The organism is Flavobacterium stagni, from assembly GCF_004122105.1.
GTDB classification, from domain to species: domain Bacteria; phylum Bacteroidota; class Bacteroidia; order Flavobacteriales; family Flavobacteriaceae; genus Flavobacterium; species Flavobacterium stagni.
The window spans coordinates 57672-115342 of the sequence record NZ_SBKN01000009.1 but is presented as its reverse complement, the minus strand read 5'-3'; the positions used below and the strand labels follow the sequence as shown (position 1 = coordinate 115342).

The window sequence follows — 57671 nt, the reverse complement described above, 5'->3', positions numbered from 1 at the left end:
GCAATAAAAACTTGTTGTTGGTTACCAATAACTGACATTGACAATGTTTTTTTAATCCATTGTGCTGTCTCTGCAGCTAATGTGCTTTCATGTCTTCTTATAAAAGGACCAATATTTACCCAAGAACTTCCATCAAATGAATATTCAATTTGTACCCCTTCATTCAAAAAAGCTCCTGTACTGAAAGCAGCTGCATTTTGATTTCGCCAAAAAAATTCTAAATCAACGCTTGTAATTCCAATTGTTGAAAATGGCAAACTTATAAGTCGTTCTTCTCCACCGCTGACTTGATTAACGGCGTCATATTGAACAAAATGTGTCCCCTCTTGTGCTGTAGTAGTTGGTAATGCTGCATTTGCGAGATAAGAAATACGAGTAAATGGTTGTAAAACAGTTGCAGTACCTCCAATTGGAACAATAGCAGAACGCCAACAATTAGGAATACTTGTTTGATTGAATCCCTGAGTACTATTTAAATTTGAAGTAATACAATTGGTAAGAAACGACCCTCCATTTAAATAAGCACTTTCACAATAACCATTATTACTTTTTATGCGAACGTAATAAGCCGTATTTGGTAACAACCCATTTACTATATAATTTGTTGCAGTTCCTGCATTAAATGGTGACCCTAAAACTGGAGTTGTAAATGTGGCGTTAGTATAAATTTCTACAGAATAATTTACTGGATTTAAGGTACCCATACCTGTAGCTCCTATCCAAGCTATTCTTGCACCTTCATTGGTAATCATCGAAATAGTAGGACTTGTTGGAGGCAATGGACAAGTTAACAAAATCCCAGATAGCGGATTTATTGTATTATATTTTGCCCCACCGGTACATGAAACTGACAAATATGGAAAGATGGTATATTGATAACTAGTATTTGGTATCAAGCCTGTTTGACTAATTGTTGTAGAAGAACCTCTCTGAATTACAGTACCATTTCCTAATGAATTTCCAACTGTATAAATAGTTCCATCTACAGGAAATCCCGTTAATGCTCCTATGCTTCGAACAATAAGATAGCTAGTATTAGGTTCTGAAATACCAACAAAAGCCCCACTTACTGATGTTGTTGTTGAACCTGTAGCACTAAAATTGGTAGGTTGTGCGGGAATTCCACAAGGTGAAATTGCACTCGTAAAATTACCTGCGAAAGCTCCAATATCTGACGGTGTCAACCCACTTCTTGAATTTCCATCAAAATCATCTGTCACGGTTCCAATTACCACTCCAGAGGATTCAATCACTGTAGGAATAGAAGCATTGATATGGAAATCGGGGACTAAATTAGTTGCTCCGACAAATTGAGGATCGCCATTGACACCATTGGCTTCTTGATTTGTAGCGAGTTGCCAATCGAGCAATGAATTTAGATTTGTATTTAAAAAACCTACCGTTCCACCGTTTCCATTTACAAAATAACAATTATTATTAAATGTATAGGAAGCAGGAGGATTGGTAAATTGAACTGCAAAATGTTTTCCTGTTCCTGTCCCATTATTACGCGTATTGTAAAATATGTTATTTTGAGCAATTACATTATGAAAATTAGTAGTTGTTGACTGATAACATGCTGTATTTACAGAACCTGTAACTGCCTGACCCCCGATATAAATTGAGTTATGGTATAAATTTAAATTCCCACCATTTCCACGAATAGCAATAAAGTTATAATCATTATTTATAGAATTACCCGCTGAATCGATTCCAAGTCGGATCCAATTGTTTGAAATTGTATTTGTACTAGGTGTAGCTCCATTATCAATTCCAATTATTGTTGCATTAGTTAATAAAGGAGCATTTAAATTGTAAATTGAATTTTTAGATATAATTTGTGAAGAAGAGGTAATTCGATTGAAAATACCTTTGACTGCTTCAGCACTTATTCCTGTACTTTGATTCGTCAAATTATAAATTTGATTTTGAGCGATTGTGGTCGGCAAATTATCTCCTGAAAAATACATCCCAGTTAATGCCCCTAAGGATAATGATCCTCCCCCAAAACCAGTCAAATTTCGAATTATGTTGTTTGAATATTGCCCTTTCGCGTTGAAATTATATAAACCGTAGACAAAAGAGATTGGTAAATTCGATAAATTCTGAATAGAATGGGCAGTTGTTCCACCTAAAATATTGTTTGTAAATGTTATAGTATAGGTAGCACCCAAAGTTGAATACATTCCATATAATCCCATTTGAGCAGTTGATGCAGTAGAAGTATTAGAAATAGTGATCCCTCCTACTGAATTAGCATCAATTGTTAAGTTGGCTTGATTGTTAAAAATCCCAATAAAATCAGTTGCTGTTGCTCCATTGGAAGTTACCAGGGTAATATTATCATTTTCTACTAAACTTCCAATAGTGTTATTCAAAATAGTATAGCTCCCTGTATTTGATGAAATACCAATGAAAGGAGCTGAAGTAAAAGCTCCAGTACTACTTCCAGTTAGAGCTATATTTCTGATACTATTATTAGAGATAGTAGTAAAAATTGAAGTAGAGTGGTTAGACATACGAATTGGATAAAACTTTCCAGAATTACCCAAATTTAAAGTATAATTTCCTGTTCCAGCTCTATTAGAAAAACCAATTACATTACCAGTTATCAGAGCACCTTCATGTCGAGACGTTGTGGTACCTGAAATATTAATTGCAACTTGTGTATTGGCTATGTTTCTTGAAGTTGTTTGATAAAAATAATTATTAGAAATGACCCAACCGGTATTTCCACCTGAAATTACAACTCCTCCATGGAAATTAGTTGATGAAAAGTAATCAAATATTTCATTTTGTGAAATGGTATTACCACTATTGGCGGTTGCTGTGCCTCCATCAGAATAAATTGCATAACTCGGTAAGTTAGCTCCAGCAGGCCCGATTAAACATTTAGATATTGTGTTATTATCATTACCAGTACTACTTCCTGAACGAAAAATGATAGTTGCAGTTCCGAAATTTGTCCCAGATCCTAATACCGAACAATTCGTGATTAAATTATTAGATGCATCATTAACAAAATTTAATGTTGAAGTATTAAAATTAGTAGCAACAGTCAAATTTGAAATGACTAATGAGTTACCGTTGGAATTCAAACCGTCAATCGTTACATTATCCGCACCATTGAAAAGTAGTAAAGGGATACCAGCATTTGGTGATCCACTTATGGTTCGTGCGCCATTTGGTCGGATCGTTAAAGAGGTCCATAGTGTTGAATTATTTAATCCTGCAGTACCTGGTTCAGTAGCATTACCTGTTACCAAGACTGTTACTAAACCCGTATGGACAACTCCTCCATTTAAAACATCAAATAATCCTGAAGTTGGTGTGGTTAAGGTAGCATATCCTACAGAATTAGCTGAAGCACTTCCTGTAGTTGATGATACAATGTAGTTCCCTGTTGCTGGAGTCCAACTGTAATTACTGCCCCCGTTGTTATTTAAATTTAAAGTAGACATCAAATGTGCCGATTGACCATAGCTTGCAACATCAGCATTTATTTCTGTTATTGTTTTATTACTTGTATATGCATAAAAACTAACCGCAGCGGCTTGCCATGGAATTGTTGCTGTCCATGTTGTTCCCGAACCTGTGGCTTGAATTAAAGTAGATGACACATAAGCATTTGTTGAGTAACGAATGAAGATATTTTCAGCCGCATTTGGAATTCCAGAAGTTGTAATAGTGACCACTCTAGACCCATATGTTCCAGAAGTTTGGGCTACACCACTAATTAATACAGGATTATAATTTGTTTCTAATAATTGCATGAGGTTATCACTGGTTGCATTATTAGTTACATTGAATGTATAATAATTCCCATTGGTGATGGCAGGTAATTGACCATCAACACCGCCACTTGAACTATTATAACGGGCGCCATTTGCAAATCCTACAGGAATGAATGTGTTGGCTGACAACACATTGTTTGCGGTGTAAGGACGCCAGCAATTGGTGTAGTCAGGCGTAGCAGTTGTGCCTTGATGAAACGCCCATGTAGCGTTTCCAGAAGGCAAAGTTTGTTGCGATTGAAAACGAATTTGCTTGTGCGAACTTGTCAACGTATTTAACGTAAAGCGAGCATTCGAAGAAGCAGGTGTCGTAGCAGACAAACTTGTATACAATACCGTAGGTCGTTGTGCCAAAGCGAAAGTACTGAAAAAAATCAGTATCCACTGAATGTGAATGATACAACTAAGCTTTTGTTTTCTTTTTAGAGTGTGAAAGTTTGCTCTCATAAATTTTTGTTAGGGTTGAATAGTTATTTACTGCATTGAAAATGAGCAAAATAATTTTTCAAAATTAACAGTATTCATCGCACCCTTTTGATTCAACAAAACTTAAATTCCAAGAAATCGATGAAGTCACTTAAACACCGTTAAAAAGCAAATTAGCGAAACAAAAACCAATAAATATGACTTATGCAAATTCCTTTAAAGACTCATTTTTACTGACCAATTCCAAACTATCATTTCATTAGTAAGAAAATGATTATTTTTATGAATTTTAAATATTTGAAAATCAATACTTTATATCATTACATGAATTTTCTTTCTTTTTAAAGGAATCAATTAGCAACATGATTCACTTCAAAATTGAAATTTTAGGGGATAAAAGGTAAATTGTTTAATAAAGACTATTCGAAGCTTTTTTTATATTTTATTTTGAATGTGTCCGATTTCAAAAATTGGATTGAAATTTGAAAAAGTGGTTTTACTTTTTATAAAAAAGTCAAAATAATTATACATAAAAAGATAATAAAAAAAGGGAGCCCTTTCGAACTCCCTTTTTATCGTTTTAAAGATATTTTATCGTTTAATCACACGAAGTGTTTTGATATTTTCACCTTGTGTTAAGATTACATTATAAACACCTGCTGGGAAGTTAGCCCCTACTTCTGTGCTTTCTACTGAATCCGCAGCAACCGTTTTGGTTTCTACTAATTTACCTAACATATCATACACTTGGATGGTGTACTCTTCGTTACTCGCTGAATTCACTTTGAAATAGAGGTTCTCTGCAAATGGGTTCGGATAAACCGTCGCTTCGAAGCTAGTTGCTTCGGCTGCTTGTGTATCCTCGATGGTACGAGCTGCAGTTGGAGCAATAATCGTACATGTTTTTCCGAATGGACCAAAGTCAGGTTGACCCGGCATGCTCACTGCTACTTGAACGGAATACGTTTCTCCAGGAACTAAACCAGGGAAATCCGATAAGCGGAAGAAGTTGGCATTTCTATCTACACTGTAGTCATAGCCCTGATCAATATTATACAGACGATAACGGTATTGAACGGCATTACGAACTAAATTCGCATAAATAAATTCATTATTGTTCAACACTTGATAATCGTTACATTGTGTAGCACGAACTTCACTGGTTGGGTGTTTCGGTGCTTGAACAGTACATGCTGGACCGTAAGCCATGAATACACCGTCTAAGTTACGAATCGCACACGATACGCTGTAGTTGGCATCGTAACGGAAATCGGTTACTTGCTCGAATGAGAAGTAACGTAATCCACTTGTAATTACTTGTGTACTTACTACGTTGTTGCTCGCATCCAAACGTTGTACTTGGTAACGGTAAACCGATACTAAAGCAACTGCCGAACTGGCAACCTGAGTCGTTGTATTTGAGATTTGAGTTCCACAGGAAGCCACTGTACTTAACGGTGTTGGCGTGTATACGAAGAATGCCGGCGCATAGTTCGGTTGCCATACGTTATTGATACGAACCGTAGTTTCTACTTTAAACTTCGCACCATACGCATAGTTCGACAAGTTGGACAAGAACAAATTACGTAAGCCCATATCTACAGTTACAGGAGCTGACATTGGTGTATCATCTGCAGGATTCACACGGGTAACCACATAACGATATCCTTGACAGTTCGCCACTAAGCTCGTAATGATAGAAGCACCATAACTGATGGTTGAGTTAGGAACAGTAACTGCTGGAACCGTATAGATTGGCGTACAACCTCCTGGTAAACCAATGTTGTCGATGTTACCGTTACAGTCGTTGTCGATACCATCGTAACAAACATCAATTGCTCCAGGATTAATAGAAGCAACCGCATCGTTACAATCCGTATTAATCGTTGAACCGCCACAAGCCACTAAGGGTAAAGTACCATAACCGTCACCATCTGCATCAGTGTAACGCAATTGGTTATCATTACAATCTAAGCTGTTCAATACACCTCCGCAGTCTACAAATGTCATCGAACCAAATCCGTCACCATCCACATCGGCATAACGCAATTGGTTATCATTACAATCGGTGTTATTCAATACACCTCCACAAGCTACTAAGGTTGTTGACCCAAATCCATCACCATCCACATCGGCATAAAGCAATTGGTTATCGTTACAATCGGTGTTGTTCAATACACCGCCACAAGCTACTAAGGTTGTTGACCCAAATCCATCACCATCCACATCGGCATAACGCAATTGGTTATCATTACAGTCGGTATTATTCGCAACCCCACAAGCAGCAAGTGTAGTCGAACCAAATCCGTCGCCATCATTGTCCACATATTGCAATTGTGCATCGTTACAATCTAATGAATTGGTAACATATCCAACAGGTTGTGAACAAGCTACCTGACTTACAGCTGGATTTCCGAATCCGTCACTATCGGCATCTTGATAATAGGTAAAGCTCGGTTGAACCGTGAGCACTCCACTCGTATTGGATGTCCCATTCCACGTTCCACCACCACTGGCACTGTAGCCACCATAGAAAAACGCACAGCCATTGATACTGTATCGGAAGGCATAATAATAGGTCCCAGGAGCCAGAGCACTCCCAAATGTGGCCTTGTATTCGTCGTTATTATTTCCCGAACCTGCTTGACCGAAATAAGGTGCTGTAGTCCAATTGGTCCATGTATTTGGATTTGTATTGGTACTACTGTAGCCAATTTGTGCCACGATACCCGAACCTTGTCCGGCAGCCTCAGTTAAACCTGCCACATAAATTTGTCCATAGGCATCAAAATTTGAACCTTGACAAACGGTAGCCGAACCCGGAAATTGAGTATTTACAAAACCAGGATTGGGTGTAATGGAATACGAGTAATTCGATCCGCCATTATTTCCATAGCGCAAAGTAATCAAATCATGATCCGAAGAATTGGTGGCAGCCACTGTAGTGGTGTAGGCATAATAATAAATCGTTCCTGAAGTATTGTCACTACCCGGAATAATAGCAGTCGCCGTAGACCAGTTGGAACCTGTACCCGTTGCTTCGACAACTTTGGAACCTGAAAAATTTGCAGCACTACTGTAACGAATAAATACGCGCTCTTGTGCCGATTTTGCTCCTGCTAAACTCACTGTAATCGTTGCGGCAGTTCCCGAACAAACCGAACCCGGATTGCTTACAGCGGTAGCATCGTTGGCATGAAACGATTGCGGTGCTGCATCGGTTTCCATCACCACAGCTTGACGGCTTGCATACGCCAAACCACGAATCTGAATAGTATAGTATTTGTTTAACGAGGGAGCCACTGTAAAGGCGGCATTCGGTCCGTTAAATCCACCTCCGCCCCAAGTTAGCGTAAACTCTTGGTTGTACGGTGTAGCCGTGTTATACCATTTATCGGCATAACTGTTCCATTGAATTAAATAATAATTGTTAGTTGAAGTGGCCTGGGTCGTATTGGACAAAATTCCGCTCGTTGGCGTATTATTCGACAATACCACATTACCCAACCCAAATCGGTCCCAAGCATACCCGCCCGGTTGTGCAAATGCCGATTGAAAACCGGTAATCACGAAGACCAACAAAAGCCATAATTGAAGTAAATTTTTTTTCATAGTCGTTTTGATTTCATGTTAGGGAAAAACTATTTCTAACTTCTAAATTACTGGAAACACTTTTGCCAACCAAAAATGTCATTTTCGAAAACGATTTCGTGTTGATAAATTCATTTTTTGGGGCGCTTTTTTTTAGAATAATAAAAAAATTAAACGCATTCTCTGTATCGTTCATTTCTTTTTTTAATCCATAAAATTACCTTTCAAAAGTTATCCTTCATCATCCATTTAATTCTTTGACTTGTAATGACGGCTATTGACGGGTTTTGACGTCTCTTGACCGATTCTGACGGGTGGGTTCCGAATTCGTTGCTCCTTTGTTCGGGTTTTGTTCGGAAGCGCTTCGGACCCACCCACGGAAATACTGGGTTGATCGCACTATTTACCGAACAAATCTCGAACAAAACCAAAACAAAACCCCTAGAAAGAAGTTTGCGTTGAAATCATCACTCAAATACAATCAATAGCCCTAAAAAATTGTACCTTCGAACAGAAGAATATTTTGAATTTTCAATGAATAAGCAACTAGAAACATCACGATTACTATTGGAAAGTGTTACGGCTGAGGAATACCAACAGCAGTTTATTCACGACTCTGAAGAAGTAATACAATCCCGATGGAATTTGTCTCTAGACCGAATTCAGAAAGAGAAAGTACGGGCGCAAAAAGGCTATGAAACGGCCAATAAATCGTTACTCCTTTTTCTAATACGTTCAAAAACTAGTTCGAATTATATCGGATGGTGTGGCTTTCATACCTGGTATTTGGACCATCAACGAGCAGAGATCGGCTATGGATTATATGACGATGCCTACAAACAACAAGGAATCATGACAGAAGCCTTGGCCGCAGTGTTGCACTTTGGGTTCACTAGCTTACAATTGCAACGGGTTGAAGCCTTTATAGGTCGGGACAATATCGCCTCGCAACGGTTGGTTCAAAAAATGGGATTCCGGGAAGAAGGCTGTTTGCGGGCCCATTATTTTACCCAAAACCAATACGAAGATTCGTTGGTATTTGGACTTTTAGCCTCAGAATTTATGGAAAATAAATAAATTTACAACCGATTTTTTTTTCTGAAATGGAATACAACTTATTTTCTTCAGCTTCAATTCCGCGTCGTTTTGTAGCCTATATTCTTGATGTAGTACCCCTACTCCTGATCGTTGTCTTATTTTCAAAAAAAATACTGCATATTTCGGTTTTAGATCCTTCGCTAATGAAAACGAATCCCGAACAGTATTATGCCATCCAACAAACCGTGCGGTTTACCGTATTTGGAGGATGGATTTTAGTCTCTTTTCTTTTGGAATGTTCGACTTGGCAAGGCACGTGGGGAAAAAAAATCATGGGGATTAAAGTTGTTGATGGGTATGGCGAACACATTACTATGGTGCAAAGTCTCCAACGGAACGGGATAAAAATTGTTTCTATGCTCCTATTTGGAATTGGTTTTTTCTGGATTGTTTTTAATCGGAACCGATCGGGATGGTATGACATTGTAGCGAAAACAAAAGTAGTTCGCGAAGAAAACCGCTAATATTTCATCCTTTTTTGTACTTTCACCTTGCTAACCAATACAAACAAACTATGAAATCCATTATTTACAAGTATAGCGCAATAGCGGCTGTAATTATCGTTCTTTTTATGATTGCCTCCACGGTATTGTTTATAAAAATGGACAACGAACCTCTTTCCCTAACCCTTGGTTTTGCGGGTATGCTGGTCGGATTTGCCACCATTTTCCTAGCATTAGAAAAATATAAAAAAGCCAATGGCGGCGTGCTTACTTTCGTGGACGGACTGAAAATCGGGGCGATTATTGCCTTGATTGGCTCCTTGAGTTACACTGTCGTTTGGATGATCGAATTTCAATTCGTATTCCCTGATTTTATGGAGAAGTTTGCGGCCAAACAAATCGAGCAGTTGAACGCATCCAATCTAGATCCTGCCGTATTAGCGGAACAGATTAAAAAGATGCAGGAAATGGCCGAAAATTATAAAAATCCGTTTTATCGCTTTGGCATGACCTTGATGGAGATTCTGCCCATTGGAATTATCATCACCCTTTTGGCTGCCATTATTCTTCGAAAAAAAGCCAACTAATTTACCCATAAAAAAAGCCCTCAATTACTGAGGGCTTTCTTTTTTTATTTGTCTTTGGTATAGCCAAAACTTTGCTTGCCTACCGTTAACACAAAACCTTGCTTGTCTTCTGTAAATTGAATTGACAATTCCGCTTGATCAAAGGTAAACAACCCGTTATCTTTATCCACTAACGGGATTGTAGGTTGCCCCTGTGCACTCAATGTCAAACTGCCATCTTCATCACCTAAAACGATTTTCAACGGAATCAATTCACTGGAATAATTCCCCGTTAAAGCGCTGTAATCCTTAGTTTTCGTTATGCCATCCTTTTTCAACGACCAAACATTATTTTCTCCATTAATATCAGGGAAAATATGTTCGGGATCCAAAGTTATAGTCGCTAATTCCTCAGTGGATGGCAATTTAAAGGTCCAATTCGTATTGCGTTTCCAAATCTCAACCGGCAAGTTCATACGTCCTTTTTTCCCTGAAACCGTGGTATACTCAACAATTACAGGCATTGGAAGTTTTTCTAAAGTGGCTATAGAAACAATGGCTCCATTGGCAGGATTATTTTTTTCATAGCGTACTTTTTTAATCGCTTGATCGGCCATCCAATTGTTGTAGAACCAACCGCGCCATAACCAACCTAAATCTTCACCACTCACATTTTCCATGGTACGGAAGAAATCATCGGGTTGGGGATGTTTGAAAGCCCAGCGTTCAATATAAGTTCGGAAAGCAAAATCAAAGCGCTCCTCGCCTAAAATATGACGCAACATCGTAAGTCCGGAACCAGGTTTATAGTATGCCAAAATACCTAAATTGTCTTCGGCTAAATTATCTGGAGCCGCCATTACCGGTTCCATATCCGGATTCATCAACATCGAAGCCGCTGCCTGCATATCGTCATTCGGTTGGCGGTATTCCCCTTTATTAAAATCTTGCGAACTCAAGGTATTGATAAACGTATTGAACCCTTCATCCATCCAAGCGAAAAGACGCTCATTCGAACCCACAATCATCGGGAACCAAATGTGTCCAAATTCGTGATCGGTCACACCCCATAGATCGGCACCTTTGGACTCCCAACCACAGAACACAATTCCGGGATATTCCATTCCGCCTTCGTTACCCGCTACATTGGTAGCCGCTGGATAGGGATATTCATACCAACGTTTGGAGTAATTTTCAATGGAAGCTTTGGTATATTCAGTAGAACGGCCCCAAGCATCTTGCCCCGAACTTTCCACTGGATATGCCGATATAGCCAAGGATTTTTTACCGCTCGGTAAATTGATACGCGCGGCATCAATGATGAAGGCTGGCGAAGAAGCCCATGAGAAATCACGGGAATTTTTAATTTTAAATTTCCAAGTTAACGTGGATTTACCTGCGGGTCGAGAAGACGCACTTGTGATCTCATCGGCGGTGCGAATCATCACGGTAGACTCACTATTTTTCGCAGTATTCCAACGTTTCATCTGCTCTGTGGTATACACCTCAGCCGGGTTTTGCAACTCGCCCGAACCTACTACTATATGGTTAGCGGGTGTGGTAATTGTCACATCAAAATCGCCATACTCTAGGTAAAACTCACCGGCACCTTGGTACGGTAAGGTATTCCATCCGCGTACATCATCATACACACACATACGGGGATACCATTGGGCCATAGTGAAAATGCGGCCGTTTTTGGTTTCCAAAACCCCCATACGGTCAGAACCATAATCGGGAGAAACAAACGAGAAATCAATTTTTAATTTAACCACCGCTCCTGCCGCAGCCATCGCTTGTGGCAATTGTACTTGCATGCGAGTGTCCGTAATGGTGAATTTCGCTTCTTTTTCAGAAGATTTCCCACCAGCTGTGGTCACCACTTTAACCGACTTGATGGTAAAACCACCGTCAAAGTCTTGTCCTTTAGCACCGTTCCGACTTCCTTTCAAGGGAATTACAGCATTCCCACGGGAATCTTTTTTGAATAAATTCTGATCCAAATTCAACCAAAGAAATCCCAGTTTATCCGGACTGTTGTTGGTATAGGTAACCACTTCAGAGCCGGAAATTTCTTTTTTATCAGCATTTAAAGATGCTGTAATGACATAATCGGCACGGTTTTGCCAATACTTCGGCCCCGGTTGACCACTCGCCGAACGGGTATCAGTTCCATTTTTGGTATAAAAATTGTTACCAAAGGCCTCGTTGTAATCGTACACCGATTCTGGGCGTTGTTGTTGAGCCGACATAGTTGCCGTAACCCACAATAAACCCACCATTAAAGGAGTTTTAAAATTTAGCTTCATGCTTATACAAATTAGAAAAAACAAATAAATAAAAAAATACGGCAAATTCAACCCTATTTAACTAAATTCACCTCATCCAATTTATATGTTATGTCCTATTCTTTCACTCCTTTTCCTGTTTTAACCACCTCCCGACTTATTCTGCGTCGTGTTCGGGAGTCCGATTGGCCAGAATTACTCGCCTTGCGCGGGGATAAAAACGTGATGCACTATATTCCGAGACCTTTGGTGACTACAAAAGAAGAAGCTATCGAACATTTTAACATGATTGACTCTAAAATTGAAGAAAACTTGGGAATTAATTGGGCCATTACAAGAAAAGGAGAAGACAAATTACTCGGTGTTTTGGGGCATTACCGCCTCCAACCCGAGAATTTTAGAAGTGAAATTGGCTATATGCTTTTGCCCGAAGCCCATGGCCAAGGTATTGTTCCCGAAGCCGTTACTGCCATTTTAAAATACGGTTTTGAGCACATGCAGTTGCATTCTGTGGAAGCGGTTATTGACCCGGAAAATGCGGCATCAGAAAAAGTACTGCAAAAACTTGGTTTTATTAAAGAAGCCCATATCCTTGAAAATGAATATTTTGACGGTCGTTTTTGGGATACCGTAATTTACTCAATGTTACAACGAAATTTTAAGCCACTATATGAATGAATTTGAAAAACAATTTCAGGAAATCGAAGATTACTTGAAGTTTGAAGACTATACGTTGTTGACCAAACGTATTGTTGATTTGACATTAGACACTGAAAATCTTTCATTTTATCAAAAAACCAATGCGTTTTTAGATTGGTTGGATTACAATGAAAATGCGATCGAGGAAAAGACAGCACGGTATCGCGAACTTCTCGCTGAATTGCATGCCTTTTTAAAAGATAAACCGACAGCTCCCCGAGATGTATTGGTGAGTACAAGCGATTTGGTAAAAAATTATGGTTATGGCGCCTTCGGATTGGGTCCGATACAACTCAAGCTACATGCAGGTGAAATCTTAGGACTCGTCGGTGAAAACGGTAATGGAAAAACGACTTTATTGCGAAGTCTATGTGGCGAATTGCATCCCAGCAGCGGGAGCATTACCTATCACTTCCCGTATACTGATTTATATGCACTACGCACTCAATTGGTGTACATCCCACAGCGAACGGACACTTGGTACGGATCGATGTTTGAAAATCTACAATTCACTGCTACCTTGTACGGTTATGCCCCAGAGGAAAACGAGCATTTGGTCAACTTAATCATCACCCGATTGGGCTTGCGTAAATTCAAACACCATGCTTGGAAAAGTTTGTCTTCAGGGTATAAAATGCGGTTCGAATTAGCGCGCATGCTTTTGCGAAAACCCAAATTGTTGTTGATTGACGAACCTTTAGCCAACTTGGATATTTTGGCCCAGCAAACGGTGCTGGAAGACTTTAAATCCATTGCCAAATCGCCGTTTCGCCCGATTGGGATTGTGTTGAGTTCGCAGCAATTGTACGAAGTTGAAAAAACCTCCGATCAAGTGATTTTCTTGAAACACGGCAAGCAGAAAAACTTACACGAATCAAAAGAGGATACTTCTGTTGTTAATTCGAACGAACTGATTATAGAGTTTGAGTCGTCGTTATCCCAACGGGAATTGGGCGAATTATTTCAACCGCTTGAGTTGGTTGCCTTGCAATTCAACGGCGGTACGTTCATTGCAACGTTCCCAGAAAACATTACGGTGTATGCCTTTTTACAACATAGTATTGACCGGCAAATTCCGCTGACATATTTCCGTAATATTTCCAATTCAACGCGTCGTTTCTTCGTTTCTTAAATTTGATCATTATGTTTCAATCGATACAAAAAAATATGTTATTAAAACACCCTGTACTATGGAATTTACGGGTGATTCCTGCGGTTATTATTCTTGTTATCTTGAATATTTTGTCCTTTGGATTTGGTTTTATCACCGAATTTATTGATTTTAAAGAATATGAAAATAACTACCATTACGAAAACAATATTTCGTTCATCTTTTTAGCTATTGCCATCAGTTTATTGCTGTTAATTCTATGGTTGGTGAACTATTTCAAAAATAATGCGTTCAAAGCCTTTTACCCTGTTAAACCGGGGCAGCTTTACAAAGAATGGCTATTGCTTTTTGGAATGTTGTTTGGAATGAGCTTATTTATTCCAGCATTCTTTTATGGAAAAGAAGTCAAAATCCGCAGCTACTATTCCGAAGCCGAATTACGCAAACGAGCGGCGATATTGAGTGAAGCTTCCTTTTTCATTGAAGGTTCCTATAGTTTTCACAATACAATAGAAACTTACGAAGGGGATGTTGTCACCGAAACTGCTGTAGCTGTGGATTCTGCAGCTGTCGTTGAAACTACTGATTCTGTAAAGGATTGTCATTGTTTTTATCTCCGTGGCAAAAAGTATAGCACGGGTTCGCTACTCAATAAAAACATCGATAGTTACTCTTTTTTTGACCAACCTACCGATTCCTTGCGCCGTTTAAAGATTCAAAATTGGCTCATTGATCAAAAGAAAGATTCGGTTATAAATGTTATGAAAGCCTATTTAGCGATTGCTAATGAGCACAATCTTAAAGGCAATGTGACACCCGAAGAATGGTATGCCTTATTGGTAGAAAATCCCGAATTTGAGACCTTAAACTCTATTGGGCCTAAACAAGATGATGGTGTCTATATTCAAAATGAATACAATTTTAATAACCGTTTTGATTCCATCAACAAGTACATAGTCAATGTCGACAATGAAGCGCGAGAGTATTATAGACATTATGTCCCGCATGATTATTTGGATTACAACTACAACCGCATGGTTAACGCTTATGTGAGTCCGGACATGAACCTTACTTCACTTTTAATTCCACTCTACATTGCTTTGGGCTTGTCGTTGTTAATCTTCAGTTTCCGTGTTACCTCAGGCAAACAATGGTTGATTGCGCTGGTTGTTGTGATTATCTTCAACATCTTATCCGGAATTATTACCGCCTTGATTAATAGTGATTACAGTTACCCCATAGCAATACTGTTCCTGTTGTTTTCCGCGTATTTCTATTTTATCCGAACTACAATCAAAAAAGAAAGCAAGAAAATCTCGGGTATAATGATCAATATTCTGCTTTGGGTCACCCCTTCGTTTTGGATGTTTGTCTATTATCTCGTTTTAGAGATCCTAAAAGATTTGAGCTATAATTATCATTCTACATACGTAAACACACCGTATTACCCCACGATTCAATTTTTAAAAGATTACCTGGTGCCCATCAATTATTTCAACATTCTGTTTGTAATTGTAATAATGGCTTATTTTACGCGAGTCATCCGCAAATGGCGCGGTATTGCTGAAGAATAATAAAAAACCCCATCGAAATGATGGGGTTTCTTTTTTTTGAAAATAGTGTTCTATTGTACAGCTAACAGGGCATTGATGTTCCCGTATCCGTAATTGCTATTGCGCGTCGGATAATAGGTTGCCGATTGGCGCAACTTGTTCAATACTTGATCGCGTGTCCAAGTTGGATTCTTTGACCATACCAAAGCAGCTATTCCCGCAGTGGTTGCTGTGGCCACCGAAGAACCGCCCACATAATCGGATTGATTATCATAATAACTATCTACTGGAATCGTATTCCCTGAGGCCACACGTTGCATTTGTATAGTAAATTGGATTTCACTTCCGCTATGACAAACATCGCATTTTTGGTTAGATGTTCCTTCTTTCACTCCGGTTACCGCTACTGCTTCAGGCATCCAAGCGGGGAAAATAACCCCTACAAAATTCGTAAAACTCGTCGATGTTCCTCCGGCACAGAAAATTAACTTTCCTTTGCTGTAGGCATATTTAACACCGTCTGCAATTTTACTCACTGAAAAAATATGCCCCATCGACATGGAAATGATCTTCACATTGGCATTATTAGCCAAAGCGGTAAATGCATTCTTTACCCCATTTTGTTCATGATAACCGTCTAAAACCACATTGGAAGCGGCACGGTAGGTGATTAAATTGGCGTTATATGCCACACCAACAGGCAATCCACGATCATTACGCGGTGCGGTAGCTACAGAAGCCATACTGGTACCATGACCGCATTGGTCGTTGGGTCCGTCAGTGGTAGTTGACCAAGGCCAAATAGAATCTACATACACCCCAAACTTTTGCACGGTGCGACCCGTAGAAGCACCATTATTGAAATTAGCTCCTAAAAGTGATTGATTCGGAGATAAACCCGTATCTACAATTCCGATTGTGATACCGCGCCCGGTGGCATAGGACCATGCACTCGGAATATTGTGTGAGTAAAAAGCCCACGGCACTTTGGCATTGGGGGTAACTGTGGTGTAATCTGAAGTGGCTAAAGTCGCTGATTCAAATCCACAACCCGAATCACTTTGCGTTGTAACGCCTCCAATACCCGGTTTCATTTCGGCCACAGAAAAATAACGGAAATCAGCAGGCTCAACGTAGCGAACCAATCCCAATTTACGAAGTGCGGCTACCGTTTCTTGTTTTTCAATACGCACATCCATTAAATTCAAATACGGATCGGCATTCACCAAAATATCTTTAATTTCCTTTTGCTCGTAATACGCGATGCGTTCAAGAAGCGCTTGTTGTTGGGCTGCGGAACTGTTGGATTTTGTGCGATCAAAATCATTGGCGTCAGTACCAAATCCAACTGTAGCCAGACTATTTCCATGCACAATCGCACTCCAAACCGTTTGTGTAGTGACTGCTTTCCAAGTAAAATGCATTCCATTTTGGATAGAAGCGTCGATTTTGGCTTTAATTTCTTGGGGCGTTAAAAGTTCGCGTTGTTCTTGCGCAATCGAAATGGTTTCAAACGATTGTTCGTTTTCTGAACAGGAAGTGAGCGACAAAAGCAATCCTGCAACCATAAGCGGTAATATTCTTCGAATCATAGAGTTATTATTTTGTTGGTTTCCAACGAATTTAAGAAAAAGTTTGAAATAAAAAAAGTCACCCCAAAAAGAGGTGACCTTTTCGTCCGTACAAACGGAACTAACCAATAACTCTAAATAATAAAGGAATTAGAATAGGAATTTAACCCCTACTCGTAATCCACCCACGCTTCTTGTACCTGGGTTTAAATCAAATGGATTGAAATTCAAATTGAAATTGCTGGTGCTATCACCTCCATTTGGTTTGTATGTGGTAGAATTTACATTGAATAATGAGAACGAAGTTTCAACCGTCATCCATTTGCTTACGATAAAGTCAAAACCTGGCGCAACGTCTAAACCAACAGAAGTCGTTTTGTCGTCAGAGATTTTGTCTTTTGAAAAAGTCATAGGCAAAGAAGCTTGACCGAAGAAGAAGAATTTACCTCCTAATCCCCAGTATTTTCTAACCAATGGTTGCACGATAAATGTGCTAGATTCTGCTGTAGTTGTAGAAGTAACTGTATTATCCGTTTTTGAACCAATAACACCTACTCCTAAACCTAAAGTAACATCAGGAGCCACAAAATAACCTACGATAGGCACAAAAGTGTTGGTTTTAGTTTCAGAAACACCGTTATCCGATTTTCCAAAAGCTACCTGACCACCGGCCCACCAAGTTCCTTGTAAACCTTTACTCGCTTTATCTTGTGCATTCACATTTAACGCTAACAATGCTGCAGCAGCAACTAAAAATAATTTTTTCATTTTGTTTTTTGTTTAAATATTACAGGACAAATGTAGAACCAAGTAGTAAAGAAAAACCTGACATAAGTCATAGTTTGCCTTTTTTTTTCGCTGTAAAATAGCACTCTTATATCCGTAGGTTTTGTGTTATCTTTGCAGTATGATTAAGGAGATAAACATTGTAAATAAACGTGCGCGCTTCGATTATGAAATATTAGAATCGTATTCAGCGGGTATGGTTTTAACGGGAACGGAAATCAAATCCATCCGTTTAGGGAAAGTGCAAATTGCCGAAAGTTTCTGTGAATTTCATGGTCATGAATTGTTTGCCATCAACACCTATATTGAAGAATATGCCTTTGGAACCGCATTTAATCATAAATCGCGCAGTGAACGCAAATTGCTATTGAACAAAAAAGAATTAAAAACACTAGCGCGCAAAGTAGAAACCAAAGGATTAACCATAGTTCCCCTTCGTTTGTTTACCAATGAAAAAGGTTTGGCTAAATTGGAAATTGGCCTCTGCCGTGGGAAAAAGAACTACGACAAACGGGAAACCTTAAAAGACCGTGATACCCAACGTGATATTGATCGTTTGAAAAAATCCTTTTAATGCTACACGATTTATTAAAAACGGGACGAGAACGCAGCGGACTCACCACTCGGGTGTTGGCAGAAAAAGCGGCTATTGACCAAGCGCTCATCAGTAAATTTGAAAATGGGAAACGGATTCCGACCAAAGGACAAGCCGAACTCCTAGCTGAACTTTTAGGGCTTGATGTAAAACCCATTCAAGTAGCTTGGTACCGTGCTAAACTATTACACATTATTGATTTCAATCCAGAGGCCATCGAGGCGGTTACGGGCATTTTAGAAGAAAAAGGATTGAATTTGGCGAAAAGTGCCGAAAAAGAAGCGCAAATTGCTTCGATTCTTTCAGAAATTGATCAGTTGAAAAATCGGTTGCAGCAGCTTTAGTTTTTATTCTCTAAAAGCGGCACAAACTTAAAATCCCCAAACTCGTGTTTCTCAAATTGGGTTTCGTTTTTGCGGATTAATAAGGTCATGATTTGCTCTTTCTCCCCGACCGGGATCACCAATCGACCTCCAATTTTGAGTTGGGCCATCAAAGGCTGTGGAATAATCGGTGCACCTGCCGTCACAATAATACTGTCAAACGGAGCATGTGCAGGTAACCCTTTATATCCGTCACCAAACGAAAGATGCTTGGCGCGAATCCCTAATTTAGGTAACAATAAAGAAGTCGATTTAAACAGTTCATTTTGGCGTTCCACCGAATACACTTTGGCTCCCATCTTGCACAAAACGGCCGTTTGGTAACCACTGCCTGTACCGATTTCCAACACTTTATCGTCCTTTTTAACTTGTAATAACTGGGATTGAAAAGCCACTGTATAAGGTTGTGAAATCGTTTGTCCAGCTCCTATAGGAAAGGCCTTATCTTGGTACGCAAAATCTTCAAACGACGAATTCAAAAACAAATGCCGCGGAATCAAACGGATGGCTTCCAAGACATTTTTATCCGTAATGCCTTTGGCCTCTAATTGTGTAACCAATTGATTGCGTAATCCTTGATGTTTTGGGGTGTCTTTCACGGGAACAGTTGTTTTACGGTTGGTAAAAATAAGGGGAAAACTACCAAAAAGCAAATTCAATTTTGACCTGCGAATGTCGAAAAAAAGATGCGCAAAAACTGTGAATTCCGAATGGTAGTTTTTCTTTTTATTGCTACTTTTGAGAAAAATATCATTTTATGCTCAAAGTTGGCGTTCTAGGTGCCGGTCACCTAGGGAAAATTCACTTACGACTTTTACAACAATCAGAACATTATGAATTGGTTGGTTTTTATGATGAAAATGCCGACTATGCTGAGAAAATAGCCGCCGAATTTGGTTACAAGCGTTTTGATACCATAGCCAAATTGATCCATGCCGTGGATGTCATTGATATTGTTACGCCTACTCTTTCGCATTATAAATGTGCCAAAGTAGCCATCAAATCAGGGAAGCATGTGTTTATCGAAAAACCCATTGCAACAACCGTTGAAGAAGCAGAAGAAATTATTGCTTTGGCTAAGGAATACAATGTCAAAGGTCAGGTGGGCCATGTAGAACGTTTCAACCCCGCTTTCACAGCAGTGCGCGACCAAATTGAACAACCCATGTTCATTGAAACGCATCGTTTGGCCGAATTTAATCCACGTGGCACGGATGTTCCTGTGGTATTAGACTTAATGATTCACGACATTGACGCGATCCTTAGTGTGGTGCGCTCCAAAGTGGTGAATGTACATGCCAGCGGCGTTTCGGTGTTGAGTCAGTCCCCCGACATATCCAATGCGCGTCTCGAATTTGAAAACGGCTGTGTGGCCAACATTACTTCGAGTCGTATATCGATGAAAAACATGCGCAAGTCGCGTTTTTTCCAAAAAGATGCCTATATCTCGGTGGATTATTTGGATAAAACGTGTGAAGTGGTGAAAATGAAAGATGCGCCCGAACATCCGGGTGATTTTGACATGATTCTTCAAAATGCGGAAGGCGAACGCAAACAGATTTATTTCAATAATCCGAGTGTTGAACCCAATAATGCGATTTTGGACGAATTGGAAGCTTTTGCCGATGCCATTAATAACAACACTACGCCAGTAGTTACCTTGGAAGACGGAACTGAAGCTTTACGCGTGGCGTACCGAATTATAGAAGCCATGAAACGGTAATCGTTTCGATTGAATACGAACAAAACAAACTAAGATAAAATACGAATGAAAACAGTAGCAGTACTTGGTGCGGGTACGATGGGTAACGGAATTGCTCACACCTTTGCACAATGCGGTTTTACCGTAAAATTGATTGATATTTCTGAAAAATCCTTAGAAAAAGGGATGCAAACGATTGCAACCAACTTGGACCGTATGGTCGCAAAAGGATCCATCACCGAAGAAGATAAACACAAAACCATAGGAAACATCATTACTTATACCGATATGAAAGACGGTGTTGTTGGTGTGGATTTGGTGGTCGAAGCCGCTACTGAAAATGTAGGCTTGAAATTGAATATTTTCAAACAATTGAGCGATTTGTGCGCGCACAATGTCATTTTAGCCACCAATACCTCTTCCATTTCTATTACGCAAATAGCCGCGCAAGTGGTACACCCCGAGCGTGTAATTGGTATGCATTTCATGAATCCGGTGCCTATTATGAAATTGGTTGAAATCATTCGCGGGTATAATACCTCGGATGAAGTAACCAAAATCATCATGGATTTATCGGTACAATTGGGTAAAGTGCCAACGGAAGTGAACGATTATCCCGGCTTTGTAGCCAACCGTATTTTAATGCCCATGATCAACGAAGCCATTGAAACCTTATACAACGGTGTGGGTGGTGTATACGAAATCGATACGGTGATGAAATTGGGTATGGCACATCCTATGGGTCCGTTGCAATTGGCTGACTTCATTGGATTGGACGTTTGTTTATCCATATTGAATGTGATGTATGATGGTTTCAAAAATCCGAAATACGCTCCTTGTCCCTTATTAGTGAACATGGTAATGGCCGGAAAATTAGGCGTAAAATCAGGGGAAGGCTTCTACGATTATAGCGAAAGTAAAAAAGCGGAAAAAGTCGCTAAACAGTTTTTGAAGTAGTCGTTGGAACAACAAATTCAAAATTTATAATTCAAAATTTATAATTCAAAATGTCCACCCTGCTCCCCTTTAAAGCAGTTCGTCCCGTAGCCGATAAAGTGGCTTTGGTCACGTGCAGAAATTACGACGATTACAGTCCGGCTGAGCTTGCCGCTTGGCTGAATTTTAATCCGTATTCCTTTTTGCACGTTATCAATCCGGCCTACGTTCATGCGCAAAAAATCACCTTGGACAAACGGTTTAAAGGCGTGGCACACAAATACCAAGATTTTAAAAACGATGGGGTTTTTGTTAGCGAAGAGGAGCCGGTGATGTTTTTGTATGAAATTCAGACCAAAACCAACACATTTACCGGGATTGTAGCAGGCACTTTGATAGAGGAGTACAAAGCCAATGTGATCAAAAAGCACGAAGATACCTTGCAATACCGCGTGGAGTTGTTTAAGGATTATTTGCATCAAACGGGTTTTAACACCGAACCGGTTTTAATTACCTACCCCGATAAAACGGAAATTAATGATTGGATTGTAAAAAAGAAAAAGGAACAACCGTTGTACCACTTTTCTACGACCAATAAAGAAAAACATACACTGTGGCGCATTGGCGTGGATTCTGAAATTGCGTGGATTCAAAACCAATTTGAAAGCATTCCCGAATTGTATATCGCCGACGGTCACCACCGTTCTGCCTCGGCGGAGTTATTGTATGATGAAGACAACCACTTGGGAAACCCCAATTTGAAGGGTTTTATGAGTTTCTTAATTGCCGAAAGCAATGTGAAAATCTACGAATTCAACCGTATTGTTCGGGACTTAAATGGCCATACCAAAGATGATTTTTTGGCCTTGTTGGACGAACATTTTATTGTAAAATCCAAGTTGCAAGAACTCTGGAAACCCCAAGATAAATTTGAATTTGGAATGTATTTGGATGGCGAATTCTATGCATTGTTTTACAAACAAGAAAATCCGAATCCGGGATTGCTAGAAAATCTGGATGCCCAAATTCTCTATGATACGGTATTGCATCCGATTTTAGGCATTGAAGATTTGCGAAACGACGAACGTATTGAATACATTCCTGGCAAGCAATCGATATTAACCATCAAAGAATTGGTAGATGAAGGCGAATTTGAAGTGGGCTTTATGCTGTTCCCATCTGAAATAGCAGAGATTAAAGCCTTAGCCGACAATCAATTAATTATGCCGCCAAAGAGTACGTACATCGAACCCAAATTTCGCAGTGGCTTGATGGTTTATGAACTTTAAAAATTGAAACTATGAAAAAGTTATTTTTAGGAATTATATTGGGAATGAGCTGGATAGGTTTTGCCCAAAATCATACGTATACCCGTTTTCAAATCGACAGTATTTGTGCCGTAAAAAACGCTAAGAATGTGGAAATATTAGTCGCTAATGGCGACAAAAAAGTCTTGAGCGATAAACAAACTGCCTCCGGATCACATACCATCAAAGGAAAAGGAAGTTTTAAACTGTTGGTGTATAATTTGTTGGAAGAATCCATGGAAATTGCAGCGCCACCAGTTGAAGTTGAAAAACGAAAAAACATAAAAAACAAAACGCTTTTAAAAGGGCAATTGGAAAGTGTAATAAATTTTACCAATGGTAATTTTGAAAAAATAACAGCCACATTTTATTACCAAAACGGGGCAATTCTTCAATTGGAATTGTCCATTCAAAAAAAGAACGGAAAAGAGCAATCCAGTTCGACTTTACACCTACCTGGTGAAGACATCCAAGCGGGTAAATTGGATGAAAATATAGTGGACGGCATGCCCATTGCCGATTGGATTGCCAAGAAAAACGATGAAATCTTAAATTTGTTTAAGAAATAATCATGACTATTGCAGAAAATCTTCAGGAAATAAAAGCGCAACTACCCGAACACGTAACTTTGGTTGCCGTTTCAAAAACCAAGCCTATAGCCGACCTACAAGAAGCCTATGCAGCCGGTCAGCGCATTTTTGGAGAAAATAAAATCCAAGAAATGACCGAGAAATGGGAACAACTGCCCAAAGATATTCAATGGCACATGATTGGTCATGTACAAACCAACAAGGTGAAATTCATGGCGCCTTATGTGGCTTTGATTCATGGCGTGGACAGCTTGAAATTATTGGAAGAAATCAACAAACAAGCGGCTAAGAACAACCGTATTATCGACTGTTTACTCCAAATCCATATCGCTGAAGAGGAAACTAAATTCGGTTTTGATGCTAGCGAACTCGAAGCGATTCTTAACGCAGCTACTTTTCAAAACCTGCAAAATATAAAGGTCATCGGACTCATGGGCATGGCCACATTTACCGAGGATAACGCACAAATTCAAAAAGAATTCCAATTTTTAAAATCGCTTTTTGACCAATACCAATCGGTTCAATGGCCCAACTTCCAGTTACAAACCCTTTCCATGGGGATGTCCGGCGATTATCAACTGGCTATTGACTGTGGCAGTACCATGGTGCGCATTGGAAGTAGCATCTTTGGTGTTCGTAACTATTCATAAAACCATGGGGTTAAAAGTAAACTCCATTTTTTCTTTACTCAGAAAGACGTACTTTTGTGCCATTCACTAACTCAAAACGAAGCGAAGCTGTAAACGAATTTGTATTGCATTCTTGACATAGAAACCACCGGAGGCCAATTCAATGAAGAAGGCATTACTGAAATCGCTATCTATAAATTTGATGGTCACGAAGTAGTCGATCAATTCATCAGTTTAGTCAATCCCGAAATTCCGATACAACCGTTTGTGGTGAAATTAACAGGTATTAATAATGCTATGCTGCGCAGCGCTCCCAAGTTTTTTGAAGTCGCCAAACGCATCATCGAAATCACCGAAGACTGTATCGTTGTGGCGCATAACGCCTCGTTTGACTACCGCATTCTGCGCACAGAATTCAGTCGGTTGGGCTATGAATTCAAACGACCTACGCTTTGTACGGTCGAACTCTCCAAAAAACTCATTCCGGACCAACCGTCGTACAGTTTAGGCAAATTAGTACGCGCCCTCGGAATTCCGATGGCCGACCGTCACCGCGCGAGTGGCGATGCGATGGCTACCGTGAAGTTGTTCAAACTCTTGCTTTCCAAAGACTCCGAAAAAGAAATCTTGAAAAGCTTAGTAAAAACCGAAATCAAATCGGGCATGTCGCCCAAACTCCTGGACATTGTCGAAGCCTTGCCTACCAAAACAGGGATTTATTACATCCACAACGAAAAAGGGGAATTGATTTACATCGGTAAAAGCAAGAACATCAAAAAACGCGTCAACCAGCATTTCACAGGCACTACCTCCAAAAGCAAGAAAATCCAACGTGAAGTGTTTGCAGTGACCTATGAAGAAACGGGGAGCGAACTCATCGCTTTGTTGAAAGAAAGCGAAGAAATTAAAATCAATAAACCCATTTATAACCGTGCCCAACGCAAAAGTATTTTCCAATGGGCGCTGTATGAAGTGCTCACCGACGAAGGATATTTAAGTCTGCAATTGCAAAAAGCTGACGGTAGAAAAAAGGAAATTACGTCGTTTTCCAGTATTCAAGAAGGGAAAAATTACCTCTTTAAAATCACGGAAAAATACCAACTTTGTCAGAAAATCAACGGACTCTACGACACCCAAAAAAGTTGTTTTCAATACAAAATTAAAGAGTGTAACGGCGCTTGCATCCAAGCTGAATCCGCCGATGACTACAATGCCCGCGTGGAAGACTACCTGGAAGAAGTGCAGTTTGGCAACCAAACCTTGGTGGTTATTGACCGTGGCCGTCGCACCGAGGAACGCAGTGCGGTGCTGATTGAAAACGGGATTTACAAAGGCTATTGCTTTTACGATTTGAACTACCAAATCATGAACATTGACATCCTCAAAAACTTGATTATCCCTATGCAAAACAACCGCGACACCCGCACCATCATTCAAGGGTATTTGCGGAAAAACAAAGTTTTGAAAGTTTTAAAATTTTAATTTTTTGGAGCTATTTCCGGCTTTCCGCTTTTTCTCTTCGCTTCGCTACGAGGATGCCGCTTCAATCCGGGCTAAAACCACTGCTCATTTCACATAAAATGCTACCTTTACGCCATGCAAAACCAACCCGTCTTAATCACGGTTATCGGACCCACCGCTATTGGTAAAACCGCACTTGCGATTCGTTTGGCGAATCATTTTAACTGTTCCATTATTTCGTGCGACAGCCGCCAGTTTTTTAAAGAAATGACCATCGGTACGGCCGTGCCTTCCCCAGAAGAATTAGCAGCCGCACCCCACTATTTTATCCAAAACATTTCCATTCATGACGCGTACAGTGTGGGCGACTTTGAAACCGAGGCGTTGGCTCAACTCGACCAACTGTTTCAAGAAAATCCCATACAAATTATGGTGGGCGGCTCCGGACTCTATGTCGATGCCGTACGCAAAGGTTTGGACAATTTTCCAGATATTGATCCGAGCATTCGGGAATCCATCAATGCCCGGTATGCAATCGACGGACTCCCTTATTTACAAGCGACTTTACAAGAATTGGATCCCCAGTATTACCAAAAAACACTCCTCGAAAATCCGCAAACCTTACAAAATCCACAACGCATGAAACGCTTTGTGGAAGTCTGTTTGGGTACGGGTCAACCCTACTCCTCCTTTTTAGGAAAAAAAGAAACCAACCGTCCGTTTCGATCGATCATCATCGGACTCGAAGCCGAGCGAGAGGAATTGAACCAGCGCATTAACCATCGGGTGGATTTGATGATGGCCGCGGGATTGTTGAAGGAAGTCAGCGATCTCTACCCCTACCGTTCGTGCAACGCACTACAAACCGTGGGTTATCGCGAATTATTTGACTTTTTGGACCAAAAATGTTCCCTTGAGGAAGCCATCGAAAATATCAAAATGAACACCCGCCGATTTGCCAAACGTCAAATGACTTGGTTCAAACGCACGCCAGAGGTCCATTGGTTTAATTATTCAACTGATTTTGCAACCCTTTTGGAACAATTGCATCTAAGATTAAAATAAACGTATGAAAAAAATTTTAGTGTTACTCAGTGCTTTGCTCTTGCTTTGCAGTTTTAGTTGTGATATTCCGTATGATGGATCGCGTATTGTGCAATTAAACCATCGTTTTTTTGATGCACAAGGCCAACCGGTAGCGGGAAAAAAGATAGATTATTATTTGGGCTACTCCACTCCTGACGCAGGTGTTTCCCCTGAATTTAGTTATACCACCGATGCGGCTGGGCGTATCAAATTTTCTACTTTTTATCCCAAACAGAAACTTTATGTTTACGCAGAAGGCTATGCCAATTATCGCCCGATTGAGAGTGAAGTGCAGTATTTGGATCCTACAAGTTTTAATGCACAATCGTTCTATTTTTTAGAAAACGGTGAAACCGTACAGTTTCAAATTCAATTTATGTTCAGTTCGTCCCAAAAAAGTATTGAAAAATGTACAATGGAAGGTATTGGCAACCCTTATTATTCCAATGACAACGATGCTATCTATTCGTTTAATGTAGCTAAAAACCAAACGATAACCATCCATTACACCGTTTATAATTCCCAAACCAACGTTCGTCAAACCCTGAGTCAAGATTTTAACATCGGTACGGGAGATAATTATGTGATTCAAAACCTGTAAGCATGAAAAAGTCATTTTACCTAGTAGTGCTTCTATTTTCCTTAGGAATGAATGCACAAAATTTTGGATTTTTCTTATTTAATCCGTCGTTGCGAGTAGGCGCTGCAGTCCCCACACAAATTGGAAATACCGCTTTAAATCACTTTTACACCACACCGGTGGGCATCGACGTTAACTACTCCATTTTCAAGTTGTATAAAGGGGAGTTCAACATTGGCTATTCGGGTGCTTCGTATCGATTTGTAGGCGTTCCCGACTTTACAGCATATACCCGCTCTACCCAATCGGTGTATTATATGCAGCTTACTTATGAAGTGGATTTAAAGAAAAATTGGTCGGTAACCCCGTTTGTCAATTTGGGAGCCGAACAATTGCGGCATCAAGAAAATGGGGCACTGATAGCAATACAAAACGGTACGCAAGTCCAATTGGGTGGCTATCTTAATTTTAAATTGGCTGCTATTCTTAAAGCCTACGCCGGATTGTCGTTTTCGACTACCAATTACAATTTACAAGACGGTGTTTCCGAATACGTGACAAAATATAAAAAATCACAAGCCTTAGTTTTTACCTTAGGTTTAAAAATCAATTAAAATGCCTATTTCTTCCGAATTCCAATCTACTTTATTACAACCTTGGGACATCAACTTTTTACAATGTTACCCCAACGGACTCTTGAAATACACGGATTTATGCAATATACTCCAACTCACCGCGGGCTACCACGCAGAGTTAGGCGGCTTAAGTTTTAGTGATATGCAAGCCCATCATCAAGCGTGGGTGTTGAGTCGGATGCGGGTGGAGATCCATGCGTTGCCGAAATGGCGTGATACGGTGACGGTAAAAACCTGGATTAATTCGTTGGAAAATTCCCGCTCAATTCGTTGTTTGGAATTATGGAGCGGCGATCAAAAGTTGGTCGGTTGTGAAACCTACTGGGCGGTGATCAATACCCAAACCCGACGCCCCGACCCGTTGGCGTTGCCGCACGACCATTTTATTAAAAATCCGGAGCGCGCCACATTGCAGTCGTTTCACAAGATTGCATTAAAGGAATCGGTCACCGCTTTAGAAACTTATACGGTTAAACTATCGGATTTGGATATTGTGAATCATGCCAACAATGTGAAATACTTGGAATGGTGTTTGGATCATTGCGATCCTAAACGATTGATGCGACAGGAATTGGTTGCTTTTGAAATGAATTTTATGCGCGAACTTAATTTAGGTCAGGAAGCGGTGATTGGTCAGGAAGACGACACTTTTGTGATTACGCACCAAGGCAAGACCTGTTTTGCTTTGCTGTTGGAATGGAAACCGAATAGCTAGCACTCACCCTTAGCCGGGATAGAAGTGGAAAGCGAGGCGAAGGGAGCGCTTAGCAAAACACCCCAAATCCTGCGACCTTGGGAGCGCGGATTTGGGGTGTATTTTTTGCTTGCGATGCCACAGCCTCCTTGCAACGGATAGCCCGAATAGCTCCAAAAAAAAATCCCCGTTGGAACAGGGATTTTGTATTTATTTTTTCACGACTAGACGGAAACCTTCGCCGTGGATGTTGAGAATTTCAACGTTCGGATCTTCTTTCAGGTATTTGCGCAATTTAGCGATATACACGTCCATACTACGGGAAGTGAAGTAGTTATCGTCTCTCCAGATTTTGGTAAGTGCCAATTCACGCGGCATCAAATCTTCCACATACAAAGCGAGTAATTTCAACAACTCGTTTTCTTTGGGCGACAATTTGATCGGCTCTTCACCGGGGAAGGTTAAGAAACGCAATTTGGAATTCAAATGGAATTTCCCAATTTGGAATTCGAATTGCGTATTTTCTGCTTTGGTTTCTGAGGATTTGCGTTGCATGATGGCTTTGATTTTCATCAACAACACTTCAGAGTCAAACGGTTTATTGAGGTAATCATCGGCGCCCACTTTATAGCCTTTGAGTACATCTTCTTTCATGGTTTTAGCGGTTAAGAAAATCAATGGAATTTCTTTGTTTTTTTCACGGATTTCTTTGGCTAAAGTATACCCGTCTTTGTAGGGCATCATTACGTCTAAGATACATAGATCGTAAGTGTCTTTTTTAAATTTTTCGAAGCCTTCCATGCCGTTTTTGGCTAGGGTAACTTCAAAATCATTTAACGATAGATAGTCTTTGAGGATAGCACCGAAGTTTTGGTCATCTTCAACGAGTAGGATTTTTTTTGTTTCTTTTTCCATTGTATTTTAGTTTATCAGTGGGACTTTAATAATGAATGTACTTCCTTTACCTTTTTCGCTTTCCACAAAAATTTGGCTGTTGTGATCGTCCACTATTCGTTTCACATAGGCCAACCCGAGACCGTGTCCTTTCACGTTGTGTACGTCTCCGGTGTGTTCGCGGTAGAATTTTTCAAAAATTCTTTTTTGAGCGGTTTTGCTCATTCCTATCCCGTTATCCTTAACTTTTATTAAAATAAAATCCTTTATATTCTCAGTGCTAATTTCAATAACGGGTTCGTCGTTAGAATATTTTATCGCATTGTCTAAAATATTAACAATTACATTAGTGAAATGCACATCGTTCAACAGGACTGTACTTCGAGTGGCTTCCAAATCACTTGAAATCTTCCCATTACGGTCTTCGACAATGAGATTCACGTGTTCGATTGCATCTTCGATAATTTCATGAACGTCGTGGGGTTCTTTAGAAATGTCGAGTTCTTTCTTTTCCAATTTCGAAATTCGGAGAACATTTTCTACTTGTGCATGCATTCGTTTGTTTTCGTCGCGAATCATTTGCAAGTAGCGAAATACTTTTTCTTTATCATCAATGACTTTGGGATTTCGAATAGCGTCTAGCGCCAAATTAATGGTGGCGATGGGCGTTTTGAACTCGTGCGTCATGTTGTTGATGAAATCGGTTTTGATTTCTGAAATCTGACGTTGTTTCATCAATTGATGCAAGGCATTGGCATAGGCGATAATGATCACCAGTGTAAAAATTATTGAAAGCAGCGTAATTGCTAAGATTTCTGCAAAAAGGAATTTCTTTTTTTGAGGAAAATTAAGCAACAGATTGTAACGGTTGTTGCCATCATTATCGATAAAAATGGGCGTGGTATACGTGGAATATTTGTCGTAATTGAAATGTTCCGACTTTACTTTGGTTGCCAATCCGTTACTGTAAATATTGAATTCAAAAGGAGTATTAATTCCGTATCCTTTTAATTCAGCTTTGAGTAACTTGGAAAGGTTTTCAGCACTCACCCGTTCTTGAATCGGGTTTTGGATGGCGATATCTTTATAAACGGCATCAAATTGCGCATCTTGAAGGATATCGATGGTTCCTTCGCGTTCAATGGTGATATCCGGTTTTATTTGCGTCTGAATTCCGCCATCATCTAAAGGCTTTCCATTAAATACCGCCGTTTTTCTTTTTGTAGTATAATTTTTAACTTTGGTTGAATCATCATCTTTATCAAAGAACGAGCGTTGAATGTCATAATCTTCCATCGTTATACTGTTCGAATAAATGATGGTTTGATTCGTTTTCGGGTTACGCTGTACGTACTTGTATTCTAAAAAATCTTCTCGTTTGGGACGTTTCCCTGTACTATCTCGAAGAAAATTGTAACGGTTCAAAAAGTTGTATTTCTCCTGTCTTTCAATCTTTTCTACAACATTTTCAAGTACTTGCTTAACATGAAAAGTAAATTGTTCTTCGCTTTTTTCTAATGAAGTATTAAACCAGTAAACTTGCACCAAAATGATTCCCAAAAGGGAAACACTCATCAAGAATACCAAGAGGCGAAAAACAAATTTATTCATCACCTCAAAATTAGGGATTTTAACATTTGTTATGTTAATGTATTAACCAAACATTAACACAGCCTACTTTTATTGCTTATTTTTCAAGGAAATAAGGATTTCTTCGATTTGTCGTTTGGTAGATTCGAAATTTTCGTTTTGAATGACATACTGACTTCGTGCGGCACGTTCTTCATCAGAAAGCTGATTGGTAATCCGTTGCAGAATTTTCTCGCGAGTGGTTTGATCTCTTTTTAAAACGCGAGCAATTCGCATTTCTAAGGGAGCCGTTACTGTTATTACGGCGTCACAATCCTTATAACTGCCACTTTCAAATAGAATGGCTGCTTCTTTAAACACGAACGGGAATTTCTTATGTGCGACAATCCATTGATCAAAATGATTTTTCACAGCGGGATGCACAATTGCATTGAGTTGCTTTAATTTTTCCGGATTATTAAAAACGATAGCCGCTAGTTGTTCGCGGTTTAACCGTTGATTGGCATCCATTATTTCAGGACCAAATTGTGCCGCAATTTTTTGAATAATTTCGGGGAAGTCCATTACTTTTTTTGCCTCTAAATCGGAGATGTAAACGGGATACCCTTTGGCAGAGAGATAATTGGCTATGGTTGTTTTCCCACTACCAATACCGCCCGTGAGTCCGATAATCTTCGTTTTCACTGGTGCTGTATCCACTATTTTTTGAATGGGCGCAATGATTTTGTCTAAGGCTTTTTCAACCGACTTGTGAATGGGTTCTTCGGCTTCTTTTTCAATATGAATTTCTTCAGTAATTTGGGCTTCTAATGGTTTTTTAAAAAACAACTCTGGAAAAGCATCTTGCGGTTGTTGTTTTAATAAGTGAACTTTATAATACGACTTAATAAACCCTATTCCATACCCTGTAAATTGTTTCCATACCGCTATTATAGAGAGGAAACCAATAATGGGATTGCGGTTTTGAATAGAGGAAAACAGGAAGATTAGAGCAAAGTAGACGAAATACAATTTCAATCCCCAATCAAACAAAAACACCAAAGCGATCACGGAGGCCGCCAAGCCAACTAAAAACAGCGTTGGGAACCAAAATGTGATTTTGGCATATTCGGGATACCATCGGTTTAAAATGGGTCGTGCTTTACCAAATTTGGAAACTTGTACACTGAATTTATCCCAATCAATACGACGCTTGTGATAGACATACGCCTCCTTAAAAAGGCGGGTTTTAAACCCCATTTTCCATAAGCGGATGGACAAATCGGGATCTTCTCCGGGATGAATGTTTCCGAACCCTTTGGATGCTTCAAAGGCTTTTTTAGAAATCCCCATATTGAAACTACGGGGTTGGAATTTATCGATTTTCTCTGAGCCGCCACGGATTCCTCCAGTGGTCAAAAACGAAGTCATTGTAAAATTAATGGCGCGTTGAATATAGGAGAACGATTTCAAGGCTTTGTCGGGTCCTCCGAAACAATCCACATAGGTTGTATTCAATTCTTTTACTACTTCACTCATATAGTGTGAAGGAATGATACAATCCGAATCAAAGATGATAAAATAATCGCCTTTGGCTACCTTCATCCCAAAATTACGGGAATCGCCGGGACCCGAATTGGCTTTATAATAATAGGAAATTTGCAATTGTTTGGCATAACGTAACACCACTTCTTTACAATCAATAGAAGATCCGTCTTCAACGATAACTACTTCGAAATTCGTGTAAGTTGATGTCGTTAAGCTTTGTAATAATTCGTCAATTTCGTCGGGACGATTATAAACCGGGATTATGATAGAAAACAGCATTGCTGAAATTTTTGGCAAATATACTCCATACAAAAAGAAAATGTCCCGATAAATCGGGACATTTTTAACAAGTTTATGAGTAATTGAATTACTGTTTTATCACTTTAATTGTTTTCACTTGACCATTGGCCATAGCGCGTACAATGTAGGAGCCCGCAGGTAAATTACTTAAGTCTAATGTAGATTCTGTAGCATTTACTTTAGAACTATACACCTCTTGTCCTACTACATTATAAATTTGTAGCGAATCGATTACTTCAGAAGATGTGATATTCAAAACATTTTGCACTGGATTTGGATACGCTTTGAAAGTAACATCACTTATTTCTTGATTGCCTAAAGATGCATCATAAACAGAGATACTAAAGTTTCCTTGCGCTCCATTGTAACCAAATACACGAACTAAAATGGTAGCTCCAGGCGTGAGTCCGGTTAAAGACAATAACGAATGACCTACTACTACTTCAGTAGCGCTATCATCATCACAACCCACCGCGGTTAAAGCACCACAAGTTCCAGAATACGCTTGTACCACAGTATCAATGCCGGGTCCGCCAGTTGAAGTTCCTGCAGTTTCTATAGTTGCATTCCCAGAAGTTGGCACAGTAAAACTATACCAAACATCTTTTCCTGAAGTTGCAAAACCAAAAGCTCCACAGCTAGGTGCTGGAGTTTCAGCACTCAAAGTGGCTCCTAAACTGGTCGTATCGATAGCTGCATCAGTATAAATTCCTCCAACTGTAAGTGCTGTTGGTGAAGCACAAGCATCATTTGCAGGGGTTGGTGGTGGCGTTCCACAAGCTACTGAACGCGTTCTATTATCGGTGTTTGCCGTACAATTGGCATCAGCATGCGTATAAAAACGAACAGTATCAGTTGTTGTTGGAGTCCAAATCAACGGAGTTGTTCCTGCTGCAAAAGCAATAGAACCGTCAGAATTACCAATAGTAATATAATCCGTTGCGTTTGAACTAGTAAAAGTATACTGAACACCTGCGGTAACATTTACACTTGAATATTCACCTGCCCAGCCTGCCGCAGTAATAATTTGTGCTGTACCCGAACAATTGATGGTTACAGCCCCAGTTGGATATTCATCTCCAATTAAACAACCTACATTAGCACAGGTATCATTTACAGTAACTGCAAATCGCGTTGTACTTTCACAACCAAATTCATTTTGAGAAGCATAATAGGTTGCTCCATCCACTAAATCCGTAAATGGATCTAAAGGTGAACCACCTGTTGCTGCAGCATACCAAAGTACATTCGATCCATTAACAACCAAGTCATTTAACGTTGCAGTGGTACAATAATCCTGTGTTGGATTTCCAGTTGGCGCTGCAGATGTCATAGCCACAACTAGATACACTTCAGCTATGGAATAACAACCATTTGCATTTTCAACACGCACATAAATTACTTGTCCATTTGTACCCATAAATGCAGTAGCATTTGCAATTGGGTTTGTCATAGACTCAGCATCAAAATAATCGATATAATAACTGAATTGCATGCCACCATCAAAAGTTATTGAACTTTCCGAAGCAGTTAAATCAAATATTTCCATCCCATCACCATCCGATTCACAAGCTAACAAATCAATATTTGAAACCATGGGTAGAGGGGCAACATGAACAGTAACTGCCAAACGGGAATAACTTTCACAGTTGATGGTTTGTGACGCATAATACGTAACACCATCTGTCACGGTATCTGTACCGTTAAAAGGTGTCCCCCCTGTTGGTGTAGCATACCATAACAAGCCACTACCCGTTACTTGTAACGAATCAAATGTTAAGGAATTACTACAGAAATATTGTTCCGCATCACCAGTAGGAGCTGGCGTACCTGTTGGACAATCGTAAGCTGAGATTTGGAATTCACCAAAACTATCGTTAGCATATTCCCAAACATTAACATAAAGCAATTGACCTGGAGTAAGTCCGTTTAATGAAATCAATGAATAGTTCCCATTGGTGCTGGAATCATCATCACAAGCCAATAAACTCAACCCGTTACAATCACCCGAATAAACTGCTAAGCCAGTATCGGTTACATCACTTCCAGTTACTTCACTGGTTTCTAAAGTTACATTTCCAGTGGCAGGAACCACTACCGTATACCAAACATCACCACCTAAAAAACTGGCACAACCGGGTGCTGGAGGATTTGAGTTGGTAGCTGAAACATTGGTGCCAACTACTGGATTCGAAGTTACATTCTCTCCAACTGTTAAGGCGACAGCGTTGCTACAATCATCATTTCCAGGAGCTGGAATTAATGTTCTGAAAAAGATAGGTCCAGTGAGCAAACTAGTCCCGTTTGTTGAACAATCGGCAGCGATATAAATATCATAATCCGTATTGGATGTTAACCCTGTAATCACATAAGGATTTACAGTTACTACTGTACCCGAACCCACTGTTGGAGCTGGACTTCCTGCCGGAACCACATAAATCATCCATGCAGTTTCTGTACATCCTGCATTCCAACCAACAGTAGCTGTAGTAGTGGTTGTATTGGTTACAATAACATTAGATGGTTGTGGACATGCTACAGGTGTAGTAATTACAATATCGTAATCTTCGGCTTCACCATATCCATAGTTCGCACAAGGATCGATGGTATTCCCTACTTGATTCCAAACATCACGCACACGCATTCTATGAGTGCCTAAAGGTGGATTACATGCCAAAGAAATCGTAAAGGTCGCCGTACCATTGGCATCAATAGATGTGGTTGTCGAACCGATACGTTCGTTGGTTTCAAAAAATCCGTTATCATTATAATCAATCCACATGGACACATTTTGACCTCCAAAAGTACCTACAGTTACGGTAACTGTATATGTCCCTCCTGCTTGTAAATTAGCTGTATAATTGGGCTGACCCGTAAAATAAGTGTAAGCCGGGTTCGTAGGAGCAGTCCCCGAATTATTCGAAAGTGTTGTTCCATTAATTACAATATTAGAAATCAAATCACCTTCCGTTTTTCCTGTGGTATAAGTTGGTGTACAATAACAAGCGTTCACTGCATTCATTCCTATTTGTAAGGGCGAACTTTCAGCTGCAGTACCTGAAGCTGTACAAGTCACTAAACATTTGTAATAGGTTGATGCAGTTTGTGAGGTTACATAAGTACTTTGTGTAGCACTACCTGTTGCATTACTGTAATTTACACCATCGGTTGATGTCATCCATTGATAGGTTACACCAGAACCTGAAGTGGTATTTTGCAAGGACAACGTAAAGTTAGCAGATGCACAAACCGAAGCGCTCGTAGAAAGAGTAGCACCTGGAGTTGGTGTTCCTGTACAACTCGGTGGTGTTGTCCAGGTATACGTCAATCCACTTGAAGGCGCAATTGTTTGTGACATGAACATGGTATCTGCAGCGGTTGTTCCTGCAGAAGTAGAAATCCAACTTGTTGTAGAAGTTCTGTTGGCAAAATTGGTCGCTGGATTATTAGGAGCGGCACGTAAACCACAATCCACAACAGTATCTGTAGTATTGTTGGTCATAGTCCCATATACAAATTGCACTGAATTAGATGTTTCGTTTAAACGAATTTGAAAATTCATAGAATCACCTAACGCCAAATATTTCGCATAATTTTTCCATTGCACAACCAATGTACGATTAGGTGCCGAACCAATTACTTGGTAACGCAATTCAGAACCCGCTTGTGCTTGCAGATCTCTTGCAAATGCAGCAATACGTGCAACATTAACATTGGAAACTGCTGTTGTAATCGTTGACAATGGGTTGTAAGATGACGAAGTGGTTAAATCAACTGCCGGACTTAGCGCTGACGACCCCAATGCAATCCATCCATTTGCATTAATAGCAAAACGGTCATACGTATAACCGTTAAAAACAAAATTAAATCCGATGGGTAAACCTACCCCCGTAGTTGCAGCACCACCTAAACTTACAGATGGATCCACAAAACGCTCATCATCGGTTGCTGTATTTCCTACTACTGTTCCACCAGAAATAGCCGAATACGTCCCATTACTTTGTGCAAAAGTATATTGGTCTAGTGTTTGGCTATATCCGATTTGTACAAGAAAAAATAAAGCTAAACTCAGCGTAATTTTTTTCATAAAATCAAAGAATATAAATTGGTTAGAAATAATTTCAAAAATAGGAATAAAAAAAACAGCCTGATACGAATTCAGGCTGTTTAAATGTTAAATCTTTTCTATTTATCCAATACTTGGAACAGGAACGACTTCATTTGTGTCGGCTTGATAATCTACTCCTTCAAATCCAAAGCCAAATAAATTTAAGAAATCATTTTTATAACCCGCCAAATCACCGATTCCTGGCAAGCTTTCTGTGGTAGCTTCTTCCCATAATTGAGCTACCTCTGCTTGCACATCATCACGCATTTCCCAATCGTCAATGCGAATTCTATTTTCAGCATCCACAGGAATTTCAGATTTACCATACAAACGGTCGCTATACAAACGCTCCATTTGTTCGATACAACCTTCGTGAATGCCTTCGCGCTTCATGATTTTGTATAAAAGTGAAATGTATAATGGAATTACTGGAATGGCTGAACTCGCCTGTGTAACCAAAGCTTTATTCACAGAAACATAGGCTTTTCCTCCTAAATCTGACAAGGACTGTGTAATTACAGCCGCTGTAGCTTCCAAATGATCTTTGGCACGACCAATAGTTCCATTACGGTAAACCGCTTTAGTCACTTCAGGTCCGATGTACGAATACGCCACTGTCATAGCGCCTTCCGCCAAAACACCAGCTGCCTTCATCGCATCCATCCACATTGACCAATCTTCTCCACCCATAACTACAACTGTATTGTCAATATCTTCTTGTTGGGCAGGCTCAATAGAAACTTGGGTCACATTACCCGTATGAAAATCAACCGTTTTATTCGTGAATGTTCCACCGATAGGTTTCAAAGCCGAACGGTGTAAGACTCCTGTTGTTGGATGCATTCTCACGGGAGAAGCCAAACTGTAAATTACCAAATCTACCTGACCCAAATCCGCTTTTATTAAATCGATTGTTTGGGCTTTAATTTCATTTGAAAAAGCATCACCATTGATACTTTTCGCATATAAACCAGCCGCATGCGCTTCTTTTTCAAAGGCCGCTGAATTATACCATCCTGGAGAAGCCGTTTTGCCTTCTGTTCCTGGTTTTTCAAAAAATACACCAATTGTTGCCGCATCACAACCAAATGCGCTGGTAATACGTGAAGCCAAACCAAAACCGGTAGAAGCTCCAATCACTAAAACGCGTTTTGCGCCCTCGATTTTCCCTTTTGATTTTACGTATTCAATTTGATTTTTTACATTTTGCGCACAGCCATCAGGATGAGCTGTTAAACAAATAAATCCGCGCATTCTTGGTTCTATAATCATAATGGTCTAATTTCTAAATTGTGGTACAAAGATACTTCTATTTTTTAGTTGAGCAAAGCTTGAGCCTGCCCTATCGCTGCTTCAGTTATGGTATTTCCAGAGAGCATTTGAGCAATTTCAATGATGCGCTCCTCCGTATTTAATTTTTTCAATTGGGTTGCTGTCGTATCACCTTCCATGGTCTTATACACTTTAAAATGCCTTTTCCCTTTCCCCGCAATTTGTGGCAAATGAGTGATGGCAAATAGTTGGCGGTTCTGACTCATATTTTTCATAATCTCGCCCATTTTGTGCGCAATTTCTCCCGAAACCCCCGTATCGATTTCGTCCAAAATTAACGTCGGTAATTGCATATGTTCTGCCATCAATGCTTTTACAGCCAACATGATGCGGGACATTTCTCCACCTGAAGCAACTTTTTTTAGGAGACCGAATTCGGTTCCCTTATTGGCTGCAAACAAAAACGTAATTTTATCTTTTCCATTGGTCAAAAAGTGCTCTTGGGGACTGACTTCAATGGTGAATTTCGCATTGGGCATGCCCAAATCGGAAATAATGCTTTCTATTTTAGCGGCGACTATTGGAATAGCTTTGATTCGATTTTGATGTAATGAATCGGCAAAATCGTTCAATTCTTTTTCAGCCGACACCATCCACGCTTCCAAATTCGCAATTTGAGATTCTAAGCTGGTTAAAGACAATGCCTGTGAACTCAACGTTTCTTGAATTGCTAATAGTTCTGCGATAGAACTCACTTGATGCTTTTTCTGTAAGGCATATATCAATTGGAGCTTCTGACTGATTTGCTCGAGCATTTCAGGGTCAGCTTGGACATGATCCACCATGCTTTCGAGTTCCTTCTCTACATCATCCATCTCAATCAACAAACTGGTTATGCGCTCTAAAAGGTTTTCGTACTCAATTGAAAAACTTGCAATTTTTTGAAGCGCTGATTTAGCTTCTTTCAATTGAATAATTAAGCCATATTGATCCGACTGGGTTAATTGCAACACTTTTCCAAGTTGCAACTGTATTTGTTCCACATTACTCAATTTCTCCAATTGAGTTTCCAAGTTCTCTTGTTCGTCTACTTGTAATTGAGCCGCCGTTAATTCTTCCAACAAAAAGGCATTGTAATCTTGTTCTTTTAAACGATTGCCTAAATCCTGTTTCAGTTGGTCGCAATCGGTCTGCGCCGTGCGGTATTTTTTTAATAATAGTTGATAATTGGAGAGCAACTCTTCATTTTTGGCAACAGCATCAAGAATTTGAAATTGAAAAGCATCACTGTACAATTCCTGGGTTTCATTTTGGGAATGAATATCAATCAACTGCTCGCCCAATTCTTGCAAATCGGAAACATTTACTGGTGTATCATTGACAAAAGCACGAGATTTGCCTGAAGGTAAAATTTCGCGACGTAAAATAGTATGCGTATCAAAATCCCAATCCATTTGTTCAAAAAACGACTGTAAATCTTGTTTTGACAGATCAAAATGGGCTTCAATGACGCATTTTTCAGCTTTATTTTTTAAGGAAGATAAGTCGGCTCGATTGCCTAAAACCAAACCCAATGCACCTAAAAGTATCGACTTTCCTGCTCCTGTCTCTCCAGTTATCACCGAAAATCCATCGGAGAAAGAAACCGACAATCGTTCGATTAACGCATAATTTTCAATGGTTAGCGAGGTAATCATAGATGCAGACTTTTTTCTCGCAAGTTATAATTTTATCTTATTCCATTTGGAACTATTGATCGGAGAAATTTTGGATAAGGTATCCACTAAACCGTCAATAGGAATAGATGGCCCACCGGAAAAAATAGAGACAATTTCGTCGGCTTTGGCATCAAAAAACAAACGAGCTAAATATGAATTAGGACGCGTTTTATGCAATTCACCTAAGGTATTAATCGCGGCTAAAACGGCTTGTTTACCTGCTTTAAGATCTTTATTCATGACATCCAAACCTTGGAACATGTATTGGTTCAATGCTTCACGATAGGGCTTGAAGGTATTGGACATTAAATCGTTCACCAAATAATAACGGTTGTTGGTTTTATCCGTTTGTGACCAACCATTTCCACCTGTAGGCATGGCCAAATTGACAATTTCTTGTGCTTTTTGAAAATAAGGCATCCCACTTTCTAGTTCGAAAGTTTCTGCATCCATTCCTAAGATGATATAAGCATAATAAGCCAACGTTGAAAGCAGATTCGAATCAAAACTATTCGGATTAAAATACATTTGTTGAAATTCTACATATTGAAATTGTAGACTTTTATCATTGACATTCAGCACCGTAGAAGTGTAACTGGAATTGTAAATAGGGCGAGACGACTGCACCTGAATGGTAGTATCAAAATTGTTGTTTTCATACGAGTTAATCGTAATGAACATACTGCAGGATATCTTCTCTTGATTTTCAAACGACTTATCCGTCCAAACCGATTTATTCATAAAGTCATTCAAGGAAGTCTCCAACGATTTAAAAATCTGGGTATTGGCATTGGTGATTTTGTCGTAATTCACGACAACTTTACAATTTAATTCTTGTGCATGAACACGAAAGAATGATCCGATAACCAGGAATACTACCGCAATTTTAAACTTCATAATACTGAATAACTTTATCTATAATATCTTGAGCTACTGCCTCTTTTGATTTCAATTCCAAAGGCTCAATTTCATTGGCTTTATTGATAAACGTGACTTTATTGGTTGGAGTTCCAAAACCTGCCCCTGAATCCCTGAGGGAATTTAAAACAATCAAATCTAAGTTTTTTTTCTGAATTTTGAGTTGCGCATTGGCAATTTCATTCTCCGTTTCTAAAGCAAAACCGATCAGCATTTGCTGTTTTTTTTGAGCACCTAAAGTGGCTAATATATCTTTGTTTTTTGTGAGTTCAATCGTAAAATTGTCCTCCTTTTTTTTAATTTTTTCTTTGGCTTGCTGCTTGGGACGATAATCTGCTACTGCGGCTGCACAAATGGCTACGTCACAAGTGGGGTAAATTTCCATACAAGCTTCGTACATTTCTTCAGCCGTCATTACGCGTTGAATGTGTACATTATTTTGCTTGGGTTGTAAATGAGTCGGACCCGCAACAACTATAACCTCTGCTCCCATTTGTGCCGCATAATCGGCAATATCAAATCCCATTTTACCGGTAGAATGATTTCCTATAAAACGCACCGGATCGATCGGTTCGTATGTGGGTCCCGCAGTAATGAGTATTTTTTTTCCCCGCAAAGGCAATTGGGAAGTAATGTCTTTTTCGATAAAGGCCACAATATTCTCGGGTTCCGCCATTCGACCTTCACCGGATAATCCGCTGGCTAGTTCGCCACTTTCAGCAGGAATCATGCGGTTGCCAAAGCGTTGTAATTGCTGAAAAGAATGTAAGGTAGACGGATGCTTGTACATATCCAAGTCCATCGCAGGGGCAAAGTAAACTGGACATTTGGCGGAAAGATAGGTCGCAATTAACAAGTTATCGCAATTTCCATTCGCCATTTTGGACATGGTATTGGCCGTTGCTGGGGCAATAACCATAAAATCAGCCCACAAACCTAACTCGACATGATTGTTCCATTGTGCTGTATCTTCTTCATTATAAAAAGAAGAATACACGGGATTTTTGGATAAAGTTGCTAAAGTTAAGGGAGTAACAAAATCTAAAGAAGCAGGTGTCATGACCACACGGACCTGAGCACCTGCTTTGATAAATAGTCGCACTAATGTCGCTGTTTTATAAGCGGCAATCCCTCCAGAGACTCCCAGTAAAATTTTTTTACCGCTTAAAACTGACATGGCTGTATTATTTAGAAACGTCTTTGTGATAGATTTTACCATCCGACCACTCTTGTACGGCTAAAGCGTGTGGCTTAGGTAATTTCTCATAAAACTTAGACACTTCAATTTGTTCTTTGTTTTCAAAAATTTCCTCAAGACTGTCATTGTAAGTGGCAAATTCTTCCAACTTCTCAATCAACTCTTTTTTAATTTCTGTGTTGATTTGAGTTGCACGTTTAGCCATAATGGTAATCGCCTCGTAGATATTTCCTGTTTGCTCTTCGATAACTGCACGATTATAGGTAATCGTATTTACAGGTGCAGTCGTCTTTTTTAAATCCATTTTACTCATTACTTAGAAAATTGTTGAAGTTCTTTATCAATTGTAGCCAACATATCATCGGCTTTGGTTTTGTATTGGGTGTCGGCTTTGAATTTAACCAGACTTTGGTAAGCTGCTTTTGCACTTAATAAACGTTCATGCATTTTTGATGGAATACTGTTGACAGCTAACTTGTATGCAGAATCCAACTTTAAATATAAGGCTTCTTCTTTGTATACAGTACCTGGAAAGTCAGACAAAAACAAATCAAAAGCAACTTGAGCGGCTTTATAATCTTCGATTGTGTTGTATTGTTTGGCTACTTCAAAAGCTTTTTTCTCCAATTTAACGCGCAATTCCTTGGCTATCGTATTGGCCTCAGCCATGTACGTAGAATTGGGATAACGATCAATAAAATCTTGCATTTTATAAATGGCTTTTTCCGTATCGGTTTGATCCAAACTGTAAGTCGGTGATAAACGAGCAAAACATTTTGCAGCTAAAAAAGAAGCCTCTTCACTGCGCGAATCTTTGGGATAAGCACTTGCAAAACTTTCTAATTGATAGGCAGCTAAATAAAACTGCTTGGTGTTGTAATAGGCCATTCCGAACATGTAAGACACATTTTCTTCACCCGCTTTCCCTTTGTATACAGGTGCAATCAATTCAAAAAGACGTATGGCTTTACCATATTTCTGCTTTTCGTACATTTTGATAGCTGCTGCTTTTTGCACTTCCGTATCTTCAGAACGGAAGGCTTTTTGGTATTCGCTACAGCTTCCCAATGTTAGCCCTAAAACAATAAGAATCAACAGTTTTTTCATTTTCTAACAATATTCGAATGGCTCGTGCCAAAACGAACCGCAAAAGTAGTTAATATTTAGTTATGTTTAAAATAATTTTTTAGCCTTCCGCATTGAAGGTATCAATGAATTTTTTCAATCGTAATGAAAGGTCTTCATTTACATTGACCAAGGGCAATCGTACCGTGTTTTCTGACAATCCCATATGCGCAAAAACCTCTTTAATTCCGGCCGGATTGCCTTGTTCAAAAATCATATCAATTGCAGCTGACAAACGGTAATGCAGCTTATACGCTTCATCAACTTTGCGGTTTAATCCCAAGCGCACCATTTCGGAGAATTCTTTTGGAAAACCTTCTCCGATAACCGAAATCACTCCGCTTCCACCGGCCAACACCATGGGTAAAGTGATCATGTCGTCACCAGAAATCACTAAAAATCCTTCTGGTTTATGTTGGATCAACTGCATCGCCTGCACAATATCGCCTGCCGCTTCTTTAATTGCGACAATATTATCAAAATCATTGGCCAAACGAATTACCGTATTTGGCGCCATATTACTTGACGTTCGACCCGGTACATTATATAAAATCACAGGCACAGGCGAGGCTGAAGCAACTGCTTTGAAATGTTGGTAAATACCTTCTTGTGTAGGTTTGTTGTAATAAGGAGAAACGGAAAGTACCGCAGCAAAAGCCGACAAATCCCTTGTTTTCAATTCTTCGACCACTTTGTGTGTGTTGTTTCCTCCGACACCTAAAACCAAAGGCAATCGCCCTTTGTTGGCATCAATAACGGTTTGAATAACCAATTCCTTTTCTTCTGCTGATAAAGTAGCACTTTCTGCAGTAGTTCCAAGAACCACCAAATATTCAATTCCATTTTCGATTTGATAATTGACAATGCGGGTTAAAGCCTCCGTATCAACAGAAAAATCTTTTTTAAAAGGGGTAACCAGCGCAACGCCAGTTCCTATAAGTGAACGCATGATTATATTTTGTTTAGTATTTTCAAATATTTGAACATTTCTGAAGTAAACTCGGAATGGTTTTCTGCAGAAGTATGAATGATTAAATCATTGACTTTTTTATCGACAGAAGCAAATCCAACTTTAAAACCGCATTTGGAAAGTTGGGTAGTGAGATGCAATACCGCCTTATCCATTTCATAGTAATTGATCAATAAATCGTAATATTGACTGAGAAATGTGCGAAGTGTTTCGCTATCAAAACTACCACTCCACTTAAAATCTTTATAGGAATAAACGGGATAGTCAAAGCTTTCGTTTTTTTTGATATGGTTTTTAAAAACCAATATCCGAATATTTTCTTTTTTTATGCCTTGCTTTACTAAGTCACGAATTAAATCATCCTTTTCGTGAAAATAGGATTCATCGAGAATAATCCCCACTTTTTGGATTAAATCGTTAGAGGTCAGATGTTTCATTTCTACCCATTTTTTCTTAACGATTTTTTTAATCGATATGTCCTTTATTCTTTGGAAAAACATAGTATTTTTACTTGTTCACAAATTTAATCAAAATTGGACGCTAATCCGATGGTAAATCTAAAAAAGTATCCCCTGGTTTGGAAGTATTTTGTTTTATTCTTAACATTTACGGCCGTTACCAGTTGTCAAAAGCATTTTTCTCCCTCACGCATTGAAGGAAAGAAAATACCGATAACCGCTTCACAGGAAATGGATTCAACTGTTGATCGAGTAATCCAACCTTATCGTGCGCACATTGAAAAAGAATTGAGTGAGATTTTGGCTTACAATCCCGAAACGTTAGACAAATCAAAAGGCAAATGGCAAACCAACATCGGAAATTTTATGGCTGATGTCACCTTGGAGCGCACCAATAGAGTGTTAAAACTTCGCAACTTACCCTTGGCACAAGTTTGCATTCTCAACCATGGCGGTATTCGATCTATACTTCCCAAAGGCAATGTAACTACACGTTCAGCCTATGAAATCATGCCTTTTGAAAACAGTGCTGTGGTTATTGCTCTGAAAGGCACCCAACTTGTTGAAATGGCCAATTATATTGTAAGCGAAAAGAAACCACATCCGCTGGCCGGACTCACATTTACAATTCGGCAAAATGAAGCCACTCAAATAAAAATTCAAGGCCAACCCTTGGATGAAAAAATGACCTATTTTGTAGCTACTTCAGACTATCTATCGAATGGTGGTGACAACATGAGTTTTTTCAAAAAAGGATTAGAAACTATTGACGTTGATTATAAAATACGAAATATCCTTATCGATTATTTTAAAGAAACCGATACGGTACGCGTAAAAAATGATATTCGAATTAATCAAGAATAAGTCCCATGAAACGTAGAGATTTTATAAAAAAAACATCGGCAAGTACAGCCTTAGTCGGAATCACCGGATTGGGATTAAGCAGTTTTACCACAGCACAAACCAAGCACATCACTATACTTCACACCAATGATGTGCACAGTTATATCGATCCTTTTCCTGCTGATCATCCCAAAAACCCGAATATGGGTGGAGTAGCCCGACGAGCGGCTTTGATTAGCATGATTCGAAAAGAAAATCCGAACGTTTTACTTTTGGATGCCGGTGATATTTTTCAAGGAACGCCTTATTTTAATTACTATGGGGGCGAATTGGAATACAAGCTCATGAACATGATGGGTTATGATGTGGCGACTATCGGTAATCATGATTTTGACAACGGTATTGAAGGGTTATTAACCCAACTTAAAATAGCCGATTTTGAAATGGTTTCGGCCAATTATGATGTGCGAAATACCGCATTACACGGCCATGTTAAACCGTATACGATCAAAAAAGTGGACGGGGTAAAAATTGGGATTTTCGGACTTGGGGTGGAACTACAAGGTTTGGTCGATAAAAAAAACTGCAAGGAAACGGTTTATCTAGACCCTGTCGAAATTGCCACGGATATGGCGCATGAACTTCGCCATAATCAAAAATGTGATTTGGTGATTTGTCTTTCCCACTTAGGTTTCAGCTATAAGGATGAAAAAGACAAAATTTGCGATATTCTCTTAGCTCAAAAAACCAAAGACATCGACTTGATTATTGGGGGACATACCCATACATTTTTGGACAAACCCGTTGTTGAAACCAATAGTGAAGGTAAAAAAGTACTAATCAACCAAGTGGGATGTTACGGTTTAAATTTAGGTCGAATTGACTTCTATTTAACCGATTCACAACTTACTTCGGAAGGCGCTGCCATCGTTGTGGGTTGATTCTGCTGCCAAAACAAATTTATAGAAAGTATAAAACGCTAGAATATTGATCGTCATTGCTAGGGGTCGCATCCACTCAGAATGCACTTCGGTGAGGTAATATTTTTCAATGTAAATCACCAATTGAAGTCCGAGAAACAACAAAGTACTAATTAACAAAAGTGAGTTGACCTTATTGTCTTCCATCACATACAGTGAAATTGCAATACCCCCCAAAACGGCAGCGAGAATGTTGTGAAACAAAATAAGGTACATGGTATTGTCAGGCAATTCATTTGCTGTAAACAAATAGAAAAAAATAAATCCTAAGGGCAGTGTTGCAACAACTAAAGGGATAAAGTGCTTAATCTTTATTTTTTTTAAAATAAAAAACAATAAAAAAATGCGGTGCACACTATACGCAATTACGCCATAAAACAAAACTTGTGGATTATCGGGGATGAAAAGCAGGTTGGTTACCATCGACAATCCCATAATGATGAAAAACAAAGAGTCTTTTCGTGCAGAATTCAAATAATACAAAACCATTAACAGTAGAGGAATCAACGGTTTGGTGGTGTATATGAGTTGATTCAAATGAAAATACTCTGCAACCACTTCTATACCCCCATTGAGGAAGTACAAAACAATTAGGAATGTCAAGATGTATTTATTAATATCCTGATTCATTCCATAAAATTAACATTTTTTCATAGAACTTATCAGAAACATTCTTAATTTTTAATTTCTTTCTCAATATAGAGTATATATTTCACCAAGAAGAAATGAGCAAAAATGAACAATAACATGGATAAAGGTTTCATGATATGAAGATCCAAATAATACATTTTAACCCCTAATACAAATAAGTTTAAAGCAAAATAAAGTGAACTCATGAATAGCATTTTACTAGCCTTATCACCTACAATATAAAAGGAAGCGAAAGAGAATCCACCAAAAATAGACATCAATACACTTTGCAGTAAAAGAATGTACAAATCGGGGACCACTATTGCCTCAAAAGAAAGATTTATCACACTGAGAAATAAAATCATAAAAGGAGCTGAACCAAACAAAACTGGCAGTAAACCGATACCTCGTTTTCGCTCAAATTTGGCTACTTGAAGTAAGACAAATACACGGTGTAACACAAATAAGAGTAAGGCGCAAAATGTTGTCCATTCTGATTTGAGGATAAATGCAATATTAGCCAACCAATTTACCCCTAAAGCCAATGTGTAAAAAAGAGCCCATTTAGACGTGCGTTGAAGATAATACAGCAATAAAATGGGTAAAATCAATGGCTTTGTCAGCCAAATTACGGTACTATTTTCAAAATATTCCGCACCAATTTCAAGGATGGAAATTAGAAAATACAGATAAACAAATAGGGATTTTTTGTCGGAATAAAAGCGAATCATAATTTACCTATTCTTAATTTAACATCAGGTACATGGATTACAAATAACACCACAAAGAGATAGGATAAATTTTGACATATAAAATGAATCGTGTCGAGCACGATGAGTTTAAACTCATAATTATAAATCACATAAAACACTTGTGATACCAAAATGGCAATGGTAGCCAACGCTAAATATAAATTTGACAATCGCATGCGACTAATAATATTAAATGCTGAAAGTACATTCATAACTACCAATGTAAAACCAAAAAGTCCGACATATAGTGGCATATTTGTTTTATCATTTTCAAAAAAACTAACGACCGTTTTCCACAAATACAAGAGAAATGCAACAATCAAAGCTAATGAAAACACATTAAATGCATTCCATCGAAAGCGTTCTCTAATTTTCCATGTCATGATTGAAATGAGGATATTGGCGATAAAAAAAGGCCCCATTAAATAGAGAATCTCATGATCAAAATCCATTAAAGCCACTGAATCACCTACAAAACAAAAAAATAAAAATAGAGCTGGTAAGAATGCGACTTTCTTGATGTTTCCCAAATAATAGAACGTGAGTGCCGGAATAATTAAGGGTTTTGTCAACAACTTCAATCCGTCCCAATTCATAAAATTGGCAACGGTTGCTGTTGTTGAAAACAGAAAGAAAAGAAATAATGCGATCTTAGTTATTTTCATTCAAGAGTTGGATATAATCGTCTTCAGATATTATGGGTACACCCAATTTTGTAGCTTTCTCCAGTTTGGCCGGACCCATATTTGCCCCCGCTATTACATAATCAGTTTTTGCCGAAATCGAACTTCCTACTTTCCCGCCGTTCTCTTCAATGGAAATTTTTAAATCATCCCGATTGAACTTTTCAAAAACACCTGAAACTACAAACGTCTTTCCTTGTAACTTGTTCGTAGCATTGGGATTGAACTTTTCTACAACTTCAAATTGAATTCCGAATGCCTTTAAGCGAGTAATGATGCGTTGGTTGTTTTCATTTTCAAAAAACTCAAGCACACTTTGCGCAATTCGTTCACCGATTTCATCCACTAAAATCAAATCCATCAAAGAAGCAGCTTGTAAAGCCTCAATCGATTTATAATGGCGGGCTAATTTCTTGGCTACGGTTTCCCCAACATAGCGAATACCTAACGCAAATAGAACTCGCTCAAAAGGTACTTCTTTGGATTTTTCGATACCGTTGACCAGGTTCTCCGAACTCTTTTGCGCCATTCGATCCAATTGAATCACTTGATCCACAGTCAGTTCATACAAATCAGAATAATCATGAACCAAACCGTTGTGATACAGCAAAGCTACCGTCTCCCCGCCTAACCCTTCAATATCCATAGCTTTACGCGAAATATAATGCTCGATTCGTCCTATAATTTGCGGCGGACAACCGTAATAATTGGGACAATAATGCTGGGCTTCACCTTCTTTCCGAATCAATTCCGTTTGACATTCCGGGCAATGCGTAATATACACAACCGGCTCCAAAGCAGGTCCGCGTTGTGCTACACCAATCACTTTTGGGATAATTTCTCCGCCTTTTTCCACATAAACAGAATCACCGATACGCAAATCCAACTTTTCAATTTGATCGGCGTTATGCAGAGAGGCTCTTTTTACTATGGTTCCTGCCAATTGCACAGGTTCGAGATTGGCCACCGGCGTAATCGCACCGGTACGTCCCACTTGATAAGTTATCGAATTGAGTGTCGTTGTGACCTGTTCCGCCTTAAACTTATAGGCAATAGCCCAACGCGGCGCTTTGGCGGTATATCCTAATTCCTGTTGTTGATGAAAATCATTGACTTTAATTACAACACCGTCGGTTTCATACGGCAAATCATGGCGGTGCACATCCCAGTAATCGATAAACTCGAAAACTTCGTGCATGTTTTGCGCCAACTTCGACTGATTGGGAACTTTGAAACTCCAGTCGCGTGCAGCTTGCAATCCGTCAAATTGGGTAGGAAACGGAAGGTTATTTCCAGTAATTGAATATAAAAGACAATCTAATGGACGTCGAGCCACTTCGCTACTGTCTTGCAATTTCAAACTGCCCGAAGCGGTATTTCTAGGATTGGAATACGGTGTTTCGCCAATATCAATCAACTCCTGATTCATTTTTTCAAATCCGTCAAGAGGTAAAATTATTTCACCACGAATATCAAACTTAGGAGGAAAATTACCTTTTAACTGAAGAGGAACCGACTTAATCGTTTTGATATTTTGGGTAACGTCATCACCTTGAAAGCCATCACCGCGGGTAACGGCACGAAGGAGTTTTCCGTTTTCATAGGTAATACTGATGGACGCGCCGTCGTATTTTAATTCGCAGGTATATTGAACTGGTACATCACCCAACATTTTTTGTATACGATTTTCCCAATCCAAAAGATCTTCACGAGAATAGGAATTATCCAACGAATACATGCGGTATTCGTGTACTACCGTTTCAAAATTTTTGGTGATCATTCCGCCAACACGTTGGGTAGGCGAATTGGGATCAGCAAACTCTGGATACTGATTTTCCAAAGATTGCAATTCTTTCAACAATTGGTCAAAATCATAATCGGAAATGGTTGGATTGTCCAAAACATAATAATTGTAATTATGTTGATGCAACAGTTCACGCAATTCCAGAATACGCTTTGGGAGTTCCATAAGTGATTATATTTATGGCACTAAAATAACCAATATTTGGGAATTCTATTCGGCTTGATTTAAGATTTCATTCATTTGAATGTACAACTGCCCATCGCTCAAAATAGCGCCTTGAGTAATTAAATCAAATAAAGCCGTATTGCGCTCCTCAGTGTAGTTTTTTCGACCGGTATGCACGTCTACTTCTGGAGTAAAAATATGTTCCGATAACCAACGCAATCCGTCTTTGGTCATCAAATCAATAGAAGGGTTATTGGATTTAATGATGATGGATTGCATAAAAGCTTCTTGGCAATGAAATAAAAAAATATGTTGTGGCGAAAAATGCTCTAAGAATTTGGCATTGGTCAAGACGCCTTCCCAAATAAGATCCGAGAACACATCGAGTTCTTGTTCGGCCACCTCAGGCTTTTCTGATTTTAGTGTGTCCCATTCGTTTTTATCAATAGATTGGGAAGCTAAAAAATTAGCAAATTCTTGATGCAAGGCTTCGAATTGTTCCTTGGTTAAACGTTTGTATTTCATAAATAGTAGTCAAAAAAAATCCCGACCTTAAAAGGACGGGATTTTATAATATAAAATATTCGATTATTGTTCAGCTACAATTTCGTAAGCTAATTCAACAATAACTGAACGGTGTAAACGAACGGTAGCTGAATATTTACCTGTACGTTTTACAGTTCCACTAGTGATGAACTTACGATCAATTGAATGACCTGCTTTCTCTAAAGCTTCAGCGATATCGATGTTGGTTACAGAACCAAACAATTTATCACCACCTGCTTTTGCAGAAATTTTAATTTCTAACGCTTTCAAAGATTCAGCCAAAGCTTGAGCATCCGCTACGATTTTAGCTTCTTTGTGCGCTTTTTGTTTTAAGTTCTCAGCCAAAACTTTTTTAGCTGAAGGCGTTGCTAAAGTAGCAAAACCTTGAGGAATTAGGAAGTTGCGACCGTAACCTGGTTTAACGCTTACGATATCATCTTTAAAACCTAAATTCTGAACGTCTTGTTTTAAAATAATTTCCATAATCTTTTCTCCTTATTATTTTAATAAATCAGCTACGTATGGCATTAATGCTAAATGACGTGCTCTTTTGATAGCTACAGAAACTTTTCTTTGGTATTTCAAAGAAGTTCCAGTTAAACGACGTGGTAAAATTTTACCTTGCTCGTTCACAAACTTTAATAAGAAGTCTGGATCTTTATAATCAACGTATTTGATACCTGATTTTTTGAAACGACAATACTTTTTCGTTTTGTTAGTTTCAATGTTTAAAGGCGTAAGATATCTGATATCTCCGTCTTTCTTTCCTTTTGCTGATTGTTCGATGTTCGACATGATTCCTTACGCTTTAGATTTTAATTTTTCTCTTCTTCTTTCTGCCCAAGATACCGCATGCTTGTCAAGTGCTACAGTTAAGAAACGCATCACTCGCTCGTCACGACGGAATTCAGTTTCAAATTGAATCAATACTTCTGGAGAAGCTTGGAATTCGAATAAATGGTAAAAACCACTTTTCTTGTGTTGGATTTCGTAAGCTAATTTTTTTAAGCCCCAATCCTCTTTTGATACCATTTTAGAACCCTTAGAAGTAAGAAAATCCTCGAACTTGCTTACTGTTTCCTTTACCTGAACTTCAGATAAAACGGGATTTAAAATGAAAACAGTTTCATAATGTTTCATAATACAAATGATTAAAAAATTCAAATTGGGCGCAAAAGTAAGGAAATAAATTTAATAAACAAGCAAAAAGTAAAAATATTCGCTTAAGTGCAAAAAAAGCCGATAAAAATTAGGTTTTTTGATTTTAACCTTATACTTTAGCACTACCAAATCTATAATAACACTAAATTATGAAGTTAAATTGTGTAGTTGTTGACGACAGTTCATTACAAAGAATGGTCATTGCAAAGTTAGTAAATAATCATCCAAATTTACACTTAGTTGGAGATTTTTCTAACGCTATCGAAGCAAAAAACTGTATGACCGTTCATACAGTGGACTTGATCTTCCTGGATGTTGAGATGCCTGTTATCAGCGGTTTTGATTTTATCGACGGCTTAAAAGTTAAGCCACAGGTAATTTTCATTACTTCTAAAGCAGAGTATGCGCTGAAAGCTTTCGATTACGACGCTACAGATTACCTACAAAAGCCTATTGTATTAGAGCGCTTTAACGCTTCTGTTAAACGTGCCCTTGAACAACACATGTTACGCCGTGAAAACCACGAAGAAGAAGGAGAACACATCTTTATTAAGAGTAATCTCAAAAAACTGAAGGTTTACACGAATAAAATCAAGTGGATTGAGGCCTATGGTGATTATGTAAAAGTGGTAACTGAAGAAGACACGAACTTGGTACTTTCCACAATGAAGTCTTTTGAAAAAGATTTATCAAAAGAAAAATTCATTCGCGTACACAAGTCGTATATTATTAATATAGACAAAGTAGAACGCTTTAACAGTAAATATGCTGAAATTGGCGTAACTAAAATTCCGTTAAGTCGTAACAAGAAAGACGATTTAATTAAGGCTTTGGCTATTGCTTAGTAAAAATCAACATTAACTGTAACCTTTACCGAACGGTATTGGGCAACCGAATCAAAACTATCCAAGACTTTTTGGATAGTTTTTTTTGTGCCTGTTAAGGGCTGTTGTGCCGGAATTTTAATCAAAATTGTGCGGATATACTCGTTGCGAATTTTATTAATCGCAGGCTCTTCTGGACCGAGTACCGGACTCGCGATTTGTTGCTTCAAAACTTGATACAACCACAGACTTCCCTCTTTCAATTTGCCAAAGTCACGGTGTTTTAATGTCAATCGTATTAATCGAAAATACGGCGGATATTTGTAAATCTGACGGTCATACAATTGCTCTTTAAACATTTCAGTATAACTATTGTGCGTAACTTGCTGAATCGTATTGTGCATCGGATTGTAGGTTTGTATAATCACCTTTCCTTGTTTCTCCGACCGTCCTGCCCTACCCGCCACTTGGGTCATCATTTGGAAACTGCGTTCGAATGCTCTAAAATCAGGATGATACAACATGGTATCGGCATTCAAAATTCCGACCAAGGAAACATTATCAAAGTCCAACCCTTTAGCTAACATTTGGGTACCCACCAAAATATCAATCTCACGGTTTTTAAAACTGTCGATCAATTTTTCAAAACTGTATTTCCCTCGGGTGGTGTCCTGATCCATTCGCTTGATATTGTGTTCTGGAAATAAACTGGCCAATTCCAATTCAATTTGTTCGGTTCCAAAGCCTTTGGTGGATAAATCGGTACTCGAACAGGCATGGCAACTGTTGGGTTTCGCAATCGAATAGCCACAATAGTGACAGCGCAATTGACTTTTGAATTTATGGTAGGTCAAACTCACATTACAATTCGTGCATTGGGGAATATGGCCACACGTCATACATTCCATTACGGGGGCAAAGCCGCGGCGGTTTTGAAATAAAATAACCTGTTCGTTTAAGGCCAAGGCTTCAGAAATGGCATCAATTAAATGCAAACTGAAATGACCTTTCATTCGTTTTTTAAAATACGCTTCTTTCAAATCCACCAATTCAACCGTGGGCAAGGGCGTTTTCCCAAATCGTTCAGATAAAGTTACCAAACCGTATTTCCCGTTTTTGGCATTGAAATAGGTTTCTAAACTGGGTGTCGCCGAACCCAAAAGCGTTTTCGCTTGGTGCGCATGCGCTAATACAATGGCGGCATCGCGAGCATGATAGCGCGGTGCTGGATCGTGTTGCTTAAAGGTTTGTTCGTGTTCTTCGTCAACTAAAATCAACCCTAAATTGGAAAAGGGTAAAAAAAGAGCTGAACGAGCCCCAATCACAATTTGTGCTCCCTCAGATTGCTTCAACACCCGATGCCAAACTTCAACGCGTTCATTGTTGGAATATTTGGAATGAAAAACACTCACTTTATTTCCGAAATATTTTGTCAATCGACTCACCAGTTGGGTAGTTAACGCAATTTCTGGTAACAAATACAAGACTTGCTTCCCTTTGGCAATTGTTTCTTCTATTAGTTTTATATAAATTTCTGTTTTCCCCGAACCTGTGATACCGTGTAATAAAACGACCTCTTTACTCAAAAAATCATGATTTATAGCAGTAAATGCTGCTTCCTGATTCTCACTTAAGGCAATTTCATATTCTTCAAATTGGGATTCAAAATTCACCCGATCTTCTTGAATCAAATAGGTTTCAAAAATGGCTTTATCGACCAAAGCCTTCAAAACCGCATCCGTTACCCCAGACGCTTCTTTTAAAGTCTTCACCGAAATAGGCTTGCGATCTCGGGCCTGCAATTGAAAATACATTAACACCGCATCCTTTTGTTTACTGCTTTTCAACAGTTCGAGCAAACCCATTAACTGCTCTTGTTGGGTATATTCTTCTGTTAATCGAATATATTTAACCAACTTAGGTTTGTAGATTTCCTGCACTTCTTCGTGTAAATGCAGCACTTCTTTTTGCAGTAACTTTTGAATAACAGGAAATACTCTTTTTTTATTGAGAATGGCGGCAGCTTCTTGAAGTTTTATCGAACTTTGGTGCTGTAAGGCTTCGTATATCAAGTATTCATCATCCGATAACTCGGAGGCATCAATAGCCGTTTCTTTTTTAAAATTTAAAATGGTTTCACTTTCCAACAAAAAAGCGGAAGGCATGGCGCCCCGATAGACATCGCCTAACGAACACATATAATAGTCGGCTATCCACTGCCAGTGCTTGAGTTGAAAAGCATTCACAATAGGCTGATCATCCAGGATTTGATGAATTTCTTTGGCCTCATATAATTGAGGTGGATTTTGATGTAAATCCAAAACCAAAGCCGTATACATCTTACTTTTACCAAACGGCACCACCACACGCATTCCCGGTTGCAGGAAATGAAATTCGTCCTCCGTAACCAGATAGGTAAAGGTTCGGGGCAAAGCCAACGGTAAAATCACTTCTGTAAAATACACGGTAAATTATAAAGATTGGGCTTGTTGTTCTTCTTTCAATTTTCGTTGCTCCTCACGACGTTTGAGCGTATTTATCGTACCATTCAATTCAAATCCTAAAAGCAAAATGGCGCTGTTAATCCAAATATAAAACATGACCACCAACAGCGTTCCTATCGAACCATAAAGTTCGTTATATTTTGAAAAACGTACTACCCAAATCCCGAAGAAATAGGAGGAAATAATAATTAATAAGGTTGTAAAAACAGAACCAATAGATATAAACGAACGGCGTTTATCGCGTTTAATTCCGAATTTAAATAAAATCGACGTCGCCATTAAAATCATCAAGATGACAAACGCATACCGTCCCATTTGAATGAGTGGAATATCTTCTGAGAGTACATCTTGAATTTTAATTTTTTGAATAAAAACTTCAAAAACCACAATGGCCGCAACCGTGACGATCAGTATCATCGAAAGCAAAATTGAAATACCCAAAGCAACTAGATATTGACGAACAAACTTTCGCTTTTCGCTCACATGATGCGAGGTTTCAAATCCGGTGAGTATCGCATTTACCCCATTGGTCATCAATAAGACTGCCATAAAAAACCCCGTGGAGATCAATCCCGAATGGGAATTATGGAGAATGTCGTTGACAATTTTTGAAATGGCTTCAAATGTTGTGGGCGGCACACTTTGTTGGACAAACCCCATGAAATCATCTTGAAAACCTTCGATGGGGATGTAAGGGATTAAGTTTAAAATAAAAAGAGCAAATGGGAACAATGCCATAAAAAAGCTGAACGCAATAGACGCCGCCCGATTAGACAAGGCATTTTCTGCAATTCCGGTGACATACAAATCCACCAATTCATAAAGCGATAGACCGTGTAACCAAGGTAACTTGATACGATCGGTCAACGCGATGAGATGGCGTATACCGGGAAGTTTCTTTATTTTTTGTTCGATACTTTCTTGCATTTAAATCGCTTTCAAACTTAAATCCATGTTATATACAGAATGCGTTAATGCGCCCGAGGAAATATAATTCACCCCACAATCAGCATATTGACGAATAGTCGTTTCATTAATATTTCCGGATGATTCGGTTTGGCATTTTGTTCCAATCAAAGCCACGGCTTTTTTAGTGTCTTCAAAATTGAAATTATCAATCAAAATACGGTGAATTCCTTCTGATTGGAGAATTTCTTCAATTTCTGCAAGATTTCGTGCCTCGACGATAATTTTCAAATCGCGTCCGGTTTCTTGCAAATAGGCTTGTGTTTTTTGGATAGCTGCAGTAATTCCGCCCGCAAAATCATTGTGATTATCTTTCAACATGATCATATCGTACAACGCAAACCGGTGGTTCTCGCCGCCACCAATTTTCACCGCCCATTTCTCACAAGCGCGAAAGCCGGGCGTTGTTTTTCGGGTATCGAGAATCTTGGTGTTTGTTCCTTCCAACAAATCCACATAATGACGCGTTTTGGTAGCAACAGCGCTCATTCGTTGCATCGAATTCAACACCAACCGTTCCGCTTTCAAAATGGATTGCGACCGACCTGTAACATGAAAAACGACATCCCCATGCTTCACCCGCGCACCGTCTTCGATAAAAACCTCCACGGTCATTTCGGGATCGACATAATGAAATACTTTTTGAGCAAAGGCTACTCCTGCAATGATGCCTTCATCTTTCACCAAAAGTTTTGCTTTACCTTGTGCATCAGCGGGTATACAGGCCAGCGAACTGTGATCGCCGTCTCCTACATCTTCGCGGATGGCATTGGCAATGATTAATTGTAATTCATGTTCAAATTGCGCTTCTGAAATCATAATTGCAAAGGTCTTGTGACCGATTTATAAGTTGTCAGGGAAAATTTTCCCTGGATTTAAAATATTATTTGGATCAAACACATGCTTTATGCGTTCCATCAATTCAAGGTGAGTTTTGGAAAACGCAATATCCATGAAATTCTTTTGTACAAATCCGATTCCATGTTCGCCCGAAAGGGTTCCTTTTAACTGAACAGTTAATTCGAAAATTTCACGAATCCCTTTTGGAACCTCGATTTGCCACTGTTCATCCGTCAAATCACCTTTGATGATATTGACATGTAAGTTGCCGTCACCGGCGTGTCCATAACACACCGATTGGAAACCGTATTTGGCACCAATTTTTTTGATTCCAGTTAAGAGTTCGGGCAACATATAACGGGGCACAACCG

General features: G+C 39.1%; 51 protein-coding genes and 1 pseudogene (2 of these 52 cut by a window edge). 21 read left to right on the top strand and 31 right to left on the bottom strand.

The annotated features are described in order from the left end of the window. Both EQG61_RS13095 and EQG61_RS13090 read right to left on the bottom strand, forming a co-directional pair. On the bottom strand, positions 1–4241 hold part of the coding region annotated (locus tag EQG61_RS13095) for a MopE-related protein (protein WP_164974940.1) (this coding region is incomplete at its 3' end). The annotated region extends 3003 nt beyond the left edge of the window; 4241 of 7244 annotated nt are visible. A 570-nt stretch (positions 4242–4811) separates the two neighbouring features. After that, on the bottom strand, positions 4812–7832 hold the full coding sequence (locus tag EQG61_RS13090) for a T9SS type A sorting domain-containing protein (RefSeq protein ID WP_129462399.1): 3021 nt from the start codon (positions 7830–7832) through the stop codon (positions 4812–4814). Between the two features lie 513 nt (positions 7833–8345). Between EQG61_RS13090 and EQG61_RS13085 the strand changes: the two genes are divergently transcribed. From EQG61_RS13085 to EQG61_RS13075, 3 genes are read left to right on the top strand one after another with little or no spacing between them, the layout of a single operon-like run. Beyond that, positions 8346–8888, top strand: a complete 543-nt coding sequence (locus tag EQG61_RS13085; RefSeq protein ID WP_129462398.1) for a GNAT family N-acetyltransferase — start codon at positions 8346–8348, stop codon at positions 8886–8888. A 26-nt stretch (positions 8889–8914) separates the two neighbouring features. Further along, a complete protein-coding gene (locus EQG61_RS13080) occupies positions 8915–9373 on the top strand; it encodes an RDD family protein (RefSeq protein WP_129462397.1) in 459 nt (152 codons plus the stop codon). Between the two features lie 50 nt (positions 9374–9423). Continuing rightward, a complete protein-coding gene (locus EQG61_RS13075; protein WP_129462396.1) occupies positions 9424–9939 on the top strand; it encodes a DUF4199 domain-containing protein in 516 nt (171 codons plus the stop codon). Between the two features lie 44 nt (positions 9940–9983). On the opposite strand, the gene EQG61_RS13070 is transcribed toward EQG61_RS13075, so the two are convergent. Then, entirely contained in the window at positions 9984–12227 is a 2244-nt protein-coding gene (locus EQG61_RS13070; RefSeq protein WP_129462395.1) for a M1 family metallopeptidase, read from the bottom strand. Between the two features lie 90 nt (positions 12228–12317). Between EQG61_RS13070 and EQG61_RS13065 the strand changes: the two genes are divergently transcribed. The 3 genes from EQG61_RS13065 to EQG61_RS13055 are packed head-to-tail and all read left to right on the top strand — an operon-like array spanning position 12318 to position 15590. Then, positions 12318–12884, top strand: a complete 567-nt coding sequence (locus EQG61_RS13065) for a GNAT family N-acetyltransferase (protein ID WP_129462394.1) — start codon at positions 12318–12320, stop codon at positions 12882–12884. Continuing rightward, entirely contained in the window at positions 12877–14037 is a 1161-nt protein-coding gene (locus EQG61_RS13060; RefSeq protein ID WP_129462393.1) for an ABC transporter ATP-binding protein, read from the top strand. Before EQG61_RS13065 ends, EQG61_RS13060 begins: the two co-directional genes overlap by 8 nt. 35 nt (positions 14038–14072) lie before the next feature. Next, complete coding sequence (locus EQG61_RS13055) at positions 14073–15590, top strand: hypothetical protein (RefSeq protein WP_129462392.1); 1518 nt, start codon at positions 14073–14075, stop codon at positions 15588–15590. 50 nt (positions 15591–15640) lie between these two features. On the opposite strand, the gene EQG61_RS13050 is transcribed toward EQG61_RS13055, so the two are convergent. Together EQG61_RS13050 and EQG61_RS13045 are read right to left on the bottom strand one after the other, a co-directional pair. Next, the gene (locus EQG61_RS13050) at positions 15641–17161 is read right to left on the bottom strand and encodes a S8 family peptidase (protein ID WP_129462391.1); all 1521 of its coding nucleotides are present in this window, start codon (positions 17159–17161) and stop codon (positions 15641–15643) included. 129 nt (positions 17162–17290) lie between these two features. Further along, on the bottom strand, positions 17291–17908 hold the full coding sequence (locus EQG61_RS13045) for an outer membrane beta-barrel protein (RefSeq protein WP_129462390.1): 618 nt from the start codon (positions 17906–17908) through the stop codon (positions 17291–17293). Between the two features lie 139 nt (positions 17909–18047). On the opposite strand from EQG61_RS13045, the gene smpB reads away from it, so the two are divergent. Further along, positions 18048–18500 (top strand): SsrA-binding protein SmpB, encoded by a 453-nt coding sequence (smpB, locus tag EQG61_RS13040; RefSeq protein ID WP_129462389.1) that lies wholly within the window; start codon positions 18048–18050, stop codon positions 18498–18500. After that, the gene (locus tag EQG61_RS13035; RefSeq protein ID WP_129462388.1) at positions 18500–18865 is read left to right on the top strand and encodes a helix-turn-helix domain-containing protein; all 366 of its coding nucleotides are present in this window, start codon (positions 18500–18502) and stop codon (positions 18863–18865) included. Before smpB ends, EQG61_RS13035 begins: the two co-directional genes overlap by 1 nt. Here EQG61_RS13035 and EQG61_RS13030 read toward each other — a convergent pair. Next, positions 18862–19503: a protein-L-isoaspartate(D-aspartate) O-methyltransferase gene (locus tag EQG61_RS13030; protein WP_129462387.1), complete on the bottom strand. Its 642-nt coding sequence runs from the start codon at positions 19501–19503 to the stop codon at positions 18862–18864. The genes EQG61_RS13035 and EQG61_RS13030 overlap by 4 nt on opposite strands. Positions 19504–19661: 158 nt before the next feature. On the opposite strand from EQG61_RS13030, the gene EQG61_RS13025 reads away from it, so the two are divergent. The 10 genes from EQG61_RS13025 to EQG61_RS12980 all read left to right on the top strand — a co-directional run bounded on the left by EQG61_RS13025 (position 19662) and on the right by EQG61_RS12980 (position 28545). Beyond that, on the top strand, positions 19662–20627 hold the full coding sequence (locus EQG61_RS13025) for a Gfo/Idh/MocA family protein (protein WP_129462386.1): 966 nt from the start codon (positions 19662–19664) through the stop codon (positions 20625–20627). A 45-nt stretch (positions 20628–20672) separates the two neighbouring features. Continuing rightward, the gene (locus tag EQG61_RS13020; RefSeq protein WP_129462385.1) at positions 20673–21563 is read left to right on the top strand and encodes a 3-hydroxyacyl-CoA dehydrogenase family protein; all 891 of its coding nucleotides are present in this window, start codon (positions 20673–20675) and stop codon (positions 21561–21563) included. A gap of 50 nt (positions 21564–21613) precedes the next feature. After that, positions 21614–22831, top strand: a complete 1218-nt coding sequence (locus EQG61_RS13015) for a DUF1015 domain-containing protein (RefSeq protein ID WP_129462384.1) — start codon at positions 21614–21616, stop codon at positions 22829–22831. Positions 22832–22842: 11 nt separating this feature from the next. Next, on the top strand, positions 22843–23418 hold the full coding sequence (locus EQG61_RS13010) for a hypothetical protein (RefSeq protein WP_129462383.1): 576 nt from the start codon (positions 22843–22845) through the stop codon (positions 23416–23418). Positions 23419–23420: 2 nt separating this feature from the next. Then, complete coding sequence (locus tag EQG61_RS13005) at positions 23421–24089, top strand: YggS family pyridoxal phosphate-dependent enzyme (RefSeq protein WP_129462382.1); 669 nt, start codon at positions 23421–23423, stop codon at positions 24087–24089. A 99-nt stretch (positions 24090–24188) separates the two neighbouring features. After that, positions 24189–25550: an exonuclease domain-containing protein gene (locus tag EQG61_RS13000; protein WP_129462381.1), complete on the top strand. Its 1362-nt coding sequence runs from the start codon at positions 24189–24191 to the stop codon at positions 25548–25550. A 114-nt stretch (positions 25551–25664) separates the two neighbouring features. Further along, positions 25665–26594: a tRNA (adenosine(37)-N6)-dimethylallyltransferase MiaA gene (miaA, locus tag EQG61_RS12995; protein ID WP_129462380.1), complete on the top strand. Its 930-nt coding sequence runs from the start codon at positions 25665–25667 to the stop codon at positions 26592–26594. Between the two features lie 4 nt (positions 26595–26598). Next, entirely contained in the window at positions 26599–27216 is a 618-nt protein-coding gene (locus EQG61_RS12990; protein ID WP_129462379.1) for a hypothetical protein, read from the top strand. A 2-nt stretch (positions 27217–27218) separates the two neighbouring features. Continuing rightward, positions 27219–27809: a hypothetical protein gene (locus EQG61_RS12985; RefSeq protein WP_129462378.1), complete on the top strand. Its 591-nt coding sequence runs from the start codon at positions 27219–27221 to the stop codon at positions 27807–27809. A 1-nt stretch (position 27810) separates the two neighbouring features. Next, on the top strand, positions 27811–28545 hold the full coding sequence (locus EQG61_RS12980) for an acyl-[acyl-carrier-protein] thioesterase (RefSeq protein ID WP_129462377.1): 735 nt from the start codon (positions 27811–27813) through the stop codon (positions 28543–28545). 189 nt (positions 28546–28734) lie between these two features. Here EQG61_RS12980 and EQG61_RS12975 read toward each other — a convergent pair whose 3' ends face one another. From EQG61_RS12975 to EQG61_RS12920, 13 genes and pseudogenes are all read right to left on the bottom strand, one after another. Continuing rightward, positions 28735–29439: a response regulator transcription factor gene (locus EQG61_RS12975; RefSeq protein WP_129462376.1), complete on the bottom strand. Its 705-nt coding sequence runs from the start codon at positions 29437–29439 to the stop codon at positions 28735–28737. Between the two features lie 6 nt (positions 29440–29445). Then, the gene (locus tag EQG61_RS12970; RefSeq protein ID WP_129462375.1) at positions 29446–31029 is read right to left on the bottom strand and encodes a sensor histidine kinase; all 1584 of its coding nucleotides are present in this window, start codon (positions 31027–31029) and stop codon (positions 29446–29448) included. Between the two features lie 69 nt (positions 31030–31098). Continuing rightward, the gene (coaE, locus tag EQG61_RS13915) at positions 31099–31692 is read right to left on the bottom strand and encodes a dephospho-CoA kinase (RefSeq protein WP_235829069.1); all 594 of its coding nucleotides are present in this window, start codon (positions 31690–31692) and stop codon (positions 31099–31101) included. 132 nt (positions 31693–31824) lie between these two features. Further along, positions 31825–32814, bottom strand: a pseudogene (locus EQG61_RS13910) (glycosyltransferase); the annotation flags it as partial. Between the two features lie 88 nt (positions 32815–32902). Next, positions 32903–36922 carry a GEVED domain-containing protein gene (locus EQG61_RS12960; protein WP_129462374.1) on the bottom strand — a complete coding sequence of 1340 codons (4020 nt, stop codon included), beginning with the start codon at positions 36920–36922 and terminating at the stop codon, positions 32903–32905. 102 nt (positions 36923–37024) lie between these two features. Next, positions 37025–38215: an enoyl-ACP reductase FabV gene (gene fabV / locus EQG61_RS12955; RefSeq protein ID WP_129462373.1), complete on the bottom strand. Its 1191-nt coding sequence runs from the start codon at positions 38213–38215 to the stop codon at positions 37025–37027. A 44-nt stretch (positions 38216–38259) separates the two neighbouring features. Continuing rightward, positions 38260–39912, bottom strand: a complete 1653-nt coding sequence (gene recN / locus EQG61_RS12950) for a DNA repair protein RecN (RefSeq protein ID WP_129462372.1) — start codon at positions 39910–39912, stop codon at positions 38260–38262. Positions 39913–39936: 24 nt separating this feature from the next. Then, positions 39937–40830, bottom strand: a complete 894-nt coding sequence (porD, locus tag EQG61_RS12945) for a type IX secretion system protein PorD (RefSeq protein WP_129462371.1) — start codon at positions 40828–40830, stop codon at positions 39937–39939. Next, positions 40820–42028 (bottom strand): bifunctional phosphopantothenoylcysteine decarboxylase/phosphopantothenate--cysteine ligase CoaBC, encoded by a 1209-nt coding sequence (gene coaBC / locus EQG61_RS12940; protein ID WP_129462370.1) that lies wholly within the window; start codon positions 42026–42028, stop codon positions 40820–40822. Before coaBC ends, porD begins: the two co-directional genes overlap by 11 nt. Positions 42029–42035: 7 nt before the next feature. Beyond that, positions 42036–42353, bottom strand: a complete 318-nt coding sequence (locus EQG61_RS12935) for a DNA-directed RNA polymerase subunit omega (RefSeq protein WP_129462402.1) — start codon at positions 42351–42353, stop codon at positions 42036–42038. A gap of 8 nt (positions 42354–42361) precedes the next feature. After that, complete coding sequence (locus EQG61_RS12930) at positions 42362–43156, bottom strand: outer membrane protein assembly factor BamD (RefSeq protein ID WP_129462369.1); 795 nt, start codon at positions 43154–43156, stop codon at positions 42362–42364. A gap of 79 nt (positions 43157–43235) precedes the next feature. Then, a complete protein-coding gene (gene dapA, locus EQG61_RS12925) occupies positions 43236–44123 on the bottom strand; it encodes a 4-hydroxy-tetrahydrodipicolinate synthase (RefSeq protein WP_129462368.1) in 888 nt (295 codons plus the stop codon). Positions 44124–44125: 2 nt separating this feature from the next. Continuing rightward, positions 44126–44644 (bottom strand): DUF6913 domain-containing protein, encoded by a 519-nt coding sequence (locus EQG61_RS12920; protein ID WP_394345564.1) that lies wholly within the window; start codon positions 44642–44644, stop codon positions 44126–44128. A gap of 48 nt (positions 44645–44692) precedes the next feature. On the opposite strand from EQG61_RS12920, the gene EQG61_RS12915 reads away from it, so the two are divergent. Together EQG61_RS12915 and EQG61_RS12910 are read left to right on the top strand one after the other, a co-directional pair. After that, on the top strand, positions 44693–45466 hold the full coding sequence (locus tag EQG61_RS12915) for a 5'-nucleotidase C-terminal domain-containing protein (protein ID WP_129462366.1): 774 nt from the start codon (positions 44693–44695) through the stop codon (positions 45464–45466). Positions 45467–45471: 5 nt separating this feature from the next. Beyond that, positions 45472–46386: a bifunctional metallophosphatase/5'-nucleotidase gene (locus EQG61_RS12910; protein WP_129462365.1), complete on the top strand. Its 915-nt coding sequence runs from the start codon at positions 45472–45474 to the stop codon at positions 46384–46386. On the opposite strand, the gene EQG61_RS12905 is transcribed toward EQG61_RS12910, so the two are convergent. From EQG61_RS12905 to rpsF, 8 genes are all read right to left on the bottom strand, one after another. After that, the gene (locus tag EQG61_RS12905) at positions 46345–47055 is read right to left on the bottom strand and encodes a lysoplasmalogenase family protein (protein ID WP_129462364.1); all 711 of its coding nucleotides are present in this window, start codon (positions 47053–47055) and stop codon (positions 46345–46347) included. The two genes, EQG61_RS12910 and EQG61_RS12905, sit on opposite strands and share 42 nt — an antisense overlap. A gap of 44 nt (positions 47056–47099) precedes the next feature. Continuing rightward, positions 47100–47786, bottom strand: a complete 687-nt coding sequence (locus tag EQG61_RS12900) for a hypothetical protein (protein WP_129462363.1) — start codon at positions 47784–47786, stop codon at positions 47100–47102. Next, the gene (locus EQG61_RS12895) at positions 47783–48472 is read right to left on the bottom strand and encodes a lysoplasmalogenase family protein (RefSeq protein WP_129462362.1); all 690 of its coding nucleotides are present in this window, start codon (positions 48470–48472) and stop codon (positions 47783–47785) included. The genes EQG61_RS12900 and EQG61_RS12895 overlap by 4 nt, the downstream gene beginning before the upstream one ends. Then, positions 48459–50459: an NAD-dependent DNA ligase LigA gene (gene ligA / locus EQG61_RS12890; protein WP_129462361.1), complete on the bottom strand. Its 2001-nt coding sequence runs from the start codon at positions 50457–50459 to the stop codon at positions 48459–48461. Before ligA ends, EQG61_RS12895 begins: the two co-directional genes overlap by 14 nt. Positions 50460–50504: 45 nt before the next feature. After that, positions 50505–50984 carry a DUF6495 family protein gene (locus EQG61_RS12885; RefSeq protein ID WP_129462360.1) on the bottom strand — a complete coding sequence of 160 codons (480 nt, stop codon included), beginning with the start codon at positions 50982–50984 and terminating at the stop codon, positions 50505–50507. Between the two features lie 63 nt (positions 50985–51047). Further along, complete coding sequence (gene rplI, locus EQG61_RS12880; protein WP_129462359.1) at positions 51048–51488, bottom strand: 50S ribosomal protein L9; 441 nt, start codon at positions 51486–51488, stop codon at positions 51048–51050. Between the two features lie 15 nt (positions 51489–51503). Then, positions 51504–51800, bottom strand: a complete 297-nt coding sequence (gene rpsR / locus EQG61_RS12875) for a 30S ribosomal protein S18 (protein WP_129462358.1) — start codon at positions 51798–51800, stop codon at positions 51504–51506. A 6-nt stretch (positions 51801–51806) separates the two neighbouring features. Then, positions 51807–52145, bottom strand: coding sequence for a 30S ribosomal protein S6 (rpsF, locus tag EQG61_RS12870; RefSeq protein WP_129462357.1), 339 nt, complete (start codon positions 52143–52145; stop codon positions 51807–51809). 170 nt (positions 52146–52315) lie between these two features. Between rpsF and EQG61_RS12865 the strand changes: the two genes are divergently transcribed. Next, entirely contained in the window at positions 52316–53011 is a 696-nt protein-coding gene (locus EQG61_RS12865; protein WP_129462356.1) for a LytR/AlgR family response regulator transcription factor, read from the top strand. Here the strand turns inward: EQG61_RS12865 and priA are convergent. The 4 genes in view from priA to EQG61_RS12845 are tightly spaced (at most 24 nt apart) and all read right to left on the bottom strand, a layout consistent with a single transcriptional unit that may run on beyond the window. Continuing rightward, positions 53008–55455 carry a replication restart helicase PriA gene (priA, locus tag EQG61_RS12860; RefSeq protein WP_129462355.1) on the bottom strand — a complete coding sequence of 816 codons (2448 nt, stop codon included), beginning with the start codon at positions 55453–55455 and terminating at the stop codon, positions 53008–53010. The genes EQG61_RS12865 and priA overlap by 4 nt on opposite strands. A 6-nt stretch (positions 55456–55461) precedes the next feature. After that, complete coding sequence (locus EQG61_RS12855; RefSeq protein WP_129462354.1) at positions 55462–56421, bottom strand: YihY/virulence factor BrkB family protein; 960 nt, start codon at positions 56419–56421, stop codon at positions 55462–55464. Further along, positions 56422–57279: a carboxylating nicotinate-nucleotide diphosphorylase gene (gene nadC / locus EQG61_RS12850; protein WP_129462353.1), complete on the bottom strand. Its 858-nt coding sequence runs from the start codon at positions 57277–57279 to the stop codon at positions 56422–56424. 24 nt (positions 57280–57303) lie between these two features. After that, positions 57304–57671 carry the 3' portion of an FAD-binding oxidoreductase gene (locus EQG61_RS12845; protein ID WP_129462352.1) on the bottom strand. Its footprint extends 1036 nt past the window's final position, so 368 of the gene's 1404 nt are visible here — the last part of the coding sequence; the start codon falls outside the window, past its right edge — the gene reads right to left on this strand; the stop codon is at positions 57304–57306.

Coding starts and splice junctions, on each gene's coding strand:
- EQG61_RS12975 (WP_129462376.1), bottom strand. CDS start 29,439: ATGGAAAAAGAAACAAAAAAAATCCTACTCGTTGAAGATGACCAAAAC.
- EQG61_RS13015 (WP_129462384.1), top strand. CDS start 21,614: ATGTCCACCCTGCTCCCCTTTAAAGCAGTTCGTCCCGTAGCCGATAAA.
- EQG61_RS12885 (WP_129462360.1), bottom strand. CDS start 50,984: ATGAAATACAAACGTTTAACCAAGGAACAATTCGAAGCCTTGCATCAA.
- EQG61_RS12855 (WP_129462354.1), bottom strand. CDS start 56,421: ATGCAAGAAAGTATCGAACAAAAAATAAAGAAACTTCCCGGTATACGC.
- EQG61_RS12985 (WP_129462378.1), top strand. CDS start 27,219: ATGAAAAAGTCATTTTACCTAGTAGTGCTTCTATTTTCCTTAGGAATG.
- smpB (WP_129462389.1), top strand. CDS start 18,048: ATGATTAAGGAGATAAACATTGTAAATAAACGTGCGCGCTTCGATTAT.
- EQG61_RS13090 (WP_129462399.1), bottom strand. CDS start 7,832: ATGAAAAAAAATTTACTTCAATTATGGCTTTTGTTGGTCTTCGTGATT.
- EQG61_RS13075 (WP_129462396.1), top strand. CDS start 9,424: ATGAAATCCATTATTTACAAGTATAGCGCAATAGCGGCTGTAATTATC.
- EQG61_RS13005 (WP_129462382.1), top strand. CDS start 23,421: ATGACTATTGCAGAAAATCTTCAGGAAATAAAAGCGCAACTACCCGAA.
- EQG61_RS13085 (WP_129462398.1), top strand. CDS start 8,346: ATGAATAAGCAACTAGAAACATCACGATTACTATTGGAAAGTGTTACG.
- EQG61_RS12910 (WP_129462365.1), top strand. CDS start 45,472: ATGAAACGTAGAGATTTTATAAAAAAAACATCGGCAAGTACAGCCTTA.
- rpsF (WP_129462357.1), bottom strand. CDS start 52,145: ATGAAACATTATGAAACTGTTTTCATTTTAAATCCCGTTTTATCTGAA.
- EQG61_RS12920 (WP_394345564.1), bottom strand. CDS start 44,644: ATGTTTTTCCAAAGAATAAAGGACATATCGATTAAAAAAATCGTTAAG.
- EQG61_RS12990 (WP_129462379.1), top strand. CDS start 26,599: ATGAAAAAAATTTTAGTGTTACTCAGTGCTTTGCTCTTGCTTTGCAGT.
- EQG61_RS12980 (WP_129462377.1), top strand. CDS start 27,811: ATGCCTATTTCTTCCGAATTCCAATCTACTTTATTACAACCTTGGGAC.
- rplI (WP_129462359.1), bottom strand. CDS start 51,488: ATGGAAATTATTTTAAAACAAGACGTTCAGAATTTAGGTTTTAAAGAT.
- EQG61_RS13035 (WP_129462388.1), top strand. CDS start 18,500: ATGCTACACGATTTATTAAAAACGGGACGAGAACGCAGCGGACTCACC.
- EQG61_RS12905 (WP_129462364.1), bottom strand. CDS start 47,055: ATGAATCAGGATATTAATAAATACATCTTGACATTCCTAATTGTTTTG.
- EQG61_RS13070 (WP_129462395.1), bottom strand. CDS start 12,227: ATGAAGCTAAATTTTAAAACTCCTTTAATGGTGGGTTTATTGTGGGTT.
- EQG61_RS12970 (WP_129462375.1), bottom strand. CDS start 31,029: ATGAATAAATTTGTTTTTCGCCTCTTGGTATTCTTGATGAGTGTTTCC.
- EQG61_RS12930 (WP_129462369.1), bottom strand. CDS start 43,156: ATGAAAAAACTGTTGATTCTTATTGTTTTAGGGCTAACATTGGGAAGC.
- rpsR (WP_129462358.1), bottom strand. CDS start 51,800: ATGTCGAACATCGAACAATCAGCAAAAGGAAAGAAAGACGGAGATATC.
- EQG61_RS13060 (WP_129462393.1), top strand. CDS start 12,877: ATGAATGAATTTGAAAAACAATTTCAGGAAATCGAAGATTACTTGAAG.
- EQG61_RS12895 (WP_129462362.1), bottom strand. CDS start 48,472: ATGAAAATAACTAAGATCGCATTATTTCTTTTCTTTCTGTTTTCAACA.
- EQG61_RS13080 (WP_129462397.1), top strand. CDS start 8,915: ATGGAATACAACTTATTTTCTTCAGCTTCAATTCCGCGTCGTTTTGTA.
- ligA (WP_129462361.1), bottom strand. CDS start 50,459: ATGGAACTCCCAAAGCGTATTCTGGAATTGCGTGAACTGTTGCATCAA.
- EQG61_RS12935 (WP_129462402.1), bottom strand. CDS start 42,353: ATGGATTTAAAAAAGACGACTGCACCTGTAAATACGATTACCTATAAT.
- porD (WP_129462371.1), bottom strand. CDS start 40,830: ATGAAGTTTAAAATTGCGGTAGTATTCCTGGTTATCGGATCATTCTTT.
- EQG61_RS12960 (WP_129462374.1), bottom strand. CDS start 36,922: ATGAAAAAAATTACGCTGAGTTTAGCTTTATTTTTTCTTGTACAAATC.
- EQG61_RS13025 (WP_129462386.1), top strand. CDS start 19,662: ATGCTCAAAGTTGGCGTTCTAGGTGCCGGTCACCTAGGGAAAATTCAC.
- dapA (WP_129462368.1), bottom strand. CDS start 44,123: ATGCGTTCACTTATAGGAACTGGCGTTGCGCTGGTTACCCCTTTTAAA.
- EQG61_RS13020 (WP_129462385.1), top strand. CDS start 20,673: ATGAAAACAGTAGCAGTACTTGGTGCGGGTACGATGGGTAACGGAATT.
- EQG61_RS13045 (WP_129462390.1), bottom strand. CDS start 17,908: ATGAAAAAATTATTTTTAGTTGCTGCTGCAGCATTGTTAGCGTTAAAT.
- nadC (WP_129462353.1), bottom strand. CDS start 57,279: ATGATTTCAGAAGCGCAATTTGAACATGAATTACAATTAATCATTGCC.
- EQG61_RS13050 (WP_129462391.1), bottom strand. CDS start 17,161: ATGATTCGAAGAATATTACCGCTTATGGTTGCAGGATTGCTTTTGTCG.
- recN (WP_129462372.1), bottom strand. CDS start 39,912: ATGATTACCTCGCTAACCATTGAAAATTATGCGTTAATCGAACGATTG.
- coaBC (WP_129462370.1), bottom strand. CDS start 42,028: ATGTCAGTTTTAAGCGGTAAAAAAATTTTACTGGGAGTCTCTGGAGGG.
- EQG61_RS13055 (WP_129462392.1), top strand. CDS start 14,073: ATGTTATTAAAACACCCTGTACTATGGAATTTACGGGTGATTCCTGCG.
- miaA (WP_129462380.1), top strand. CDS start 25,665: ATGCAAAACCAACCCGTCTTAATCACGGTTATCGGACCCACCGCTATT.
- EQG61_RS13010 (WP_129462383.1), top strand. CDS start 22,843: ATGAAAAAGTTATTTTTAGGAATTATATTGGGAATGAGCTGGATAGGT.
- fabV (WP_129462373.1), bottom strand. CDS start 38,215: ATGATTATAGAACCAAGAATGCGCGGATTTATTTGTTTAACAGCTCAT.
- EQG61_RS12915 (WP_129462366.1), top strand. CDS start 44,693: ATGGTAAATCTAAAAAAGTATCCCCTGGTTTGGAAGTATTTTGTTTTA.
- EQG61_RS13065 (WP_129462394.1), top strand. CDS start 12,318: ATGTCCTATTCTTTCACTCCTTTTCCTGTTTTAACCACCTCCCGACTT.
- EQG61_RS12865 (WP_129462356.1), top strand. CDS start 52,316: ATGAAGTTAAATTGTGTAGTTGTTGACGACAGTTCATTACAAAGAATG.
- EQG61_RS12900 (WP_129462363.1), bottom strand. CDS start 47,786: ATGATTCGCTTTTATTCCGACAAAAAATCCCTATTTGTTTATCTGTAT.